The sequence below is a fragment of the Pseudomonas sp. B21-051 genome (assembly GCF_024748795.1).
Lineage (GTDB): Bacteria > Pseudomonadota > Gammaproteobacteria > Pseudomonadales > Pseudomonadaceae > Aquipseudomonas > Aquipseudomonas putida_A.
Window position 1 is genome coordinate 5,587,467 of sequence record NZ_CP087166.1, and the last position, 55,008, is coordinate 5,642,474.

General features: G+C 62.2%; 59 protein-coding genes (1 of these 59 cut by a window edge). 30 read left to right on the plus strand and 29 right to left on the minus strand.

Translation table 11 applies throughout. The features are described from left to right. Window positions 1-103, plus strand: partial view of a LysR substrate-binding domain-containing protein gene (locus LOY52_RS25180; RefSeq protein ID WP_258676925.1) — the end only. It extends 812 nt beyond the left edge of the window; 103 of the gene's 915 nt are visible here — the last part of the coding sequence; the start codon falls outside the window, past its left edge; it ends in the stop codon at window positions 101-103. Window positions 104-254: 151 nt separating this feature from the next. On the opposite strand, the gene madM is transcribed toward LOY52_RS25180, so the two are convergent. The 16 genes from madM to pilG all read right to left on the minus strand — a co-directional run bounded on the left by madM (window position 255) and on the right by pilG (window position 18,649). Beyond that, the gene (madM, locus tag LOY52_RS25185) at window positions 255-1,019 is read right to left on the minus strand and encodes a malonate transporter subunit MadM (protein WP_103485191.1); all 765 of its coding nucleotides are present in this window, start codon (window positions 1,017-1,019) and stop codon (window positions 255-257) included. Between the two features lies 1 nt (window position 1,020). After that, the gene (gene madL / locus LOY52_RS25190; RefSeq protein WP_027610595.1) at window positions 1,021-1,437 is read right to left on the minus strand and encodes a malonate transporter subunit MadL; all 417 of its coding nucleotides are present in this window, start codon (window positions 1,435-1,437) and stop codon (window positions 1,021-1,023) included. Window positions 1,438-1,503: 66 nt separating this feature from the next. Next, complete coding sequence (mdcH, locus tag LOY52_RS25195; protein WP_258676929.1) at window positions 1,504-2,424, minus strand: malonate decarboxylase subunit epsilon; 921 nt, start codon at window positions 2,422-2,424, stop codon at window positions 1,504-1,506. Continuing rightward, on the minus strand, window positions 2,421-3,041 hold the full coding sequence (locus tag LOY52_RS25200) for a malonate decarboxylase holo-ACP synthase (RefSeq protein ID WP_258676931.1): 621 nt from the start codon (window positions 3,039-3,041) through the stop codon (window positions 2,421-2,423). The genes mdcH and LOY52_RS25200 overlap by 4 nt, the downstream gene beginning before the upstream one ends. Next, complete coding sequence (gene mdcE, locus LOY52_RS25205; RefSeq protein WP_258676932.1) at window positions 3,035-3,820, minus strand: biotin-independent malonate decarboxylase subunit gamma; 786 nt, start codon at window positions 3,818-3,820, stop codon at window positions 3,035-3,037. The genes LOY52_RS25200 and mdcE overlap by 7 nt, the downstream gene beginning before the upstream one ends. Continuing rightward, entirely contained in the window at window positions 3,817-4,668 is an 852-nt protein-coding gene (locus tag LOY52_RS25210) for a biotin-independent malonate decarboxylase subunit beta (RefSeq protein WP_258676934.1), read from the minus strand. Before LOY52_RS25210 ends, mdcE begins: the two co-directional genes overlap by 4 nt. Next, the gene (locus LOY52_RS25215) at window positions 4,661-4,960 is read right to left on the minus strand and encodes a malonate decarboxylase subunit delta (RefSeq protein ID WP_003229075.1); all 300 of its coding nucleotides are present in this window, start codon (window positions 4,958-4,960) and stop codon (window positions 4,661-4,663) included. Before LOY52_RS25215 ends, LOY52_RS25210 begins: the two co-directional genes overlap by 8 nt. Continuing rightward, window positions 4,960-5,832, minus strand: a complete 873-nt coding sequence (locus LOY52_RS25220; RefSeq protein ID WP_258676937.1) for a triphosphoribosyl-dephospho-CoA synthase — start codon at window positions 5,830-5,832, stop codon at window positions 4,960-4,962. Before LOY52_RS25220 ends, LOY52_RS25215 begins: the two co-directional genes overlap by 1 nt. Then, complete coding sequence (mdcA, locus tag LOY52_RS25225; RefSeq protein WP_258676939.1) at window positions 5,832-7,502, minus strand: malonate decarboxylase subunit alpha; 1,671 nt, start codon at window positions 7,500-7,502, stop codon at window positions 5,832-5,834. The genes LOY52_RS25220 and mdcA overlap by 1 nt, the downstream gene beginning before the upstream one ends. Window positions 7,503-7,784: 282 nt before the next feature. Then, on the minus strand, window positions 7,785-8,150 hold the full coding sequence (locus tag LOY52_RS25230; protein WP_258676941.1) for a DUF6124 family protein: 366 nt from the start codon (window positions 8,148-8,150) through the stop codon (window positions 7,785-7,787). Window positions 8,151-8,684: 534 nt separating this feature from the next. Then, window positions 8,685-9,155: a chemotaxis protein CheW gene (locus LOY52_RS25235; RefSeq protein WP_027610587.1), complete on the minus strand. Its 471-nt coding sequence runs from the start codon at window positions 9,153-9,155 to the stop codon at window positions 8,685-8,687. Next, on the minus strand, window positions 9,148-15,048 hold the full coding sequence (locus tag LOY52_RS25240) for an Hpt domain-containing protein (RefSeq protein ID WP_258680047.1): 5,901 nt from the start codon (window positions 15,046-15,048) through the stop codon (window positions 9,148-9,150). The genes LOY52_RS25235 and LOY52_RS25240 overlap by 8 nt, the downstream gene beginning before the upstream one ends. A gap of 11 nt (window positions 15,049-15,059) precedes the next feature. Beyond that, a complete protein-coding gene (locus LOY52_RS25245; RefSeq protein WP_098966063.1) occupies window positions 15,060-17,114 on the minus strand; it encodes a methyl-accepting chemotaxis protein in 2,055 nt (684 codons plus the stop codon). A 154-nt stretch (window positions 17,115-17,268) separates the two neighbouring features. Next, complete coding sequence (locus LOY52_RS25250; protein ID WP_007964098.1) at window positions 17,269-17,808, minus strand: chemotaxis protein CheW; 540 nt, start codon at window positions 17,806-17,808, stop codon at window positions 17,269-17,271. Between the two features lie 10 nt (window positions 17,809-17,818). Further along, complete coding sequence (gene pilH, locus LOY52_RS25255; protein WP_025109154.1) at window positions 17,819-18,184, minus strand: twitching motility response regulator PilH; 366 nt, start codon at window positions 18,182-18,184, stop codon at window positions 17,819-17,821. 60 nt (window positions 18,185-18,244) lie between these two features. Beyond that, the gene (gene pilG / locus LOY52_RS25260; RefSeq protein ID WP_003229093.1) at window positions 18,245-18,649 is read right to left on the minus strand and encodes a twitching motility response regulator PilG; all 405 of its coding nucleotides are present in this window, start codon (window positions 18,647-18,649) and stop codon (window positions 18,245-18,247) included. Window positions 18,650-18,874: 225 nt separating this feature from the next. On the opposite strand from pilG, the gene gshB reads away from it, so the two are divergent. The 7 genes from gshB to LOY52_RS25295 all read left to right on the plus strand — a co-directional run bounded on the left by gshB (window position 18,875) and on the right by LOY52_RS25295 (window position 24,965). Beyond that, window positions 18,875-19,846, plus strand: a complete 972-nt coding sequence (gene gshB / locus LOY52_RS25265) for a glutathione synthase (RefSeq protein WP_258676946.1) — start codon at window positions 18,875-18,877, stop codon at window positions 19,844-19,846. A gap of 107 nt (window positions 19,847-19,953) precedes the next feature. Next, on the plus strand, window positions 19,954-20,853 hold the full coding sequence (locus LOY52_RS25270; RefSeq protein WP_007964106.1) for an energy transducer TonB: 900 nt from the start codon (window positions 19,954-19,956) through the stop codon (window positions 20,851-20,853). Window positions 20,854-21,066: 213 nt separating this feature from the next. Then, the gene (locus tag LOY52_RS25275; RefSeq protein ID WP_258676949.1) at window positions 21,067-21,639 is read left to right on the plus strand and encodes a YqgE/AlgH family protein; all 573 of its coding nucleotides are present in this window, start codon (window positions 21,067-21,069) and stop codon (window positions 21,637-21,639) included. Beyond that, a complete protein-coding gene (gene ruvX / locus LOY52_RS25280) occupies window positions 21,639-22,076 on the plus strand; it encodes a Holliday junction resolvase RuvX (RefSeq protein WP_003229101.1) in 438 nt (145 codons plus the stop codon). Before LOY52_RS25275 ends, ruvX begins: the two co-directional genes overlap by 1 nt. A gap of 81 nt (window positions 22,077-22,157) precedes the next feature. After that, window positions 22,158-22,664, plus strand: a complete 507-nt coding sequence (pyrR, locus tag LOY52_RS25285; RefSeq protein WP_258676951.1) for a bifunctional pyr operon transcriptional regulator/uracil phosphoribosyltransferase PyrR — start codon at window positions 22,158-22,160, stop codon at window positions 22,662-22,664. Between the two features lie 28 nt (window positions 22,665-22,692). After that, window positions 22,693-23,697 carry an aspartate carbamoyltransferase catalytic subunit gene (locus tag LOY52_RS25290; protein ID WP_003229107.1) on the plus strand — a complete coding sequence of 335 codons (1,005 nt, stop codon included), beginning with the start codon at window positions 22,693-22,695 and terminating at the stop codon, window positions 23,695-23,697. Further along, window positions 23,694-24,965, plus strand: a complete 1,272-nt coding sequence (locus LOY52_RS25295; protein WP_258676952.1) for a dihydroorotase — start codon at window positions 23,694-23,696, stop codon at window positions 24,963-24,965. Before LOY52_RS25290 ends, LOY52_RS25295 begins: the two co-directional genes overlap by 4 nt. Before the next feature lie 130 nt (window positions 24,966-25,095). On the opposite strand, the gene LOY52_RS25300 is transcribed toward LOY52_RS25295, so the two are convergent. Continuing rightward, a complete protein-coding gene (locus tag LOY52_RS25300; RefSeq protein WP_007964113.1) occupies window positions 25,096-25,527 on the minus strand; it encodes a TM2 domain-containing protein in 432 nt (143 codons plus the stop codon). A gap of 248 nt (window positions 25,528-25,775) precedes the next feature. Between LOY52_RS25300 and LOY52_RS25305 the strand changes: the two genes are divergently transcribed. Continuing rightward, entirely contained in the window at window positions 25,776-26,402 is a 627-nt protein-coding gene (locus LOY52_RS25305) for a C40 family peptidase (RefSeq protein ID WP_003229112.1), read from the plus strand. 84 nt (window positions 26,403-26,486) lie between these two features. On the opposite strand, the gene LOY52_RS25310 is transcribed toward LOY52_RS25305, so the two are convergent. Further along, complete coding sequence (locus LOY52_RS25310) at window positions 26,487-27,521, minus strand: type IV pilus twitching motility protein PilT (RefSeq protein ID WP_258676953.1); 1,035 nt, start codon at window positions 27,519-27,521, stop codon at window positions 26,487-26,489. A 56-nt stretch (window positions 27,522-27,577) separates the two neighbouring features. On the opposite strand from LOY52_RS25310, the gene LOY52_RS25315 reads away from it, so the two are divergent. From LOY52_RS25315 to LOY52_RS25360, 10 genes are all read left to right on the plus strand, one after another. Next, on the plus strand, window positions 27,578-28,264 hold the full coding sequence (locus LOY52_RS25315; RefSeq protein ID WP_007964115.1) for a YggS family pyridoxal phosphate-dependent enzyme: 687 nt from the start codon (window positions 27,578-27,580) through the stop codon (window positions 28,262-28,264). A 28-nt stretch (window positions 28,265-28,292) separates the two neighbouring features. Continuing rightward, window positions 28,293-29,111 carry a pyrroline-5-carboxylate reductase gene (proC, locus tag LOY52_RS25320; protein ID WP_258676954.1) on the plus strand — a complete coding sequence of 273 codons (819 nt, stop codon included), beginning with the start codon at window positions 28,293-28,295 and terminating at the stop codon, window positions 29,109-29,111. A 10-nt stretch (window positions 29,112-29,121) separates the two neighbouring features. Beyond that, window positions 29,122-29,712 (plus strand): YggT family protein, encoded by a 591-nt coding sequence (locus LOY52_RS25325; protein WP_027610578.1) that lies wholly within the window; start codon window positions 29,122-29,124, stop codon window positions 29,710-29,712. Next, window positions 29,709-30,002 (plus strand): DUF167 domain-containing protein, encoded by a 294-nt coding sequence (locus LOY52_RS25330; RefSeq protein WP_108184094.1) that lies wholly within the window; start codon window positions 29,709-29,711, stop codon window positions 30,000-30,002. Before LOY52_RS25325 ends, LOY52_RS25330 begins: the two co-directional genes overlap by 4 nt. Window positions 30,003-30,187: 185 nt before the next feature. Then, window positions 30,188-31,327, plus strand: coding sequence for a homoserine O-acetyltransferase (locus tag LOY52_RS25335; RefSeq protein WP_258676957.1), 1,140 nt, complete (start codon window positions 30,188-30,190; stop codon window positions 31,325-31,327). Between the two features lie 7 nt (window positions 31,328-31,334). Further along, on the plus strand, window positions 31,335-31,955 hold the full coding sequence (gene metW / locus LOY52_RS25340) for a methionine biosynthesis protein MetW (protein WP_003229126.1): 621 nt from the start codon (window positions 31,335-31,337) through the stop codon (window positions 31,953-31,955). 26 nt (window positions 31,956-31,981) lie between these two features. Then, window positions 31,982-32,416 (plus strand): DUF4426 domain-containing protein, encoded by a 435-nt coding sequence (locus LOY52_RS25345; protein WP_258676959.1) that lies wholly within the window; start codon window positions 31,982-31,984, stop codon window positions 32,414-32,416. Continuing rightward, entirely contained in the window at window positions 32,413-33,009 is a 597-nt protein-coding gene (gene rdgB, locus LOY52_RS25350) for an RdgB/HAM1 family non-canonical purine NTP pyrophosphatase (RefSeq protein WP_258676963.1), read from the plus strand. The genes LOY52_RS25345 and rdgB overlap by 4 nt, the downstream gene beginning before the upstream one ends. Further along, window positions 33,006-34,211 carry a radical SAM family heme chaperone HemW gene (gene hemW, locus LOY52_RS25355; RefSeq protein ID WP_258676964.1) on the plus strand — a complete coding sequence of 402 codons (1,206 nt, stop codon included), beginning with the start codon at window positions 33,006-33,008 and terminating at the stop codon, window positions 34,209-34,211. Before rdgB ends, hemW begins: the two co-directional genes overlap by 4 nt. 29 nt (window positions 34,212-34,240) lie before the next feature. Beyond that, window positions 34,241-34,564: a DUF3392 domain-containing protein gene (locus tag LOY52_RS25360; protein WP_003229134.1), complete on the plus strand. Its 324-nt coding sequence runs from the start codon at window positions 34,241-34,243 to the stop codon at window positions 34,562-34,564. 238 nt (window positions 34,565-34,802) lie between these two features. On the opposite strand, the gene trmB is transcribed toward LOY52_RS25360, so the two are convergent. The 4 genes from trmB to LOY52_RS25380 all read right to left on the minus strand — a co-directional run bounded on the left by trmB (window position 34,803) and on the right by LOY52_RS25380 (window position 37,164). Further along, a complete protein-coding gene (gene trmB, locus LOY52_RS25365; RefSeq protein ID WP_027610572.1) occupies window positions 34,803-35,528 on the minus strand; it encodes a tRNA (guanosine(46)-N7)-methyltransferase TrmB in 726 nt (241 codons plus the stop codon). A 9-nt stretch (window positions 35,529-35,537) separates the two neighbouring features. After that, window positions 35,538-36,332 (minus strand): thiazole synthase, encoded by a 795-nt coding sequence (locus LOY52_RS25370; RefSeq protein WP_258676970.1) that lies wholly within the window; start codon window positions 36,330-36,332, stop codon window positions 35,538-35,540. A 59-nt stretch (window positions 36,333-36,391) separates the two neighbouring features. Beyond that, window positions 36,392-36,592, minus strand: coding sequence for a sulfur carrier protein ThiS (gene thiS, locus LOY52_RS25375; protein ID WP_167734067.1), 201 nt, complete (start codon window positions 36,590-36,592; stop codon window positions 36,392-36,394). 194 nt (window positions 36,593-36,786) lie between these two features. Beyond that, window positions 36,787-37,164, minus strand: a complete 378-nt coding sequence (locus LOY52_RS25380; RefSeq protein ID WP_258676971.1) for a DUF423 domain-containing protein — start codon at window positions 37,162-37,164, stop codon at window positions 36,787-36,789. A 74-nt stretch (window positions 37,165-37,238) separates the two neighbouring features. Between LOY52_RS25380 and mtgA the strand changes: the two genes are divergently transcribed. Next, the gene (gene mtgA, locus LOY52_RS25385; protein ID WP_007964133.1) at window positions 37,239-37,961 is read left to right on the plus strand and encodes a monofunctional biosynthetic peptidoglycan transglycosylase; all 723 of its coding nucleotides are present in this window, start codon (window positions 37,239-37,241) and stop codon (window positions 37,959-37,961) included. Between the two features lie 145 nt (window positions 37,962-38,106). Here the strand turns inward: mtgA and rpoH are convergent, their stop codons facing one another. The 4 genes from rpoH to ftsY all read right to left on the minus strand — a co-directional run bounded on the left by rpoH (window position 38,107) and on the right by ftsY (window position 42,287). Further along, window positions 38,107-38,961, minus strand: a complete 855-nt coding sequence (rpoH, locus tag LOY52_RS25390; protein ID WP_003229146.1) for an RNA polymerase sigma factor RpoH — start codon at window positions 38,959-38,961, stop codon at window positions 38,107-38,109. Window positions 38,962-39,076: 115 nt separating this feature from the next. Beyond that, entirely contained in the window at window positions 39,077-40,102 is a 1,026-nt protein-coding gene (ftsX, locus tag LOY52_RS25395; protein ID WP_007964135.1) for a permease-like cell division protein FtsX, read from the minus strand. Further along, the gene (gene ftsE, locus LOY52_RS25400) at window positions 40,099-40,770 is read right to left on the minus strand and encodes a cell division ATP-binding protein FtsE (RefSeq protein ID WP_003229148.1); all 672 of its coding nucleotides are present in this window, start codon (window positions 40,768-40,770) and stop codon (window positions 40,099-40,101) included. Before ftsE ends, ftsX begins: the two co-directional genes overlap by 4 nt. Then, window positions 40,767-42,287, minus strand: a complete 1,521-nt coding sequence (gene ftsY / locus LOY52_RS25405) for a signal recognition particle-docking protein FtsY (RefSeq protein ID WP_258676974.1) — start codon at window positions 42,285-42,287, stop codon at window positions 40,767-40,769. Before ftsY ends, ftsE begins: the two co-directional genes overlap by 4 nt. A 344-nt stretch (window positions 42,288-42,631) precedes the next feature. Between ftsY and LOY52_RS25410 the strand changes: the two genes are divergently transcribed. From LOY52_RS25410 to LOY52_RS25430, 5 genes are all read left to right on the plus strand, one after another. Continuing rightward, window positions 42,632-43,987: a pitrilysin family protein gene (locus tag LOY52_RS25410; RefSeq protein ID WP_258676976.1), complete on the plus strand. Its 1,356-nt coding sequence runs from the start codon at window positions 42,632-42,634 to the stop codon at window positions 43,985-43,987. Continuing rightward, window positions 43,980-45,467, plus strand: coding sequence for a pitrilysin family protein (locus LOY52_RS25415; RefSeq protein WP_258676978.1), 1,488 nt, complete (start codon window positions 43,980-43,982; stop codon window positions 45,465-45,467). Before LOY52_RS25410 ends, LOY52_RS25415 begins: the two co-directional genes overlap by 8 nt. Beyond that, window positions 45,467-46,072: a 16S rRNA (guanine(966)-N(2))-methyltransferase RsmD gene (rsmD, locus tag LOY52_RS25420; RefSeq protein ID WP_041063575.1), complete on the plus strand. Its 606-nt coding sequence runs from the start codon at window positions 45,467-45,469 to the stop codon at window positions 46,070-46,072. Before LOY52_RS25415 ends, rsmD begins: the two co-directional genes overlap by 1 nt. A gap of 113 nt (window positions 46,073-46,185) precedes the next feature. Next, window positions 46,186-47,184 carry a hydrolase gene (locus LOY52_RS25425; RefSeq protein WP_258676982.1) on the plus strand — a complete coding sequence of 333 codons (999 nt, stop codon included), beginning with the start codon at window positions 46,186-46,188 and terminating at the stop codon, window positions 47,182-47,184. Continuing rightward, window positions 47,181-48,011, plus strand: coding sequence for an AraC family transcriptional regulator (locus LOY52_RS25430; RefSeq protein WP_258680048.1), 831 nt, complete (start codon window positions 47,181-47,183; stop codon window positions 48,009-48,011). Before LOY52_RS25425 ends, LOY52_RS25430 begins: the two co-directional genes overlap by 4 nt. 77 nt (window positions 48,012-48,088) lie before the next feature. On the opposite strand, the gene LOY52_RS25435 is transcribed toward LOY52_RS25430, so the two are convergent. Next, window positions 48,089-48,943 carry a sulfurtransferase gene (locus LOY52_RS25435; protein WP_258676984.1) on the minus strand — a complete coding sequence of 285 codons (855 nt, stop codon included), beginning with the start codon at window positions 48,941-48,943 and terminating at the stop codon, window positions 48,089-48,091. A 31-nt stretch (window positions 48,944-48,974) separates the two neighbouring features. Continuing rightward, window positions 48,975-49,646: a TetR/AcrR family transcriptional regulator gene (locus LOY52_RS25440; RefSeq protein WP_007964152.1), complete on the minus strand. Its 672-nt coding sequence runs from the start codon at window positions 49,644-49,646 to the stop codon at window positions 48,975-48,977. Window positions 49,647-49,791: 145 nt separating this feature from the next. Between LOY52_RS25440 and LOY52_RS25445 the strand changes: the two genes are divergently transcribed. From LOY52_RS25445 to LOY52_RS25465, 5 genes are all read left to right on the plus strand, one after another. Further along, window positions 49,792-51,222 carry a coniferyl aldehyde dehydrogenase gene (locus LOY52_RS25445; protein WP_258676987.1) on the plus strand — a complete coding sequence of 477 codons (1,431 nt, stop codon included), beginning with the start codon at window positions 49,792-49,794 and terminating at the stop codon, window positions 51,220-51,222. A gap of 28 nt (window positions 51,223-51,250) precedes the next feature. Further along, a complete protein-coding gene (locus LOY52_RS25450; RefSeq protein WP_258676989.1) occupies window positions 51,251-51,796 on the plus strand; it encodes a twin-arginine translocation pathway signal protein in 546 nt (181 codons plus the stop codon). Window positions 51,797-51,912: 116 nt separating this feature from the next. After that, on the plus strand, window positions 51,913-53,508 hold the full coding sequence (locus LOY52_RS25455; RefSeq protein WP_258676991.1) for a GMC family oxidoreductase: 1,596 nt from the start codon (window positions 51,913-51,915) through the stop codon (window positions 53,506-53,508). Window positions 53,509-53,623: 115 nt separating this feature from the next. Beyond that, window positions 53,624-54,103, plus strand: coding sequence for a pantetheine-phosphate adenylyltransferase (coaD, locus tag LOY52_RS25460; RefSeq protein WP_003229157.1), 480 nt, complete (start codon window positions 53,624-53,626; stop codon window positions 54,101-54,103). Window positions 54,104-54,248: 145 nt separating this feature from the next. Continuing rightward, window positions 54,249-54,500 carry a YfhL family 4Fe-4S dicluster ferredoxin gene (locus LOY52_RS25465; RefSeq protein WP_003195146.1) on the plus strand — a complete coding sequence of 84 codons (252 nt, stop codon included), beginning with the start codon at window positions 54,249-54,251 and terminating at the stop codon, window positions 54,498-54,500. Between the two features lie 132 nt (window positions 54,501-54,632). On the opposite strand, the gene LOY52_RS25470 is transcribed toward LOY52_RS25465, so the two are convergent. Then, complete coding sequence (locus LOY52_RS25470) at window positions 54,633-54,956, minus strand: multidrug transporter (RefSeq protein WP_258676993.1); 324 nt, start codon at window positions 54,954-54,956, stop codon at window positions 54,633-54,635. Window positions 54,957-55,008 lie beyond the last annotated feature (52 nt).

Sequence of the window (55,008 nt, forward strand, 5' to 3'; positions counted from 1 at the left end):
GCAGCAGCACATTGGCGTGGTGTTCTTGAAGGCCAAGGAGCGTGATCCGAATCTGCTGGCGTTGCTGGCGGAATGTCGGATGTATGCCAATCGCCAGACTTGAGACCCTGTGGCGAGGGAGCTTGCTCCCGCTCGGGTGCGCAGCACCCGCAAATCAGACCACCGGGTGTGTCTGATACACCTCAGTGGTTGAAGTCGGGGCTGCTGCGCAGCCCAGCGGGAGCAAGCTCCCTCGCCACAAAAACACTCGGCAATCAGCCAACAATCCCGCGAACAATGAAGAACAACAGCGAAGGCCCCAACAAACAGCCAAGCCCGGTGTGAAACGTCGCCGTCAACGCCCCGTAAGGCACCAACCGCCGATCCGTCGCCGCCAGCCCCGCGGTCACCCCGCTCACCGTCCCGGCCAGACCACCAAACACCATCGCCGAACGCGGGTTATCCAGGCCCATCCAGCGCGCCGCGACCGGCGTGCCGACCATCACCAGAATCGCCTTGATCAACCCGGTGGCAATCGACAGCGCCATCACATCCGAGGTCGCGCCAATCGCTGCGCCAGTCACTGGGCCGACGATGTAGGTCACCGCGCCCGCGCCGATGGTGGTCATGCTTACCGCATCGCGATAGCCGAAGGCCCAAGCCATACACGCGCCGACAATGAACGGCAGGATGGTACCGAGCAGCAGCGCGATCACGCCAATCAACCCGGCCTTCTTCGCCTCGGTCGCCTGCACTTCGAACGCCGTGGCGACAATCGCGAAATCACGCAGCATCGCCCCGCCCATCAGGCCGATGCCGGAGAACAGCGTCAGATCCGCCAGGCCTTTCTGGCCGCCAGTCAGGGTGCCGCCGACCCAGGCCAGTACCAGACCGATGACGATGGCAATCGCCGAGCCGTGAATGCGCCCGAAGGTCAGGCGTTTCGAGAGAATCACCGAGACCCACATGATCACGCCGACGAAAGCGAACGCGGTGATCAGGCCGTTGTGTTCCAGACCGTTTTCAATGAGTGCCCACATGTCAGCGACCTCCTACCGGGGTGCCGACCGGGGTGACTTCCACCGGTTCGTCGGGCAATGGTTCACCCTTATGGGTGCGGCTGATCAAGGCAATCGTGCAGCCACAGACCAGCACCGAACCGATCGCCGCCAGCACCGCCACCGGGCCGCCGTGCAGGGCGGTGACGACGTTCTGTTGTGCGGCCATCGCCACCACCACCGGAATATACATCGCGCCCCAGAAGCCGACCCCCATTTCGCAATCCTTGGTCATGCCGCCGCGCTTCTGCATCCACAACCGCGCGCAGATCAACAGGATCATGGCGATGCCGACCCCGCCGACGTTGGACTTTACGCCCAGCAACACGCCGAGCATGTCACCCATGATCACCCCTGCCAGCGTACAGATCGCCAACAGCGCCACACCGTAAATAATCATTGTTGTAGTCCTCAAAGTGCATCGTCGAATGTTGTTTTTGTTGTTCGAAGCCTGAGTCGCGGCGGTTTATGGTCGGCGGCCACCCTCCTCTCGCAACAGCGCCTGCAAGGTGTCCAGACGCGCACTGTCAAAGGCAGTGACCGTGCCCGATTCGAACACCCGGCGCGCCAGCCCAGTCAGCACCGCACCGGGCGGCAGTTCGATCTGTAAACGTACACCGCGCTCGTAAGCGCTTTGCACGGTGCCGCGCCAATCCACCACGCGGCACATGTTGAAAGCGAGGTCGTCACGCAGGGCTTCAGGTTTGATCAGCGGACGCGCGCGACTGCCGCTCAGGTAAGCGATTTTCGGGTTCTTCAATTCAACTTTGGCGAAGGCCTCGGCGAGGGTTTGCGCCGGTTTCTCCAACAGCGGACAGTGCGACGGCACGCTCACCGCCAGGCGTTTCGCCAGACCGGCGCCACGACTGCGCGCCAGCTCCGCCACCGCTTGCATCGCCGCGTCGCTGCCGGCAATCACCACCTGGTTATCGGCATTGATGTTGGCCAGGTACACCGGCGACTCCATGCTGTGCACCTGCGCCAGCAGCGTTTCGACGGTGGATAATTGCAGGCCGATGATTGCGGTCATGCCAAAGCCCTGTGGATAAGCGTGCTGCATCAACTCGCCACGCAGGCTGACCAGATGCAGCGCATCGCTGAAGCTCAAGGCCCCGGCGACCACCGCTGCCGGGTAGGCACCGATGGACAGACCGGCGACGTAATCCGCTTCCAATTCGTCCTGCAGCAACTGCCGCGAGGCAGCGACCCCGGCGATCAACAGGCACAGCTGAACCGCCCGGGTGCTGCGCAACGCATCGGCAGAATCGAGTCGCGCGACATCTTCACCGAGCACGTCGCTGGCCTCGGTCAAGGTCTCCCGAGGCAAACGCTGGAGCATGCCCGGTTGCTGCGCACCCTGGCCGGGGAACACCAACAGGCTGCTCACGCTGCCTGCTCCTGCGGGTTCCACGGGTCAGCCACCAGACACGCTTGATGGGCGTTTTTCAGCAGCACCCGTGCAGCCCCGCCGGCCCATTCGCGCAAAGCCACTGCACCGAACGGCGTCTGCAATTGCATGTCCACTCGACACACAGCTTGATCAAAGAGCTCGACCAGTTTGCGTGCCTGATTGCGGGTAATCAGCTGCGGGGTACGCAGAATCAGATCGAGGTCACTGGCCGCGTGCATCGCGGTAAAACCACTGGCCAATTCAAACCCGACACTGCCGCTGACGCCCCAGACCCAACCGCAGTCATCAAGCATTGGCCGCAGTTGTTTGAGGGCCTGCATCACCGGCAAATCACGCTCGCACTCAACATGACATAGCGCCTCAGGACTAACGCGACAGGCAATCGAATCGACCGGCATGAACGCCGCCAGCCGCTGCTCACGCAACACACCGCGCACGCCCACCGCGATCAAACCTTCAGTGCTCACCGCCCGCCGCACCACCACCGGTTGCCCGGCAGCCAGCGATTCGACTGCCCACTGTGGCGCATCCGCCGGCAGCTGCGCCGGGGTCATGCCCCACAGCAGATCGTGGGCCAGTGGCAGGTTCACCACTGCGCCCTCAGCAGTTCACGCACGCGGCTGGAGGCTTCACGATTTTTCGCGCCGAGACGATTGCTCAGATCAGTGCTGGAAATATCGTCGATGGCCTGTTTCAGGCACTCAGTCACCCGCGCCAGATCCTCCGCGGTCGGCTGCTCGATCTGCTGCACCGACAGGGTTTCCCAAAGCAATCCGAGGCTGGCGTAGCTGTCGATGTCATAGGCCATCGGCGGCACGCTGGAGGCCAGTGCTTCCAGTTCCTCGACGCTGCGCAGCGTCACTCGCGCCGCCGAGGCCTTGCCCATTGCGTGCACCATCACGCCGGGATCGCGCAGGGCAATCAAGCGGTTGGCCTGATAACCGTGGGCAAGAAACGCCCCGGACATCGCCTTGCCCACCAACAGCGCAATCACCGGATGCCCGGCCAAACGGGCGCGGGCATAACTGTCCGCCGCACCGGCCAGGGCCTGATGAATGCCGAGGGCTTCTTCGCGACGACCGTAAGCCTGGCTCGGCACGTCGACAATGGCGATGATCGGGCGTTTCTGTGTTTTGTCGCGGTCGGCAGTGATCACGTCATCCACAGCCTTGGCCAGGCCCCAGCCTTCGCGCAAACCGACTTCGCCGTTGCGAGCCCGTGGGAAACGGTTGTCGGGGTCAGCAACCACAGCGATAAACCGCCCCAGCTCACCGTCAGCAACCTTCAACGATGGCGGCAAACCTTCGACCGCTTTCGCCCCACCAGTCAGGGCGTTGAACCAGTTCAAACCGCGCACGGAATAACCACTCATGAGCGCTCTCCTTGATACAGATCGCGAACCACCGACGGCTCGATTTGCTTGTCGGTGTCCAGGCTCGCCAGAGTTTGCAGGAACCATTCGGCGCGCTGACTGCGTGGCTGGGTTGGCAAGCCTTGTTGCAACAACTCGCCCACCTGCTCGCGAATCTGCGCCACATCATCGGCGACATAACGATCCACCAGACCACTGGCGAAACGCTGTTCGCCACCGGTCAGGCTCCAGATGAAGGGCCGGTCGCGGGAGTCGTATTCCTCGATCCCGGCTTCCTGCTCGATCACCTGCGGGCCGTTGAGGCCGAGGCGCGCTTCCTGGGTCACCAGCAAATAGCTGCACAGCGCGGCGGCAATCGACATGCCGCCGAAGCAACCGACGCTGCCCGCGACCACGCCGACCACCGGTTGGTACTGCTGCAAATCGACAATCGCCGCGTGAATATCGGCAATCGCCGCCAGCCCGAGGTTGGCTTCCTGCAAACGCACGCCACCGGTTTCCAGCAGCAACACGGCGCGAGTCGGGATGCCCTTGCGATTGTCTTCGGCGGCCAGTTCCAGCGCGCCGGCAATCTTCGCTCCGCCGACTTCGCCGAGGCTGCCGCCCTGAAACGCGCCTTCGATGGCGGCGATCACCACCGGCAAACCGTCGAGGCTGCCCTTGGCGATCACCACGCCGTCATCGGCTTGCGGCACCACGCCCTGGCGTTCGAGCCACGGCGACATGACCCGTTGAAACGGGTCGAGCAATTCGCGGAAGGTCCCGGCGTCGAGCAAGGCTTTTGCCCGTTGCCGCGCACCGAGTTCGACGAAGCTGTGCTTGTGCAACAGCGCTGCGCTGTCAGTCATGGCCGATCTCCTCGAAACCTTGTTCCAGACGCAGACGCACCACACCCGGCGTGGCGCCGAAATCGTGGATATCGATGGCCATCGCCGGTGGCGTGGTGCCGTCGAACATCCGCGCAAACAGATGCTGCCAGCGCTGCTGTGCACCGTTGACCGAGGTCTGCACATTGATCGTCAGCTTGCCGGCCAGCCCCGGTTCGATCAGCACTTCCAGATCGCCCGAGCCGACACAACCGACCAGCGCCCGCCCGCGTGGCGGCTGCCCGGCGGGGAATTCAAAGGATAAGGTTTCCATCAAAACGCTCCCTGAAGGATGCCGTCGCGCTCGATTCGATCGAGCAGCAGCGTGGCGGCGAGCAAGTCGGCGGCGCCACCGGGCGAGGCATTCAATGCAATGAGTTGTTGATCCAGTTCGTGCAGGCGCCGACGCCCGCCGAGGCTGGCGCTGCCGCCGGCGTCGAGCACCGCTTGCGCGCCGTGTTGCATGGTGTGCAGGCCCTGTTCACCGGCGCGGTAGAGCACGCAGGTGTCGGCCAGATCGGTCATGATCGCCAGCAGCGCATCGAGCCGGGCGTTCTGTTCGCCGTGGCCGCTGGCGCGGCTGCGTTTGAGTTGCGGCAGGCCGCGTTGCAGCACGGACGGAAAGCCGAGTTGCGCTTCTTCCCGAGCGCCGCGTGCGCCGTAACGCAGGGCGACTTGTGCGCCGTGGCTCAGCGGTTTTGGTGCGTAGCGATCATCCAGCAAGGCCAGACGTGCGGCGCGAAGAGAGACGGCGTTGGCGCTTGAGGATTTCGGTTCCAGCGCAGCGGCGGTCACCAGTAACCCCAGTGCCCAAATGGCGCCGCGATGGGTGTTCACGCCGTTGGTGGTCGCGAGCATCGCTTGCTCGCCTTCGCGACCGATGCGGCCAATCGCTTCGCGCAACGTTGAATCGACTGCGCCGATTTCAGCTGCGGCTTCAGCCATTTCCTTGAAAGCCGGCCACAACGACAACGCCGAGGCATGCATCAGGCCCAGGTGCAGATCGGTATGCGCGCCATTGCCACGTCGGTCGACCAGCGCCGGTTTCGGCGACAGATCGGCTTCGTCGATCAGCGCATCCACCGCCAGATCGGCCAGGCGTTCGCTCAGGCTCAGGGGTTTCGCTTGCAGGTTGAGTGCGTGCATTACCAGCTCCTGAACTTGGCGGGCGGGTTGTACAGGCCGCCGGACCACTCGACCAGATCGGCCACGCTTTTCGCCGCCAGCAGTTCGCGGGTGGCGTCGGTGCGGCGGATGCCGAGGTCTTCGGGCAAGGCGATCAGGCCTTCGCGGCGCATGCGTTCGGTGTCTTTCGGGTTGTGGCGCAGACCGATGGCGGTGACGCCGGCCACCGCGGCGATCATCGCCTGACGCTCTTCCAGCGAGCGCGCCTTGTACAGGTAGGCGATGCCTTCTTCGGTAAGCAGGTGGGTAACGTCGTCGCCGTAGATCATGATCGGCGCCAGCGGCATGCCGCTTTTCTTCGCCACGTCCACCGCGTCGAGGGTTTCGACGAAGGTCGGTTTGCCGCCCTCCTGGAAGGTCTCGACCATTTGCACCACGAGTTTCTTGCCGCGTTCGAGCATCGGTTGCTGTGACTCGTCGTGGCGCATGTCGAGCCATGCTGGGGTGCCGTGACGGCGACCGCGCGGGTCGTGGCCCATGTTCGGCGCACCGCCGAAACCGGCGAGACGACCACGGGTCACGGTCGAGGAATGGCCGTCGCCATCGACCTGCAACGTCGCGCCGATAAACAGATCCACCGCGTACTGCCCCGCCAGTTGGCAGAACATCCGGTTGGAACGCAGCGAGCCGTCGCGGCCGGTGAAGAACACGTCCGGGCGCGCGGCGATGTAGTTTTCCATGCCCAGTTCGGTGCCGAAGCAGTGCACGCTCTCGACCCAGCCGCTCTCGATCGCCGGGATCAGGGTCGGGTGCGGGTTGAGCGTCCAGTTGCGGCAGATCTTGCCTTTGAGGCCGAGGGATTCGCCGTAGGTCGGCAGGATCAACTCAATGGCAGCGGTGTTGAAACCGATGCCGTGGTTCAGCGACTGCACGTTGTGTTTTTCGTAGATCCCGCGAATCGCCATCATCGCCATCAACACGTGCACCGGTTTGATGTGCCGTGGATCGCGGGTGAACAGCGGTTCGATGTAGAACGGTTTGTCGGCCACCACGACGAAATCGACCCATGACGCCGGGATGTCGACGCGCGGCAGTTCGCTGACGTCGTCGACCAACTGGTTGACCTGGACAATGACGATGCCGTCGCTGAACGCCGCCGGTTCAATCAATGCCGGGGTGTCTTCGGTGCTGGGGCCGGTGTAGATGTTGCCGGCGCGGTCGGCCATGAACCCGGCCGAGAGCACGACGTTGGGGATCAGGTCCACCACCAGCCGCGCGTAGAGTTCGATGTAGGTGTGAATCGCACCGACTTCCAGCAGGCCGTCTTCGAGCAACTGGCTGATGCGCAGGCTCTGGGTGCCGGCGAAGGAGAAATCGAGCTTGCGGGCGATGCCGCGCTCGAACAGATCGAGGTGCTCGGAGCGACCGACGCTGGGCATGATCATGTGCAGGTCATGCAGCTTGGCCGGGTCAGCCTTGGCGAGCGAACGGGAAAGGAAATCCGCCTGCTTCTGGTTGTTGCCCTCCAGCACCACCCGGTCGCCGGGATGAATCAGCGCTTCAAGCGCGGCGACGATCTTGTCGCTGGGCAACACCACACCGTCGGCCAGCCCGCGCACCTTGTCCAGACGCCGCTGCTTCTCGTCACGCCGCCGCGTCCAGCGCGAGTCGGGGGAAATTGTTGTTGTCATGCTCACTCCACGGGGTTCGCTGTCGTGGAGCTACGTTAGGCGTGTGGGGTGGGGGCATCAATCAAGCGCGGCGGTGAATCATTACGCTGAGCGTAACGTTCACTGCCGCATTCGCGAGCAGGCTCGCTCCCACAGGGATTTGAGTTGTTCAACCACTATGTGACAACACAAATCCCCTGTAGGAGCTGTCGAGTGAAACGAGGCTGCGATCTTTTGATCTTCAGAATCAAGATCAAAAAGATCGCAGCGTGCCGCAGCTCCTACAGGGGAATGCTGCGCTTTTCAGTCTGTTGGCACCAATTTGTCGAGCACCCGATTCACCGCCAGCTCCGCCACCATCACCACCTGAGCAATGCCCTGCAGCGTCTTGCGGTGCGTGCCTTGCACCAGCGCCGCATGGTTGTTGAGCATGACCGTGGCCGAGCCGAGGGATTCGCTGGCGTCGGCCAGCAGGGATTCGCTGTCGGCGTCGGGGTTGGCCATATACAGCGTGTTGGGGGTGTAGGGCGTGGCCATGAGGTCGGGTTTTGGCGGGCCGAGGTAATGGTCGAGTGCGCGCTCGGCGGCTTCGTGAAATTTCTTTGATTCGGGGGCTGCGTAGGGGGATGCCGTGTCGGTGACCGGCGGGGTTGGCGTTACTTTGAACATGGGGATAAACCTCTATAAGGCCGCACCATCCCGCTGCTAAACGATAGGGTGGCGGCTATGCGCAAGTTAGCAGACCGGTCAATCCCCAACCCGGCGCACCCGAAGGTGCCATGCGCACAGCCACCATCAAGCGCAGGCGAATGCCTGACTGGATGAATCTCGTGCACCGGGGAAAGGACAAAGCCGGGCTGCTAAACCCGATCACTGGGAATCAGTGACGCAATCAAGTTACGCAGCCTGCCGAGGGCGCACAAGCCGGCGGATTCTGGTGCATGCGTAGGCAGCGGCGCAAGGATTTGTAGGCCAGGGAGCCGAAACATCGAGTGTCTTTAAACAGCTGCGCTGAAAGGTGTTTATTGCGCACGGAGATTGAGGATTTGTCTGTCGGATTGAGGTGTGGCGACTGGCGCCTTCGCGAGCAGGCTCGCTCCCACAGGGGGGAAGTGTCGTACGCAAAATCCGCGATCACTGAAGCTCCAATGTGGGAGCGAGCCTGCTCGCGAAGATGCCAGTCAGAACACCGCAAATATCAGATCAATGGACCAACCCAGCCTCCACCAACAACTGCTCCAACCCCAACAAATCCGGCACCTTGGCCACCTGCTCCCCGACCTGCACCGCCGCCTGCTCCAGCGCACACAACGGCACATCGACATAACTCAACTGACTGTCGAGCTTGTACGAACGCGGGATCCCCTGCACCAGCAGCGCAATGAATTTCAGCTGTGGCAAGCCGCCAAGTGCGTTGAGGATGACGATCCGCGCGCGTTCGCCGATGACGATTTTCTGCCCGCAGGCCGACTCGAAACTCAGCAGCGGAATCTGCCGTTCACGCCAGCTCACTCGCCCCAGGTACCACGGTGGGGTGTCGAGGTCGAAGGCGCTGGCCTGGTAGTCGATCAGCTCGGCGACGGCGACGTTGGGCAGGATCAGGTTGCGATCGGCCAGCGGCAGCAGCAGGCCGGTGAGTTGGCTGGTGCGCGCGTTGTGGCGACGCTCATGCATGTTTCTTGCTCCAGTGGGCAATGCTTTCGAGCAGCACCGATTCCTGATACGGCTTGCCGAGGTAGTCGTTGACGCCGATGGCCATCGCGCGGTCGCGGTGTTTCTGCCCGGTGCGCGAGGTGATCATGATGATCGGCAGGTGTTGCAGGCGTTCGTCATTGCGTACCTGGGTGGCGACTTCGAAGCCGTCCATGCGCGGCATTTCGATGTCGAGCAGCATCAGGTCGGGCATGTGTTCTTCCAGCAGCAGCATGGCATCGACACCGTCCTTGGCGGTCAGCACGTTCATGCCATGGCGTTCGAGCAAACGGCTGGTGACCTTGCGCACGGTCACCGAGTCATCGACCACCAGCACCAGCAACGGCTTCTGCGGTTCGCTGTCGATTTCCGCCTGCGCCGGACGCTGTGCAACCCGCGCCTGCATAGCGCGGATCGGCGCGAGCAAGTCAAGAATCAGCACCACCCGGCCATCGCCAAGAATCGTCGCCCCGGACACGCCCTGCACCGCCGCAAACTGCGGGCCAAGGCTCTTGACCACGATCTCGCGAGTGCCGGCCATCGCATCGACCTGCACCGCGATGTGCCGGTCATTGCACTGCACCAGCAGCACCGGCAACGGCAGGCTCTGGCCGAGCAGTTTCGGCCGTGGCGCGGTTTTCAGCAGCTCGCCCAGATAGCACAGTTCGTAGCGCTGACCGGCGTAGTGGTAGCTCGGCGGATCGTTGCGGTAGTGCGCCTCCAGATCATTCGGCAACACGCGGACAATGCCTTCGATGGTGTTCAGCGGAATGGCGTATTGATCCTCGCCGCACTGCACCATCAGCGCGCGGTTGACCGACACGGTGAACGGCAGACGAATGCGAAAATGCACGCCCTGCCCCGGCACCGAGTCGATGCTCATGGTGCCGCCGAGCTGACGGACTTCTTCGTGAACCACGTCCATGCCGACGCCGCGCCCGGAAATCTGGGTGATCTTTTCCGCCGTGGAGAAGCCCGGCTGCAGGATGAATTGCAGCACGTCGCGGTCGCTGATCTCGGCGTCCGGTGCAAGCAGGCCGCGCTTGATCGCCTTGCGCCGCACCGCGTCCAGCGGCACCCCGGCGCCATCGTCACGAATATCGAAAACGATGTCGCCGCCCTCACGGGTCAGGTCGAGGCTGATCGTACCCTGCGCCGGTTTGCCCGCCGCCAGCCGCACTTCGGCAGACTCCAGGCCATGGTCGACGGCGTTGCGCAGCATGTGTTCCAGCGGCGCGGCCATGCGCTCCAGCACATTGCGATCCATCTCGCCTTCGGCGTTGCCGATGATGAACGCGACGTCCTTGTTCAGCTCTTCGGCGACCTGACGCACGATGCGTTTCAGGCGCGGCAGCATGCGTTCGAACGGCACCATGCGCGTACGCATCAGGCCTTCCTGCAACTCGGTGTTGATCCGCCCCTGTTGCTGCAACAGGTTCTCGGCGTCGTGATTGCGGCGCTCGAGGGTTTCCTTGAGATCGAGCAAGTCGGAGGCGGATTCGAACAGTGCCCGCGACAGTTGCTGCAACTGCGAATGGCGGTCCATTTCCAGCGGGTCGAATTCTTCGTAACCGAGGCGTTCGGCATCGACTTGCTGACGGCTGAGAATCCGTCCCTGGGTTTCGGTGTCGAGCCGGCGCAACTGATCGCGCATGCGTTCGATGGTGGTTTCCATCTCGTTCAGCGCGGTTTGTGCATCGCTGACTTGTTGCTCGATACGGCCACGGAAAATCGAGGTTTCGCCGGCCAGATTGACCAAGTCATCAAGCAGTTCGGCGGAGACCTTGACCATGTCCGCGCCGGCATCGGCGGCCGGTGCAGCAGGCTCGGTCTTGGCCGGAATCGGCAACGGCGGCGGTGTGTCAGGAGTCGCCGGGTGGCTGAAATTCTGGATCGCGCTGATCAGCCGATCTGCCGGTGGGCAAGGCTGCCCGGCGCGCACGCCATCAAGCATTTGCGCCAGCCGGTCATGCCCGCGCTGCACCAGCGCGAACAGTTCGGCGGACGGTTGCAGCACGCCGGTGGCAAGGCTTTCGTAAAGGTATTCCAGTTCATGGGCGAGGTCGCCGATCGGGCCGATCTCGACCATCCGCGCACCGCCCTTGAGGGTGTGCAGATCGCGCAGCAGGGTTTCCACTTCCTGGCGATTGCCCGGCTCGGCCTGCCAGCGCAGCAACGCCGCGCCGGAGCTTTCGATGATGTCGAAACCTTCTTCGAGGAAGATTTCCAGCAGCTCCGGATCATGCGCCGCGCTGTCGGGTTCAGCCGTCGGCTGCGCCGTTTCGGGACTGCCGGACTGGCCCTGGCGGAACTGGCGGATCGCTTCGATCAGGTCTTGCGCCGGGGTCAGCGCCTGATGGTTCTGCAACTGTTCAAGCAACTGCGCCAAGCGGTCGTGGCTCTTGTGCAGCAAGCGTCCGAGCAGCTCGCTGTAGCTGTGGCGACGATCCACCAGCCCTTCGTAAAGGCTTTCCAGCTCATGGGCCAGATCGCCGATGGCATTGACCTCGGCCATCCGCGCGCCACCCTTGAGGGTGTGCAAATCGCGCTGCAACGACGACAGCGGCGCAGCGTTGTCCGGGTCGTTCAACCAGCGCTGCAGGGCTTGCCCGGCACTGTCGAGAATGTCCACCGCTTCTTCGAGGAAGATCTCGACGATCTCGTCGTCGGGTGCGGTCTCGGCATTGGCGTGGGCGAGTTCGGCGGTCGCGGCGCCCAGTTCGCTGATGCTCAAGGTGCGGCTGCCGTCGCTGCGAATCAGCCCCATGGCGGTCGGATCGAGGCTTTCATCGAGCAGCTCGTGCAGGGCACGAATGCGCTGCGGCTGCGGGGTGATTTCCTGGCCGGCAGCCAGTTCGTCGAGCATGTTGATCAGCGCTTCATGGGCGTTCTGCGCTTCGTGGAAAAACCTGTCACTGACCGCCAGACTGCTTTCTTCAACGGCGCCATAGAGGTCGAGCAAGGCTTCGCAGAGCATATCCACCGGCAGCAGATCGGCGAGGTGTGCGCCTTCGCCAAGGGTGGTCAGTTCGTCCAGCAGCGCGCTGAGTTCCTGACGCTCGCCGGGATGTTGCTGCCAGCGCTGCAACAGGCTTTCGGCGTCGAGCAGGATGTCCATGCCTTGAGCGAGGAAGTTGTTGATCAGTTGCGGATCGCGCTTGATCCGCAACCCGGTGTTCGGCGCGTTGAGGATCGCTTCCAGACGTTCGGCCAGCAGCGTTTCGGTGCGTTTGATCAGCGACTGCGCACCGACTATCGGTGCCAGCGGATCGTGCTTGAGCTGACGCAAACCGACGCGGAACAGACCTTCGGCTTCAAGGAGCAATTCCACTTCATCGAGATCCAGCGGCAACTGATGCGCCTTGAACTCGCGCGCCAGTTTATCCAGTGGCGCGGCCAGTTCGGCAATCGGCAACACACCGGCCATCGAGGCACTGCCCTTGAGCGTGTGCAAGGCGCGCTGCAATTCGTCGCTGGCCGGCAGCGGCACATGCTCGGCAGCCTGATCGAGGAAGCGGTTGAGGCTGGCGAGGTGGGTTTCGGCCTCGTTGCGGAAGATCTCCAGCAACAGCGGATCGAGGGCCGCCACGTCGTCGACGTCTTCGGCCGCCAGCGGCTCGACACCTTTGGCCAGCGCATGCGCACGGGCCGCCAGTTGATCGACATCGCTGCGCTGCCGCTGGCGGTGGGTGGCGAATTCGCTGATCAGTTCTGGCAGCAGCAACACCGTGTCGGTGAGCAACTGCTGCACCTGCGCGCCGGGTTCGACGCTGTGCTCCAGCACGCGGTTGAGCAGGTTTTCCACGGCCCAGGCCAGCTCACCAAGGATCAACGCACGCACCATGCGCCCGCTGCCCTTCAAGGTGTGAAAGGCGCGGCGCAGTTCGGTCAGGGCGGCGCGGTCATGAACGTCAGCCGACCAGCGCGGCAGGTATTCGTGCAGGACTTCGAGGACTTCGTCGGTCTCTTCGAGGAACACTTCGCGCAGTTCATCGTCCACCGGTGCTTCATCGACCGGCGGCGGCATCAGGCTGCCGGGGGTGATCAAGGCTGGCGGGTTGAGCGCCGACACCGGGCTGGCCAGCACGTCGGCCAGCGACTGCACGGTATCGGGGTCATCCAGTGCCTGCAGGTCTTGCATCACCAGCGCTTCGCTGGGGCTGAGCACATCGTCGAGCAACGGCACGTGCGGCTCATGTGGAAAGAAACCAAGGCTGGCGAGGCTGTTTTGTGCAACATCCAGCAGTTGCTCATTCGGCGCTTGCGGGTCGTCGCTCAGGCGTTCGAGGTAATACTCGAGGCTGGTGATGACGTCGGCCAGATTATCCAGTTGCTGCCATCCCGGCTGGTGCGGATCGAGCAGCAAGTGTTCGCGAATGAAGCTGTTGCAGGCCTCGACCAGACTCGCCGCGCGGCTCAGCGGAATCATCGCCAGCGCACCGCGCACCTGAGTCAGCAACTCCGGCAACGGTTGCAGTTGCTGGCGATCCCAGTCGGCGTCGATGTAATCGACGATCATGTCCTTGGCCTGTTGCAGGCAGATGCGCGCTTCCTTGATCACGATCTGGTGGATCTGTGTCAGGTCGGTGGTCGGCAGGCGCGCGTCTTCGGGGCTTTCCGGCTCGACGGTGCCGACCATTCCGGCGAGGTTGGCTTCGACGTAAAGCAGCGCGCCGGCAACGTCCATCAGGGTCGCGTCATTCGGTTCGCGCTGGCCCTGAGCGAGGCTGAGCACCACCGCCAGTTGATCGATGATGACTTTGCGCGGCTGGCCGAAACCGAGCACCGCAAGGGTGTCGGCGATCTGCCGCAGCGGCGCCAGCAGGCTCTCCAGGTCGGAGGTGTGCTGACGGTCGCTACGGACGAACAGGTCGAGACGTTCCTTGACCCGCACCAGCTCTTCGCACAGCGCCGCCAGCACCGAACGCATCGCATCGCGGTCGGGGCCTGCCAGGCGCGCGCGTTCTTCGTCGACCATCGCGCTGTCGGGCAACGCGTCGTCCAGGGAGTAGCGATCTTTCATGGTCAGCATCTGCCCGGTGGGATGTTCGGCTTTGGCAATATAGAACAGCAGGCTTTTCAGCAGCTCCGGCGGGGGCGGCTGATTGAGGCCGCGCGGGCCTTGTTCGAGCAGGCGCTTGAGCTCCCTGTCGGCGTCCTTGAACAGGCTGCGCAACGCCGGGCTGTTGGCGATGGCGCCTTCGCGCATGCCTTCGACCAGCGCGGAAGCGACCTGCCACAGCGGGCTCAACGGCGCATCGCCGCTGAGCGCTTCCAGGCGCTGGAAGACTTTCGCCAGGTATTCGAGGTGGGTCTGGTCATCCTGCTCGCGCAGCAAACCGACCAGCGCCATTTGCAGCATCTGGCGCAACTTGCGCAGCACGTTGGGCCACTCGGCCGGCTCCAGCGCGGCCAGCGCTTCTGCGCTCAACGGCGGCAAGTCCGGCAGTGGCGGGCTGAACAGGCTGGTTTCCGAGAGCAGGCTGTCGCCGCGGGCACTGCGCAGATCGTTGATCAGCGGCAGCACCACCAGCGGCAAGTCGCGGCGGGCGCTCTGCACCCGATCGAGATAGATCGGCAATTGCCCGAAGGCTTGCAGCAGCAAGTGCAGGGCTTCGTCGCGATGGGCGACGCGTCCCTGCTGCAAGGCTTCGACCAGATGCTCCATCTCTTCGGCGAGCAACGCCGCGCCGTAGAACTCGACCATCTGCAAACTGCCGTGCACCTGATGAATATAGGCCAGGCATTCATCCAGCCCCGGCGTGGCCTGCGGGTCATCGAGCACGCCTTCAATCGCCTGATGCGCCTGCCTCAGCGTTTCGGCAATTTCACCCTTGACCCATTCGAGGGCCACGTAGTCGTGCCGGTCACCCATAACCACTCCACTCACGCCTTGTCCGTCGCGGACGCCGACGGCAAGGTGAAACCGGATACCGAACGGCGCAGCTGACTGGCCATCTTCGCCAGATTGCCGATGCTCTCGGCGGTGGCGGTGGAGCCGGACGAGGTCTGCGAGGTGATCTGCTGGATCACGTTCATCGTCAGCGAGATCTGCCCGGCCGACGAGGTCTGCTGCTGCGCCGCGTTGGAGATGCTTTGAATCAACGCGGCGAGGGTTTTCGAAACGCCTTCGATTTCTTCCAGTGCCACTCCGGCATCCTGCGCCAGTCGCGCGCCCCGCACCACTTCGGTGGTGGTCTGCTCCATGGAAATCACCGCTTCGTTGGTGTCGGTCTGGATCGCCCGCACCAGGGTTTCGATCTGCCGGGTGGCGGCGGACGAACGTTCGGCCAACCGCTGCACTTCGTCAGCAACCACGGCAAACCCGCGTCCGGCATCCCCGGCCATAGAGGCCTGAATCGCCGCGTTGAGCGCGAGGATGTTGGTCTGGTCGGCAATGTCATCGATCAGGCTGACGATGTCGCCGATTTCCTGCGACGACTCGCCCAGACGCTTGATGCGTTTGGCGGTGTCCTGAATCTGTTCACGAATGTTGTCCATGCCGTGGATGGTGTTGTGCACCACCTCGTTGCCCTTGTTGGCGATCTCCACCGAACGCTCGGCCACCGCCGAGGATTCAGCGGCGTTGGCCGACACCTGATCGATCGACTGGGCCATGTCGCTGATCGCGGTCGAGGCTTCGGAAATCTGCTGCGCCTGATGTTCCGAGGCCTGGGCCAGGTGCATGGCGGTGGCCTGGGTTTCCTGCACGGCGGCGGCGACCTGGCCGGCGGTGAGGTTGATGGTGGCGACCAGATCGCGCAGTTGGTCAACCGAGTAGTTGATCGAATCGGCGATGGTCCCGGTGAAGTCTTCGGTCACCGAGGCGGTCACCGTCAGGTCACCGTCGGCGAGGTCTTCGATCTCGTCGAGCAGGCGCATGATCGCGTTCTGGTTGCGCTCGTTCTTCTCGGCGGTCTCGCGCAACTGACGGTTGGTTTCACGAACCATGACCATGCCGATCAGGATGATCGAGGCCAGCGCCAGCAAGCCCAGCACGTAACCGCCGATGGTGTCGGTGTTACGCCCACCGGCAAGGTTTTCGAAACCGCTGGCGAGGTGCGAGGCCTCGTCGAGCAGGGTCTGCGACAGGCTGAAGATATTGCTCGCCGACTCCCGGACCTTGAACAGCTCCGGCGAGGTTTCGAGGATTTCATCCACCGAGCCGGAGACGAACTGGAACAGCTCGGAAATTTCACTCAGCCGCGCACGGGCATCACGGTCTTCGACCTGGCTGATTTTCAGGGTCGGGTTGCCCTGCAACATGCCGTTGAGCACCTGGCCGAAACGGGTGGCATCGCGGCCAAAAGCGTCGGCAGCCTGCTGCGAGTTTTCGTCACCGGCCAGCACGGTGTTGACCGCGCCGAGAATGCGTTCAGCGAGCAGCGATTGGCGCTGGGCCATCGCCACTTGGGCGGCTGGCGCGCCGCGTTGCAGAAGGATCTCGACGACTTTTTCGTATTCGATCTGCAACTGCGGCACGGTTTCGGCCAGGGTCGCGGCGACTTGATGCAGCGAGAGCACGGTCTGTTCGCTGGAGAGAATCGCATCGGTGTTTTTCAGCAGGCGTTCCCAATCCAGCTGCACCGCGCGCATTTCCGGGCGCACGGTGGCCGGCGCGGGCGGCAGGCCGGTGGCCGGATCGCCCTTCTTCAGGTAACCCCAGCGCTGGGCAAAATCGTTGCGCGCATCGCTCAGCAGCTTGAACGCTGCCGACTTCCCGGCAGCCGCTTCGGTGGCGTTCTTGGCGATGCGTTGCGACAGCACGCGCAGCTCACCGGCGTGGCCGATGTACTGCTTGTCGTAGTTGGCCTGGGTGTTGAGGTAGGCGAAGTTGGCGAACAGCAGCATGATGAACACGATCAGTGCGATGAACAGCACGATGATCTGCGAACGACTGCGCGACCCTTCCGCCGATTTGCCTGTTTTTGCCTTTGTCATCGGTCCTCGCCCTTAACCCACATCTTTGAGGCCTGCTGCAATCCCTGTGGGAGCGAGCCTGCTCGCGAAAGCGTCGGGTCAGCCAATATTTATCTTGCCTGACACGCCCTCTTCGCGAGCAGGCTCGCTCCCACAGGGGACAGTGTTGAATCTGTTATATCGCGACGCTCATGAACACCGGCGATTTGGCCAGTGCAAACAGGCTGAACACCCGCCAGTTCTGCTCGCGCCGGAAATAGCCTTTGACGAACTCGGCCTTGGAACCCTGGCGTTTGCTGATCGAGATCGGTTCGAAGCTGTCCTGCTCGAAGTGCTGCAGACCGAACACCTCATCCACCAGCAACCCGGCGAACACATCGTTGTGCTCCACCACCAACACACGCCGCTGTTTGCGCAACGGCGACAGCTCGTGACCGAAAAAGCCGCACAGGTCCATGATCGGCAGCAAGCGCCCACGCAGGTTAGCCACCCCTTTGACCCACGGCTTGACCCCGGGCAACTGAGTGCAGCGCGGTTCGTGCAGCACTTCGCTGACTTCGCCCATCGGCGTCACGTACCAATGCTCGCCGAGGCGAAAGCCGATGCCGCTCCAGCGATCCTGACGGCCGGGCTGCGATGGCAGATCCGCCGCCAGCAGACGGCAGCGCTGGTCGATCTGCCACAGCAGCTCGAACGCGGTCAGCGACTGGTTCATGGCCGCGCGATCAACCGGCCAGCACGTTGTTCAGGGTCTTGATAAGCATGTCTTCTTCGACCGGTTTGGTCAGGTAATCCTTCGCGCCCTGGCGCGTGCCCCAGACCTTGTCGGTTTCCTGATCCTTGGTGGTGATGATGATCACCGGGATGTGGCTGGTCTCGGCATCCTTGGTCAGTTGCCGGGTGGCCTGGAAGCCGTTGAGGCCGGGCATGACGATGTCCATCAGCACGGCGTCGGGTTTTTCCTGACGGGCCAGGGCCACGCCGTCGGCGCCGTTTTCGGCCTTTAGCACTTCATGGCCGTGCTTTTCCAGCATGCCGGTGAGTTTGTACATTTCAGTCGGCGAATCATCGACGATCAGGATACGTGCCATGGTCTTCCCCATTTTTCTTGTCGACACCCGGCCCGCTGGCCGAGCGTCACTGTACGTGTCTTACTGCGGCAAAACGGCGGCGAAGCCCGGAACATGGGCCTGAATCGCGTCGAGCAGTTCTTCCTTGCTGAAAGGCTTGGTCAAAAATTGATCAGAGCCGACAATCCGCCCCTTGGCCTTGTCGAACAGCCCGTCACGCGACGACAGCATGATCACCGGCGTGGCCTTGAACGCACTGTTGTTCTTGATTAAAGCGCAGGTCTGATAACCATCCAGACGCGGCATCATGATGTCGACAAAAATGATCCCGGGGTGGTGGTCGGCGATCTTCGCCAAAGCGTCGAAGCCATCGATCGCCGTGATGACCTCGCAGCCCACATTTTTCAACAGCGTTTCGGCGGTGCGACGAATCGTTTTCGAGTCATCGATCACCATGACCTTCAAGGCGCTGGACTGCTGTTCCATAAGAGGGCTCTACCGTCGCCTTTGCGAATCAAATTGTCCGTTTTGCGATGAGTAATGGCTGGAAACCCTTGATGCTCAAGGGCCAGCACGCTATGCCAGCCTTTTTAGCACAGTCTCCAGATGCAATCTATCGACGGGTTTTTCCTTGACCGAAAACCCTGCCAGCGCCACTCTGGCGGCACTTTTTCAATACCGATCCGGTAGCCAATTTTCGAGGAAAACCCAATGAGCGTTCGCGTCGGGATTGTCATGGACCCTATCGCCAGCATTTCCTATAAAAAGGATAGCTCGCTGGCCATGCTGCTGGCCGCGCAGAAACGTGGCTGGGAACTGTTCTACATGGAGCAGCGCGACCTGTATCAGGCCGAAGGTCAGGCGCGGGCACGCATGAAGCCGCTGAAAGTCTTCGCCAACCCGGAAAAATGGTTCGAACTGGACGCCGAGCAGGACAACCTGCTGAGCGACCTCGACGTGATCCTGATGCGCAAGGATCCGCCGTTCGACATGGAGTTCGTCTACTCCACCTACTTGCTGGAACAGGCCGAAACCGCTGGCGTGCTGGTGGTCAACAAGCCGCAGAGCCTGCGCGACTGCAACGAAAAACTGTTCGCCACGCTGTTCCCGCAGTGCACCCCGCCAACCGTGGTCAGCCGCCGCGCCGATGTGCTGCGTGAATTCGCCGCCAAGCATGGCGACGTGATCCTCAAGCCGCTGGACGGCATGGGCGGCACTTTGATTTTCCGTCACCGCGTGGGCGATCCGAACCTGTCGGTGATTCTGGAAACCCTGACCGCCCTCGGTGGCCAGCAGATCATGGGCCAGGCCTACCTGCCGGCGATCAAGGACGGCGACAAGCGCATCCTGATGATCGACGGCGAGCCGGTGGATTACTGCCTGGCGCGAATTCCGGCGCAAGGCGAAACCCGTGGCAACCTCGCGGCCGGTGGTCGTGGCGAAGCGCGGCCGCTGACCGACAAGGATCGCTGGATTGCCGCCCAGGTCGGCCCGACCCTGCGCGAGAAAGGTCTGCTGTTCGTCGGTCTGGACGTGATCGGTGAAAACCTCACCGAAATCAACGTCACCAGCCCGACCTGCATCCGCGAAATCGACAATGCTTTCGGCACCGACATCGGCGGCATGCTGATGGATGCGATCGACAAGAAGCTGCAAGCCGCCGGCAAAAAGCCGCAAGCTTGACGTGTGTCACATGCAGCCTGTCGCTTGAAGCGTGAAGCCCAAGGCGTGAAACCAACATTGCGTTATCATGCGCAGCCTCTGAAAAACGCGATGTTGGTTTTCTTGTCATGACCCTCCCGTCCGATCTGCCCGCAGAACTCGCCCACCGTGGCGTGCGCCCGGCCGATCGCCTCGGATTTACCCTGTTTCTCGCGGCGCTGATTCATTTGGCGCTGCTGCTTGGCGTCGGCTTTACCATGGTCGAGCCCAAGCAGATCAGCAAAACCCTGGAAATCACCCTCGCCACCTTCAAGAGCGAAACCAAGCCGAAAAAGGCGGATTTCCTCGCTCAGGAAAACCAGGAAGGCAGCGGCACCCTCGACAAGAAGGCGATTCCCAAGACCACTGAGGTCGCGCCGTTCCAGGACAATCAGGTCAAGAAGGTCACCCCGCCCCCGGCCGCCAAACCGGAAGTGCGCGAGGCCGCACCCAAGGCTGCGGTGACCACCGTGGCGCCGAAACAGCAAAAGGCGCCGACCAAGAAAGAAGAAACCAAAACCGAGACCAAACCTGCGGTCAACGCGCCGACGTTCGACAGCTCACAGCTGTCCAGCGACATCGCCAGCCTCGAAGCGGAACTGGCCAACGAACAACAGCTGTACGCCAAGCGCCCGCGGATTCACCGCTTGAGCGCGGCCTCGACCATGCGCGACAAGGGCGCCTGGTACAAGGATGACTGGCGCAAGAAAGTCGAGCGCATCGGCAACCTCAATTACCCGGAGGAAGCGCGCCGCAAGCAGATCTACGGCAACCTGCGGCTGATGGTCTCGATCAACCGCGATGGCTCGCTGTATGAAGTGCTGGTGCTCGAGTCCTCCGGCCAGCCGTTGCTGGATCAGGCGGCGCAGCGCATCGTCCGGCTGGCGGCACCGTTCGCGCCGTTTACCGGCGATCTGTCGGATATCGACCGACTGGAAATCATCCGCACCTGGAAATTTGCCCGGGGCGACAAGCTTTCCAGTAACTGACCAGCGCCAAGCGAGCTTTTGTGGCGAGGGAGCTTGCTCCCGCTGGGCTGCGAAGCGGCCCCCTGCTTTTTCCAGATCCACCGCGTTATCAGGTTTTACGACTGCTGCGCAGCCGAGCGGGAGCAAGCTCCCTCGCCACAGAGGTCCGGTGAAGACCATTTGCAACGCATCGTCAGCTTGTCAGTTTGCCCCTACGACGCCACACTATCGCTCATGAAAAACGTCAGCCCCAGCTACCTCAAGCATCACTTCCTGATCGCCATGCCGCACATGGCCGACCCGAACTTTGCCCACACCTTGACCTACATCGTCGAGCACACGGCCAATGGCGCCATGGGGCTGGTGGTCAATCGACCGCAAGAGCTGAATCTGGCTGACATTCTCGAGCAATTGCGCCCGGACATCGATCCGCCAGCGCTGTGCCAGCATGTACCGATCTTCATCGGCGGCCCGGTGCAGACCGATCGCGGTTTCGTCCTGCACCCGTCGGGCAAGTCCTTTCAGGCCACCGTCGAGCTGGACGGTGATCTGGCGCTGTCCACCTCGCAGGACGTGCTGTTCGCCATCGCCGACGGCGTAGGCCCGGCGAAAAGCGTAATCACCCTTGGTTATGCCGGTTGGGAAGCCGGGCAACTGGAGGCTGAACTGGCCGACAACGCCTGGCTGACCTGCCCGTACGACGCCGACATCCTGTTCAACACCAGCAGCGAGCTGCGTCTGGAAGCGGCGGCCCGGCATCTGGGGATCAACCTCAGCCTGCTGACCAGTCAGGCGGGGCACGCCTGATGGCCCTGCGCCTGATTCTCGGCTTCGACTACGGCACCAAACAGATCGGCGTTGCGGTCGGCCAGGTGATTACCGGCCAGGCCCGCGAGCTGTGCACCCTGAAAGCGCAGAACGGCGTGCCCGACTGGAATCAGGTCGAAGCGCTGTTCAAGGAATGGAAACCCGACGCCGTGGTGGTCGGCCTGCCGCTGAACATGGATGGTACGCCCAGCGAGATGTGCCTGCGCGCGGAGAAATTCGCCCGCCGTCTCAATGGCCGCTTCAATGTGCCCTTCTATACCCACGACGAACGCCTGACCACCTTTGAAGCCAAGGGTGAGCGACTGGTGCGTGGCGGGCAGAAAGGCAGTTACCGCGACAACCCGGTGGACGCCATCGCCGCCGCTCTGCTGCTGCAGGGCTGGCTCGATGAAAACACTGCATTGTTTGAATCCTGACAAGCGCTTCGGCGCTTTTCTTTTGGTTATAAACCCAGCCACGTCCGGCAGGACGCGGCTCGGAATCACGAAGGAGCATCCATGAGCCTGCCCAATCCCGCCGATCTGATCAGCCAGATGGCGACCCGCCTCAAGGCGCACCTTGCACAGCGTGATATCAGCGAACCGCGTTACATCGGCATCCGCACCGGCGGCATCTGGGTCGCACAGGCCCTGCTCAAGGAACTGGGCAGCGACGCACCGTTGGGCACGCTGGATGTTTCCTTCTACCGCGACGACTTCAGCCAGAACGGCCTGCACCCGCAAGTGCGCCCCTCGGCCCTGCCCTTCGAGATCGAAGGCCAGCATTTGGTGCTGATCGATGACGTATTGATGAGCGGCCGGACCATCCGCGCCGCCATGAACGAACTGTTCGACTACGGCCGCCCGGCCAGCGTGACCCTGGTCTGCCTGCTCGACCTGGACGCCGGCGAGCTGCCGATCCGCCCGAACGTGGTGGGTACGACCCTGTCGCTGGCCGCCAATGAGCGGGTCAAGCTGTCCGGCCCGGAGCCGCTGACGCTCGAACTGCAAGACCTGAATTCCTAACCCGCCCTTATTGAGAGTCCCCCTCGCGATGACGCCTCTAGATACCAAGCGCCCGCTGCAGCTCAATGATCAGGGCCAGCTGCGCCACTTCCTCTCGCTCGATGGCCTGCGCCGCGAGTTGCTGACGGAAATCCTCGACACTGCCGACTCGTTCCTCGAAGTCGGTGCCCGGGCGGTGAAGAAGGTCCCGTTGCTGCGCGGCAAGACCGTGTGCAACGTGTTCTTCGAAAACTCCACGCGCACCCGCACCACCTTCGAACTGGCGGCCCAGCGGCTGTCGGCGGACGTGATCACCCTGAACGTGTCGACCTCGTCGGCCAGCAAAGGTGAAACCCTGCTCGACACCCTGCGCAACCTCGAAGCGATGGCCGCCGACATGTTCGTCGTGCGCCACGGTGATTCCGGCGCCGCACACTTCATCGCCGAGCATGTCTGCCCGCAGGTGGCGATCATCAACGGCGGCGACGGCCGGCACGCGCACCCGACCCAGGGCATGCTCGACATGCTCACCATCCGTCGGCACAAGGGCGGTTTCGAAAACCTCTCGGTGGCGATCGTCGGCGACATCCTGCACTCGCGGGTGGCGCGTTCAAACATGCTCGCCCTGAAGACCCTCGGCTGCCCGGACATCCGCGTGATCGCGCCGAAGACCCTGCTGCCGATCGGCATCGAGCAGTACGGCGTCAAGGTCTACACCGACATGAACGAAGGCCTGAAAGACGTCGACGTGGTGATCATGCTGCGCCTGCAGCGTGAGCGCATGACCGGCGGCCTGCTGCCGAGCGAAGGCGAGTTCTACCGCCTGTTCGGCCTGACCACCGCGCGTCTGGCCGGGGCCAAGCCCGATTGCATCGTCATGCACCCGGGGCCGATCAACCGTGGCGTGGAGATTGAATCGGCAGTGGCCGACGGCCCGCATTCGGTGATCCTCAATCAAGTCACCTATGGCATCGCCATCCGCATGGCCGTGCTGTCGATGGCCATGAGCGGGCAAACAGCGCAACGTCAATTCGAGCAGGAGAACGCCCAGTGAAGCTCAGCATTCTCGGCGCCCGCGTCATCGATCCAAGCAGCGGCCTGGATCAAATCACCGACATTCACGTTGAAGCCTGCAAGATCGTCGCCCTCGGCGCGGCACCGGCCGGTTTCACCGCTGTGGAAACCATCGACGCCAACGGTCTGGTTGCAGCACCGGGCCTGGTCGACCTTAACGTGGCTCTGCGCGAACCGGGCTACAGCCGCAAAGGCAGCATCGCCAGCGAAACCCGCGCGGCGGCGGCTGGCGGCGTGACCAGCCTGTGCTGCCCGCCGAAAACCAAACCGGTACTCGACACCTCGGCGGTGGCCGAACTGATCCTCGACCGCGCCCGCGAAGCCGGCAACACCAAGGTGTTCCCGATCGGTGCGCTGAGCAAAGGGCTGGACGGCGAACAGCTTGCAGAGCTGGTGGCGCTGCGCGACGCCGGGTGTGTGGCGTTCGGCAATGGTCTGGAGAGTTTCCGCAACACCCGCACCCTGTGCCGGGCATTGGAATACGCGGCGACCTTCGACCTGACGGTGATTTTCAATTCGCAGGATCACGATCTGGCGGATGGCGGTCTGGCCCATGAAGGCGCGGTCGCCAGTTTCCTCGGTCTGCCGGGGATTCCGGAAACCGCTGAGACCGTGGCTCTGGCTCGCGATCTGCTGCTGGTTGAGCAGACCGGCGTGCGCGCGCACTTCAGCCAACTGACCAGCGCGCGCGGCGTGGCTCTGATCGCTCAGGCGCAGGCCCGTGGTTTGAAGGTCACCGCCGATGTCGCTCTGTATCAGTTGATCCTCACCGATGAAGCGCTGATCGACTTCAGCAGCCTGTATCACGTGCAACCGCCGCTGCGCACCCGCGCCGACCGCGACGGCCTGCGTGAAGCGGTGAAGTCCGGGGTGATTTCGGCGATCTCCAGCCATCACCAGCCGCACGAGCGCGACGCCAAACTGGCACCGTTCGGCGCGACCGAGCCGGGCATCAGCAGTGTGGAGTTGCTGCTGCCGCTGGCGATGACGCTGGTTGAGGATGGTCTGCTGGATCTGCCGACCCTGCTGGCGCGCCTGAGCGCTGGCCCTGCGGACGCGCTACGTCTGCCGGCGGGCAAACTGGCGGTGGGCGGTGCGGCGGATATCGTGCTGTTCGATCCGAAGGCATCCACCGTGGCCGGCGAAGGCTGGCTGTCGAAGGGCGAGAACTGTCCGTTCCTCGGTCACACCCTGCCGGGTGTGGTGCGCTATACGCTGGTGGACGGGCGGATCAGCCACCAGGCCTAAAAAGCAAAAGATCGCAGCCTGCGGCAGCTCCTACAGGGAAAATGCATTCCAACCTGTAGGAGCTGGCGAAGCCTGCGATCTTTTGTTCTTCACTCCGCATCGCCCCAATCGCCAGCAGGCTGGTGAAAACTTACTGAAAAGCGCCGCGATTCTGCGCGTTACGCACCGACACCTGATCATTCAGGGTCCAGAAGTCATACAGCACGCCAATAAAGAACAACCCGCCGGTCAGCAGATACAGCAACCCGCTGATCCACTTGCCCTGGTACATCCGGTGCACGCCGAACACGCCGAGGAACGTCAGCAGAATCCACGCCACGTTGTATTCAATCGGCCCAGCGGTGAAACGCAGATCCGCCTCGCGATCCATTGCCGGGATCAGGAACACGTCGATCAGCCAGCCAATGCCCAGCAGACCGAAGGTGAAGAACCAGATCGTCCCGGTCACCGGCTTGCCGTAATAGAAGCGGTGAGCGCCGGTGAAACCAAAAATCCACAGCAGATAACCGATGATTTTGCTGTGCGTATCCTGCGGTGCAGCGACCTGCTGATAGCGGTTCATGAAGACCTCGATTCACACGATAGATAAATTTTCTTTAATTCTTTGTGACTTTTTTACATGTAGCCGACGTACGGCAAATGTTACCGTGTCGTCCGTCAAAGCCTTATAGCACCGGACTTCTGTCCGACAATTGCGTCCGTTTGCCGCTTGTTTGGTTCCGTTGCCCTCCGATGGAATCGACCAACGGCCTCGGAAGGGACAAAAAAGCTGTTATAAAGTTGCGCGCTAACACATAAGAGCCACGCCTAATGCGACCATTTTTCAAGACATGGCTAACTATTTGCCTATTAATGCCACTGGCCGCCCACGCCACCAATCGTGAGCAACGTCTTCCCAACGTTAACGGTTTCACCCCTAAATCCCATGCTTCGGCTCCTTCGAGCAAGAGCAGCAAACAAACGAAACACACCACGCTCGCCAGCAAGAATCACGGCAAGCTGGTGCCACCGATGGCCAACAAGGAAAGCAGCAACGTCCTGAGCCGCGCGGTGAACGTCCTCGGTACTCCCTACCGTTGGGGCGGCAGCAGCCCAAGTAAAGGCTTCGACTGCAGCGGGCTGGTGAAATATGCGTTCAATGACGCTACGTTCGACCTGCCACGCACCTCCAACGCGATGGCCAGCGGGCATGGCGAGAAAGTCGAACGCAAGGATCTGAAGCCGGGCGACCTGATTTTCTTCAACATCAAGAGCCGTCGGGTCAACCACGTTGCCATCTACCTGGGCAACGACCGCTTCATCCACGCCCCACGCCGTGGCAAAGCGGTGAGCATCGATACGCTGAACAAGCCGTACTGGGAACAGCATTACGTAGTTGCCAAGCGTGTGCTGCCGAAAGAACCGGCTGGCAAGCAGATGCGCGTGGTTCAACGCTAAAGATCAAAAGATCGCAGCCTTCGGCAGCTCCTGCACAAATCACTGTAGGAGCTGCCGAAGGCTGCGATCTTTTGCTTTTGGCCTTTAGAAATTATCCGGCGTACGCGCCTTCTCCCGCGCATGCTCGCGGCTGATCAAGCCTTTGGTCACCAACTCCTTCAGGCACATGTCGAGTGTCTGCATCCCCAACGACCCGCCGGTCTGAATCGCTGAATACATCTGCGCCACCTTGTCCTCGCGGATCAGGTTCCGGATCGCCGACGTTCCCAGCATGATCTCGTGGGCTGCCACCCGCCCGCCGCCGATCTTCTTGATCAGCGTCTGCGACACCACCGCCAGCAGCGACTCGGACAACATCGAACGCACCATGGACTTCTCGTCGCCCGGAAATACATCGACAACACGGTCGATGGTCTTTGCCGCCGACGTCGTGTGCAGCGTGCCGAACACCAGATGCCCGGTCTCGGCAGCGGTCAGGGCCAGACGGATGGTTTCCAGATCACGCATCTCGCCCACCAGAATCACATCCGGGTCTTCGCGCAGCGCCGAACGTAGGGCGGTGGCGAAGCTGCCGGTATCGCGATGGACTTCGCGCTGATTGATCAGGCATTTGCGCGATTCGTGGACGAATTCGATCGGATCTTCGATGGTGAGGATATGGTGATGGCGATGGGTATTGAGGTAATCGATCATCGCCGCCAGCGTGGTCGATTTGCCGGACCCGGTCGGCCCGGTCACCAGCACCAGCCCGCGCGGCGCATCGGTGATCTTGCGAAAGACGTCACCCATGCCGAGGTCTTCCATGCTCAGCACTTTCGAGGGAATGGTGCGGAACACCGCGCCAGCGCCACGGTTCTGGTTGAACGCATTGACCCGAAAGCGCGCCACGCCGGGGACTTCGAACGAGAAATCGGTTTCCAGGTGTTTCTCGAAGTCGACGCGCTGGGTGTCGTTCATGATGTCGTAGATCAATTCGTGCACTTGCTTGTGATCCAGCGCCGGCAGATTGATCCGCCGCACATCGCCATCGACGCGGATCATCGGCGGCAGACCCGCCGACAGGTGCAGGTCGGAAGCGCCCTGTTTGGCGCTGAACGCCAGCAGTTCAGTGATATCCATAGCGTCCCTCAATTCCAGTAGAATGCCGCGAACCTTCAGACCGCCGGCGCCTCTTGATGTCCACGATAGCAGACAACATCCTTCAGGTTAGTTCGCGCATCCAGGCCGCGACCAAAGCGGCCGGTCGTGACGAAAACAGCGTTCAATTGCTCGCCGTCAGCAAGACCAAACCGGCGCAGGCCCTGCGTGAAGCCTACGCCGCCGGCCTGCGTGACTTCGGCGAGAACTATCTGCAGGAAGCCTTGGGCAAACAGCTCGAACTGGCCGACCTGCCCTTGATCTGGCACTTCATCGGCCCCATTCAATCGAACAAGACTCGCGCCATCGCCGAGCATTTCGACTGGGTGCACTCCGTGGATCGCCTGAAAATCGCCCAACGCCTGTCCGAACAGCGCCCGGCCGAGTTGCCGCCGCTGAACATCTGCATTCAGGTCAACGTCAGCGGCGAAGCCAGCAAGTCCGGCTGCACCCCGGCCGACCTGCCGGCGCTGGCCGAGGCCATCAGCGCCCTGCCCCGGCTGAAGCTGCGTGGGCTGATGGCGATTCCCGAGCCGACCGAAGATCGCGCCGAACAAGATGCCGCTTTTGCTGCCGTGCAACGTTTGCAGGCCAGCCTGAATCTGCCGCTCGACACACTTTCCATGGGCATGAGCCACGACCTCGAGTCGGCCATCGCCCAGGGCGCCACCTGGGTGCGGATCGGTACCGCCCTGTTTGGCGCCAGAGATTACGGTCAGCAATGACCGACAGCCATCTGAAAAAGGACCTGACATGAGCAACACACGCATTGCCTTTATCGGTGCCGGCAACATGGCCGCCAGCCTGATCGGCGGCCTGCGGGCCAAGGGTCTGCAAGCCAGCCACATTCGCGCCAGCGATCCGGGCGAAGAGACCCGCCAACGCGTCAGCGCCGAACACGGCATCGAAACCTTCGCCGACAACGTCCAGGCCATCGACGGCGTCGACGTGATCGTGCTGGCGGTCAAGCCACAGGCGATGAAAGCCGTGTGCGAAGCCATCCGCCCAAGCCTGCAACCGCAGCAACTGGTGGTGTCGATCGCCGCCGGCATCACTTGCGCGAGCATGACTGCGTGGCTCGGCGAGCAGCCGATCGTGCGCTGCATGCCGAACACCCCGGCACTGCTGCGTCAGGGCGTCAGTGGTTTGTACGCCACCAGCGAAGTGACTGCCGAACAGCGTCAGCAGGCTGAAGAGCTGCTGTCCGCCGTCGGCATCGCGCTGTGGCTGGACGAAGAGCAGCAACTCGATGCGGTGACCGCCGTCTCCGGTTCCGGCCCGGCGTACTTCTTCCTGCTGATCGAAGCGATGACCGCCGCTGGCGTCAAACTCGGCCTGCCCAAGGAAATCGCCGAGCAACTGACTGTGCAGACTGCCTTGGGCGCCGCGCACATGGCGGTATCCAGCGATGTCGACGCTGCTGAGCTGCGCCGCCGCGTGACCTCGCCAAATGGCACCACAGAGGCCGCGATCAAATCATTCCAGGCTAACGGCTTCGAAGCCCTGGTAGAAAAAGCACTCGGCGCCGCCGCGCACCGCTCGGCCGAAATGGCCGAACAACTGGGCAAATAAGGAGCCTTACATGATTGGATTGAACACTGCAGCGGTTTACGTGCTGCAAACCCTCGGCAGCCTGTACCTGCTGATCGTGCTGTTGCGCTTCGTCCTGCAACTGGTGCGCGCAAACTTCTACAACCCGCTGTGCCAGTTCGTGGTCAAGGCTACCCAGCCGCTGCTCAAGCCACTGCGCCGGATCATCCCGAGCATCTTCGGCCTGGACATGTCATCGCTGGTGCTGGCGATTCTGGTGCAACTGGCCCTGATGGCCCTGACCCTGCTGCTGACCTACGGCACCACCGGCAATCCGCTGCAACTGTTTATCTGGTCGATCATCGGCGTCACCGCGCTGTTTCTGAAGATTTTCTTCTTCGCCCTGATCATCAGCGTGATCCTGTCGTGGGTCGCTCCGGGCAGCCACAATCCGGGCGCTGAACTGGTGAACCAGATCTGCGAGCCGGCGCTGGCACCGTTCCGCAAGATTCTGCCGAACCTCGGCGGACTGGACCTGTCGCCGATTTTCGCCTTCCTGGCGCTGAAGCTGATCGACATGCTGGTGATCAACAACCTCGCGGCGATGACGATGATGCCGGAAATCCTGCGCCTGCTGATGTGAGCTGGTTTCGCTGGGACGGGGACGACCTGATCCTCGAATGTCATCTGCAACCGGCAGCCCGCAGCGATGATTTCGCCGGGCTGCACGGCGATCGCCTGAAGATCCGCCTCACCGCGCCGCCGGTCGAGGGCAAGGCCAATGCGTATCTGATGGGCTTTCTGGCCAAGGCGTTTGGCGTGTCCAAGAGCCAGGTCAGTTTGCTCAGCGGCGAGTTGAACCGGCAGAAACGGGTGAAGATCTGTGCGCCGAAGAAGCTGCCGGAGTTACCTGATCTGGTGCGTCCGGTCTGATCACCGAGTCGCCCCATTCGCGAGCAGGCTCGCTCCCACGCTGGAATGCAATCCCCTGTGGGAGCGAGCCTGCTCGCGAATGGCTGCACCTCGGTCCAGAGCGAAGACATCTGAGCCCCAACGTTGCTTGCCGCTAACCCCCCCGGTCTTTAGACTTACGCCTCATTTCAACGAGAGCAGGGTCGATGCCAGCTGCCTTTCCCCCCGATTCTGTTGGTCTGGTGACGCCGCAAACGGCGCACTTCAGTGAACCTCTGGCTCTGGCCTGTGGCCGTTCGCTGCCCGCCTACGACCTGATCTACGAAACCTACGGCACGCTGAACGCGCAGGCGAGCAACGCCGTGCTGATCTGCCACGCCTTGTCCGGGCATCACCATGCCGCCGGCTATCACAGCGTCGACGACCGCAAGCCCGGTTGGTGGGACAGCTGCATCGGCCCCGGCAAACCGATCGACACCAACAAGTTCTTCGTGGTCAGCCTGAACAATCTGGGCGGCTGCAACGGCTCCACCGGCCCGAGCAGCATCAACCCGGAAACCGGCAAGCCGTTCGGCGCCGACTTCCCGGTGCTCACCGTGGAAGACTGGGTGCACAGCCAGGCGCGTCTGGCTGACCTGCTCGGCATTCGTCAGTTCGCCGCCGTGATCGGCGGCAGCCTCGGCGGCATGCAGGCCTTGCAGTGGACCATTACCTACCCGGATCGCGTGCGTCACTGCCTGGCCATCGCCTCGGCGCCCAAGCTGTCGGCGCAGAACATCGCCTTCAACGAAGTCGCGCGTCAGGCGATCCTCACCGACCCGGAATTCCACGGCGGCTCGTTCCAGGAAGCAGGGGTGATCCCCAAGCGCGGGCTGATGCTGGCGCGGATGGTCGGGCACATCACCTACCTGTCCGACGACTCGATGGGCGAGAAATTCGGCCGCGGCCTGAAGAGCGAAAAGCTCAACTATGACTTCCACAGCGTCGAGTTCCAGGTCGAAAGCTACCTGCGCTATCAGGGTGAAGAATTCTCCGGGCGTTTCGATGCCAACACCTATCTGTTGATGACCAAGGCGCTGGATTACTTCGATCCGGCAGCGAACTTCGACGATAACCTGGCGAAAACCTTCGAGAACGCTACCGCCAAGTTCTGCGTGATGTCGTTCACCACCGACTGGCGCTTCTCCCCGGCTCGCTCGCGGGAGCTGGTGGACGCGCTGATGGCGGCACGCAAAGACGTGAGCTATCTGGAAATCGACGCACCCCAGGGCCACGACGCCTTCCTGATTCCGATCCCGCGCTATTTGCAGGCGTTCGGCAATTACATGAACCGAATTACGGTGTGAACAAGCCATGAGAGCTGATCTGGAAATCATCCAGGAATGGATCCCCGCCGGCAGCCGCGTGCTCGACCTCGGTTGCGGCGACGGCGAACTGCTGACCTGGCTGCGCGACAACAAGAACGTCACCGGTTATGGCCTGGAAAATGACGCCGACAACATCGCCGAGTGCGTGGCCAAGGGCATCAACGTCATCGAGCAGGACCTGGACAAGGGGCTGGGCAACTTCGCCAGCAACAGTTTCGACATCGTCGTCATGACCCAGGCCCTGCAAGCCGTGCATTATCCGGACAAGATCCTCGACGAGATGCTGCGGGTCGGTCGTCAGTGCATCATCACCTTTCCCAACTTCGGGCACTGGCGCTGCCGCTGGTACCTGGCGAGCAAGGGCCGAATGCCGGTGTCGGAATTTCTGCCGTACACCTGGTACAACACGCCGAACATTCACTTCTGCACCTTCGAAGACTTTGAAGAACTTTGTCGCGAACGTGATGCGAAGGTCATTGATCGGCTTGCCGTGGATCAACAGCACCGCCACGGGTGGGCCAGTAAGCTATGGCCTAATCTGTTAGGTGAGATTGGTATCTACCGCGTCAGCAGCCCGGTGCTTGCAGATCATCGGGTCGCGGTCTGAACCACGACAATTCGAGGAGAACGATCATGGGTCGTCTAGCCCTGTTGTTACTGACCGCCTGCCTGAGCGCCAGCGCCATGGCGGCGGACGTCATCAAAAGCGAACGCCAGGAAACTTTCGGCGACGTGACGGTGCACTACAACACCTTCAACTCCACGTATTTGCAGCCGGACATCGCCAAGGCTGCCGAGCTGATCCGCAGCAAGAACCAGGGCGTGATCAATGTCTCGGTGATCAAGGACGGCAAACCGCTGATCGCCAACGTCACCGGCACGGTCAAAGACCTGACCAGCCAGAGCGTGCCGCTGAACTTCCGCCAGGTCACCGAACAGGGCGCGATCTACTACGTCGCCCAATACCCGGTGGAGCAGCAGGAAACCCGCACCTTTGAAATCAAGGTGCAGAACGGTGACAAGATCAACACCATCAACTTCAACCAAGAACTCTTTCCCGGCGAATGATGAACCTCACGCAACTCGTACTGGCCAGCCATAACGCCGGCAAACTCAAGGAACTCCAGGCCATGCTCGGCGACTCGGTGCAACTGCGCTCGATCGGCGAATGGAGCAAGGTCGAACCGGAGGAAACCGGTCTGTCGTTCGTCGAGAACGCGATCCTCAAGGCGCGCAATGCCGCGCGCATCTCGGGGCTGCCGGCGCTGGCCGACGATTCCGGTCTGGCGGTGGATTTCCTCGGCGGTGCACCGGGCATCTACTCGGCACGTTATGCCGATGGCAAGGGCGATGCGGCGAACAACGCCAAACTGCTCGACGCCCTCAGAGACGTGCCGCAAGCCGAGCGCGGCGCGCAGTTCGTTTGCGTGCTGGCATTGGTGCGCCACGCCGATGATCCGCTGCCGATCCTCTGCGAAGGTCTGTGGCACGGGCGCATCCTGACCGCCGCCAGCGGCGAGCACGGATTCGGCTACGACCCGCTGTTCTGGGTGCCGGAGCGAGACGTGTCCAGCGCCGAACTGAGCCCGGCCGACAAGAACCAGATCAGCCACCGCGCCCGTGCAATGGATCTGCTGCGCCAGCGTCTGGGCCTGAAATGACCGATAGCCACCCCGCGTCGTCGCTGATCATCGGCGGCGCCGCTTCTTCGCCTCGGGCGCCGCTGCCTACGCTGCCGCCTCTGGCGCTGTACGTCCACATTCCGTGGTGTGTGCGCAAATGTCCGTATTGCGATTTCAACTCGCACACCGCCAGCCCGGTGCTGCCAGAAGAGGAATACGTCGACGCGCTGCTGGCCGATCTCGATCAGGACCTGCACGCGGTGTATGGCCGTGAAATCAGTTCGATCTTCTTCGGTGGCGGTACGCCGAGCCTGTTCAGCGCCGAAGCGCTCGGACGCCTGCTCAAAGGTGTCGAGCAGCGCATCCCGTTTGCGCACGACATCGAGATCACCCTGGAAGCCAACCCCGGCACCTTCGAGCAAGAGAAGTTTGTCGCGTATCGCAAGCTGGGGATCAATCGCCTGTCGATCGGCATCCAGAGCTTCCAGCAGCAGAAACTCGAAGCCCTCGGACGTATCCACAACGGCGACGAAGCGGTGCGCGCGGCGGGAATGGCGCGTCAGGCCGGGTTCGATAACTTCAACCTCGACTTGATGCACGGCCTGCCCGATCAGTCGCTGGAAGACGCCTTGAGCGATCTGCGCCAGGCCATCGAACTGAAACCGACGCACATCTCCTGGTATCAGCTGACGCTTGAGCCGAACACGGTGTTCTGGAACCAGCCGCCGGTGCTGCCGGAAGACGATACGCTGTGGGACATTCAGGAAGCCGGACAAGCGCTGCTGGCCGCGCACGGTTACGCGCAATACGAAGTCTCGGCCTACGCCCAGCCCGGACGCCCGGCACGGCACAACCTCAATTACTGGAGTTTCGGCGACTTCATCGGCATTGGCGCCGGCGCCCACGGCAAGCTCAGCCACCCGGACGGACGCATTGTGCGCACCTGGAAGACGCGCTTGCCGAAGGACTATCTCAACCCGGCCAAGAGCTTCCAGGCTGGCGAGAAAGCCCTGAGCAATGACGAGATGCCGTTCGAGTTCCTGATGAACGCCCTGCGCCTGACTGCCGGGGTGGAATCACGCCTGTATCCCGAACGCACCGGTCTGCCGCTGGAAAGTCTCGCCGAACACCGCCGCGAGGCCGAACAAAGCGGCCTGATGCAGGTCGAACCGTCACGTCTGGCGGCCACCGAGCGCGGACAACTGTTTCTCAACGACTTGCTGCAGAAATTTCTGAGCTGAGCCCTAACGGCTGCCCCAAGGAAAACCGCATGGATTTGATACTCGATCTGCTCGCCACCGTGTCTCGCTGGAGCCGCAGCAACCTCTCGGAAATCGCCCTGGCGCTGGTGGGCTGCCTGTTGGTGCTGTTCGGCGCCGACTTCAAAGGCTGGGTCGAGCAACGCCTGGGCAGCATCGCCGGCGCCCTGCGCGTACCACTGATGGCCCTGCTGTGCGTGATCGGCAGCGGCGCCGCGCTGATCTACGCCACGCCGTGGGTGGTCAAGGGCCTGAGCCAGTTCAACAACTACAGCCTGGCGCCGGTGTTGTTGGTGGTGCTCGTTCTTATCGGCGTCGTCGCTGACCGCCGCTGATCCCTTTCAGTACACCCAAAACAACTGTAGGAGCTGCGGCACGCTGCGATCTTTTGATCTTCAAATCAAGATCAAAAGATCGCAGCGTGCCGCAGCTCCTACACCGCTTGCACCGTGAACCTAAAACAAATGTGGGAGCGAGCCTGCTCGCGAAGACGTCTTAACATTCAACCTTATCGTTGAATGTCAGACCGCTTTCGCGAGCAGGCTCGCTCCCACAGTTTTTATTGCGTGTTGCTTAAGCGATTTTTTCGAACTTCAGATCCCACACGCCATGCCCAAGACGTTCGCCGCGGCGTTCGAACTTGGTGATCGGCCGCTCGGCCGGGCGCGGTACGCATTTGCCGTCTTCGGCGAGGTTGCGGTAGCCCGGGGCGACGTTCATCACTTCCAGCATGTACTCGGCGTACGGCTCCCAGTCGGTGGCCATGTGCAGGATGCCGCCAACCTTCAGCTTGCTGCGCACCAGCTCGGCGAAGGACGCCTGAACGATGCGACGCTTGTGGTGACGGCTCTTGTGCCATGGATCCGGGAAGAACAGCATCAGGCGATCGAGGCTGTTGTCGGCGATGCAGCGGTTGAGCACTTCGATCGCGTCGCAATCGTAGACACGCAGGTTGGTCAGGCCCTGAGTCAGCACGCCATTGAGCAGCGCGCCGACACCCGGACGATGCACTTCCACACCGATGAAGTCCTGATCCGGTGCCGCCGCGGCCATTTCCAGCAGCGAGTGGCCCATGCCGAAACCGATCTCCAGCGAGCGCGGTGCCGAACGGCCGAACACTTGATCGTAATCCACCGGCGCGTCGGCCAGCGGCAGCACGTACAGCGGCGCGCCCTGATCCAGACCACGTTGCTGGCCTTCGGTCATGCGCCCGGCGCGCATCACGAAGCTCTTGATGCGGCGGTGTTGGCGCTCGTCGCCCTCTTCCGTCTGGATAGGCGTGTCGTTCGATTCAGTCATCAATGGCTCTTACTTGATCAGACCATCCAGCGGCGAAGAGGCGCTGGCATAGAGTTTTTTCGGCATGCGGCCGGCGAGGTAGGCCAGACGGCCCGCGACGATCGCGTGTTGCATGGCTTGAGCCATCATTACCGGTTGCTGGGCGTGGGCGATGGCCGAGTTCATCAGCACGGCGTCACAGCCCAGTTCCATGGCGATAGTGGCGTCGGAGGCGGTACCGACCCCGGCATCCACCAGCACCGGAATCTTGGCTTCTTCGAGGATGATTTGCAGGTTGTACGGGTTGCAGATCCCCAGTCCGGAACCGATCAGACCGGCCAGCGGCATGACCGCGATGCAGCCGATTTCCGCCAGTTGGCGAGCGATGATCGGGTCATCACTGGTGTAAACCATGACGTCGAAGCCTTCCTTGACCAGCGTTTCCGCCGCCTTGAGGGTTTCGATCACATTGGGGAACAGGGTCTTCTGGTCGGCCAGCACTTCCAGCTTCACCAGGTTGTGACCATCGAGCAGCTCACGGGCCAGGCGGCAAGTGCGCACGGCCTCGATAGCGTCGTAGCAACCGGCGGTGTTCGGCAGGAAGGTGTAGCGATCCGGCGACAGCACTTCGAGCAGGTTCGGCTCGCCTTCGATCTGGCCGAGGTTGGTACGGCGCACGGCGAAGGTGATGATCTCGGCACCCGAGGCTTCGATGGCCTGACGGGTTTCTTCCATGTCACGGTACTTGCCGGTACCGACCAGCAAACGCGACTGGTAAGTACGACCGGCCAGAACAAAAGGCTTGTCGCTGCGAACGATGCTCATGGGGAATCCTCTTTAGGGGTGAGGGTCTTGCAGAATTCTGTGCCCTTGCGGGCCGGCGATCAGCCGCCGCCGATGGCGTGCACCACTTCGACGTTGTCGCCGTCGTTCAGGATGGTGTCGGCATGCTGGCTGCGCGGGACGATATCCAGATTGAGTTCGACTGCCACCCGGCGACCGGTCAGGTCCATACGGGCAATCAGGGCCGCGACGGTTTCACCGTCGGGCAGTTCAAGGGATTCGCCGTTCAACTGAATGCGCATGCGCCTGGCCGCCATCATTTTTAGGGGGTGGCATTCTAGCCCGATCACACGGGGTGACCCAAGCCATTCGTCTTGAAACCTTTTGCCCCGCTGAAATGGCCATACTCCTGTAGGAGCTGCCGCAGGCTGCGATCTTTTGATTTTGTTTTTTAGATCAAAAGATCGCAGCCTGCGGCAGCTCCTACAGGGATCGGTCAGGTCAGTTGCAGGCGCCAGGCGGCGAGGCCCAGACATAGCCAGCCGACCAGAAACGCCAGACCGCCGAACGGGGTGATGATGCCGAGTTTGCTGATGCCGGTGGTGGTCAGCACGTACAAACTGCCGGAGAACAATAGAATGCCGACGGCGAACGAAATGCCGGCCCAGGTCACCAGCCGCCCCTGAATCTGCGTGGCCAGCAGCGCCACGCCGAACAGCGCCAGGGTGTGCACCAGTTGATAGGTCACGCCGGTGTGGAAAATCGCCAGATACTCGGGGGTCAGGCGGCTCTTCAGGCCATGAGCGGCGAAGGCGCCCAGGCCCACACCGGTAAAACCAAAGAAAGCGGCCAGCATCAGAAAGCCACGCAGCATGTGGAACTCCAGTCAGACTCGTTCGGCAGGGTCTGTATAATGGCCCGCTCTATCGGTTCGGCCAAGCCATCTCTATGCTGCGTTCACTTTTGCGTCGTCTCACGAAGGCCCTGCTCTGGTTCGCGGGCGGCAGTGTGTTGCTGGTGTTGCTGTTTCGCTTCGTGCCGCCGCCGGGCACGGCGCTGATGGTCGAGCGCAAGGTCGAATCCTGGGTCGACGGCGAGCCGATTGACCTGCAGCGCACCTGGAAACCGTGGGACGAGATCTCCGACGACCTCAAGGTCGCGGTCATGGCCGGCGAAGACCAGAAATTTCCCGAGCACTGGGGCTTTGACTTCGGCGCGATCCAGGCGGCATTGGCCCACAACGAACTCGGCGGTTCGATTCGCGGTGCCAGCACCTTGAGCCAACAAGTGTCGAAGAACCTGTTTCTGTGGTCCGGTCGCAGTTATCTGCGCAAAGGTCTGGAAGCGTGGTTTACCGCGTTGATCGAGGTGCTCTGGCCCAAGCAGCGGATTCTTGAGGTTTATCTGAACAGCGTCGAGTGGGATGACGGGGTGTTTGGTGCCGAAGCGGCGGCACGCCATCACTTTGGCGTGAGCGCCAAGTCGTTATCGCGGCAGCAGGCGAGTTATCTGGCGGCGGTGCTGCCCAACCCGCGAGTGTGGAGCGCCAGCCATCCGACAGCGTATGTGTCGCGCCGGGCCGGGTGGATTCGGCAGCAGATGAGCCAGTTGGGCGGGACCAGCTATCTGCTGGGGCTTGATGATTCGCGTCGGGCGCCTTGGTCGCGGTAATGCAAAAGATCGCAGCCTTCGGCAGCTCCTACATGGGATTGCATTTCACCTGTAGGAGCTGCCGAAGGCTGCGATCTTTTGATCTTCTAAACAAAAACGCCCCGATCATCGCTGATCGGGGCGTTTTTGTTTGCCGAGGCGCCGGTTATGCGGCGATCGACAACTTGAGCTTGTTCATCGCGCTCTTCTCGAGCTGACGGATCCGCTCGGCCGATACGTTGTACTTCTGCGCCAGGTCGTGCAGCGTGGCTTTCTCTTCTGCCAGCCAGCGCTGGTAGAGGATGTCGCGGCTACGTTCGTCCAGCACTTCCAGCGCTTCGTGCAGGTTGTGGTTGGAGTTGTCGCTCCAGTCGGCATCTTCCAGTTGACGCGCCGGGTCGTACCGGTGGTCTTCCAGGTAGTTGGCCGGCGACTGAAAAGCGCTGTCGTCGTCAGCTTCTGCAGCCGGGTCGAAGGCCATGTCATGGCCAGTCAGGCGACTTTCCATCTCGCGCACTTCACGTGGTTCGACGCCAAGGCTTTCCGCCACACGGTGGACTTCCTCGTTGTTCAGCCACGCCAGACGTTTCTTCTGGCTGCGCAGGTTGAAGAACAGCTTGCGCTGGGCCTTGGTGGTCGCGACTTTCACAATGCGCCAGTTGCGCAGGATGAACTCGTGAATTTCCGCCTTGATCCAGTGCACGGCGAACGACACCAGACGCACACCCATTTCCGGGTTGAAGCGTTTTACCGCCTTCATCAGACCGACGTTGCCTTCCTGGATCAGGTCAGCCTGAGCCAGACCGTAGCCGGAATAGCTACGGGCAATGTGTACGACAAATCGCAGGTGGGCGAGCACCATCTGCCGAGCCGCCCCCAAATCCTGCTCATAGTAGAGACTCTCGGCCAGTTCACGCTCCTGCTCCGGCGTCAGCAATGGAATGCTGTTGACGGTGTGCACATAGGCTTCCAGGTTCGCACCCGGAACCAACGCGTACGCAGGTTGCAAAGAATTGGTCATGCGAAAAAACCTCCCACTTACATACTCGTGCCTCTCGGCACTGCGAAAAATTGACCGGGAATTCAAGTACAAGTTCCCAAAAAAACCGCAAGGTCAATCACGCGCAAAAAAGATTCTACTTCGGCGCCAGCTCCCTGAGATGGCGTGCGACTGCAATCCATGCACCGATATAACCCAACAGCACCGCGCCAAGCAAGAGCGACAGACCGTCGGCAACTGGCACTCCGGCCAGCGCGAAATCACTGCCGTACAAGCCGGCCAGCCCTACCACCGCGTCATTCAGCCAGTTCAGGCCGAACGCCAGCACACCCCAGGACAAGACACCCGCACCGAAGCCATACAAAGCCCCCATATACAGAAAGGGACGACGCACATAGCTGTCAGTGCCGCCGACGAGTTTAATCACTTCTATCTCTGTGCGGCGGTTTTCAATATGAAGACGAATGGTATTGCCTATCACCAAAAGTAATGCAGAAACCAGCAGCACCGTCAGACCGAAGACAAAACGGTCACCGAGCTTGAGGATGGCAGCCAGACGCTCGACCCAGACTAGATCAAGTTGCGCCTGTTGTACCTTGGGCAGCTCGGAAAGTTTTTGTCTTAATGCTTCCAGAGTCGGCTTGTCGACCTCGTTCGGGGTCACCAGCACCACGCCCGGCAGCGGGTTTTCCGGGAGTTCGCGCAAGGCTTCGCCCAGACCGGACTGCTGCTGAAACTCTTCCAGCGCCTGATCGCGGCCGACATATTCGGCATCAGCGACACCGGGCATGCCTTTGATCTGCTCGCGCAACGATTCACCCTGCGCGGGCGTGGCATCCAGCTGCAGGTACAGCGAAATCTGCGCCGCACGCTGCCACGAACCGCCCAGACGCTCGACGTTGTTGATCAGCAGCGACAGACCCATCGGCAGGCTCAGCGCCACGGCCATCACCATGCAGGTGAAGAAGCTGCCGATCGGCTGTTTGCCGAGGCGCCGCAGGCTGTCGAGCAGGCTGGCGCGGTGACTTTCGATCCACGAACGCAACAGCGTGGAAAAGTCCGGGCCGTCGTCATCGTCGTGTTTTTTCTTCTTCGGTGGTTGCGGGTCGGCGGCTTTCGGGGCCACGCGCTCGGAAACCTTCGGACTGCGTGTCGCACTCATACGCCGGCCTCCCCGTCGCCGATCAGTCGGCCGCGTTGCAGAGTCAGCATGCGGTGACGCATACGCGCAATCAGGGCCAGGTCGTGACTGGCGATCAGCACGCTGGTGCCCAGGCGATTGATGTCTTCGAACACGCCCATGATCTCGGCCGCCAGGCGAGGGTCGAGGTTACCGGTCGGTTCGTCCGCCAGCAGCAGGGCTGGACGGTGGACGATGGCGCGGGCGATGCCGACGCGCTGTTGCTGACCGGTGGACAGGTCGCCGGGGTACAGATCGGTTTTATCCGACAGCGCCACGCGCTCCAGTGCCGAATCCACGCGCTTGGCGATCTCGGCCTTGGACAGGCCGAGAATCTGCAGCGGCAGCGCGACGTTGTTGAACACCGTGCGATCGAACAGCAACTGGTGGTTCTGGAACACCACACCGATCTGCCGACGCAGGAACGGAATCTGTGCGTTGCTGATGGTGCTCAGGTCCTGCCCGGCCAGCAGCAGTTTGCCGCTGGTCGGACGCTCCATCGCCAGCAACAGGCGCAACAGCGTGGATTTACCGGCACCGGAGTGGCCGGTGACAAACAGAAACTCGCCACGACGGACTCGAAAGCTCAGCTCATGCAAGCCGACGTGACCGTTCGGGTAGCGTTTACCGACCTGTTCGAAACGAATCATGAACGCTCCCGCTCTGCAAACAGTGCCTGGACAAAGGGTTCGGCTTCAAAGGTACGCAGATCGTCGATGCCTTCACCGACGCCGATGTAGCGGATCGGCAGGCCAAACTGCTTGGCCAGGGCGAAAATCACCCCGCCCTTGGCGGTACCGTCCAGCTTGGTCAGCGCCAGGCCAGTCAGTTCGACGGTCTGGTTGAATTGCTTGGCCTGATTGATCGCGTTCTGCCCGGTACCGGCATCGAGCACCAGCAGCACTTCGTGCGGCGCGTCGGCGTCGAGCTTGCCGATCACCCGGCGAACCTTCTTCAGCTCTTCCATCAGGTTGTCTTTGGTGTGCAGACGACCGGCGGTGTCGGCGATCAGCACGTCGATGCCACGGGCCTTGGCGGCCTGCACGGCGTCGAAGATCACCGACGCGGAGTCGGCACCGGTGTGCTGGGCGATCACCGGGATCTTGTTGCGCTCGCCCCAGACCTGCAGCTGCTCAACGGCAGCGGCGCGAAAGGTATCACCGGCGGCAAGCATGACTTTCTTGCCTTCCAGTTGCAGCTTCTTCGCCAGTTTGCCGATGGTGGTGGTCTTGCCGGCGCCGTTGACGCCGACCACCAGAATCACGAACGGCTTGCTCTGCGAGGCAATTTTCAGCGGCTGCTCGACCGGCTTGAGCATCGCTGCCAGCTCGGCCTGCAACGACTTGTACAGCGCGTCGGCGTCGGCCAGCTCTTTGCGTGCGACCTTCTGGGTCAAGCGCTGGATGATCTGCGTGGTGGCTTCGACACCGACGTCGGCGGTCAGCAGACGGGTTTCCAGCTCATCGAGCAAATCGTCATCAATGGTTTTACGGCCGAGAAACAGGCTGGCCATGCCCTCGCCGATGCTGGCGCTGGTTTTCGACAGGCCTTGCTTGAGGCGGGCGAAGAAGCCGACTTTGGTTTCTTCGCTGCGCGGGGCTTCCACCGGCGTTTCAGCAACAACCTCTGCCGGCACCACCGGAGCAGCGACGACCGGTGCAGGTGCAGGTGCAGGTGCAGGCTCGGGCTGCTGCACGACCGGCGCAACAGGGGCAACGACCACCGGTGCCACTGGTTCGGGGACAACCGGCGCTGGCTCGACAACCGACTCAACCACTGGTGCCGTAGCGACTTCAGGGACGATCGCGGCAGGCGCCGGAATCGGCGGCGTCACATGCGACGCGGCCTCTTCGACCAAGGCCACCGGCTCTTCCGCCACCGGCAAGGTCAGCCACGGCTCGGCCGCCGGAGTCAGTGGCAGCTCGGCCGCCACCGGGGTTTCAGGTTCTGGCTCGGGCTCGACCGGTTGCAGCACCGGCTCGGCAATCGGCAGCACGATCGGCGCCGGCTCTTCTTCTATAGCAGGCGCTGGCGTCGGAGCCGGTTCAGGAATCGCGGGCGGCTGTTCGACGACGGGTTCCTGCGATTTCTTACGCAGCCATCCGAACAGGCTTTTCTTCTCGCCAGCCGCGGCTGGGGTCTTCTTGTCGTCGTTGGAACCAAACATGGAGGACGGCTATCTCACGGTAGCGACGCGCCATAAGGGCGCCCCGGCAAATAAATATTCGATGCAGAACAGACTGTGTTTCATCCAGCTTGTTCACGCGCAACATTTTGTCGAGGCGCCAGCGGCACCCCAAAGATTCGTATTAACGAAGGACTAAACCGGCAAAATCGGCGAAAAAGCGAAGTCTAGTCGATAAACCGCAGCTTTCTGCCGCCAACCTATACAACCGCATCAGGCCTGAAAACCTGATAGGCGTGGTCGCCGGTAAAACGGATCAGTATCCTAGCACCCTCTCGCCCGCCGACGCTAAGACCAAGCGGGCAGCCCAACAGGTTAAAAAACGAATGAATGCTCTAGCCCGCCGCGCTGCAGGCCTGCTGCTCAGCACAGTCTGCCTGCCCCTTTCGGCCCTGGCGGCCGACCCGCAACCGACCCACGAATTCACCCTCGACAATGGCCTGAAGGTCGTCGTACGCGAAGACCATCGCGCGCCGGTGGTGGTGTCGCAGGTCTGGTACAAGGTCGGCTCCAGCTACGAAACCCCGGGCCAGACCGGTCTGTCCCACGCGCTCGAGCACATGATGTTCAAGGGCAGCGAGAAAGTCGGTCCCGGTGAAGCCTCGTTGATCCTGCGCGACCTCGGCGCCGAAGAGAACGCCTTCACCAGCGACGACTTCACTGCTTATTACCAGGTGCTGGCCCGCGACCGACTGGGCGTAGCGTTTGAACTGGAAGCCGATCGCATGGCCAATCTGCGCCTGCCGGCTGACGAGTTCGCCAAGGAAATCGAAGTCATCAAGGAAGAGCGTCGCCTGCGCACCGACGACAAGCCGATGTCCAAGGCTTACGAGCGTTACAAGGCGATGGCTTACCCGGCCAGCGGCTACCACACGCCGACCATCGGCTGGATGGCGGACCTGGACCGGATGAAGGTCGAGGAGCTGCGGCATTGGTATCAGTCCTGGTATGTGCCGAACAACGCTACGCTGGTGGTGGTCGGCGACGTCACCCCGGATGAAGTGAAGACCCTGGCCCAGCGCTACTTCGGGCCGATTGCCAAGCGCGACGTGCCGCCAGCGAAGAAACCGCTGGAGCTGGCCGAGCCGGGTGAGCGCCAGATCACCCTGCATGTGCAAACCCAACTGCCCAGCCTGATGCTCGGTTTCAACGTGCCCAGCATCGCCACCGCTGAAGACAAGCGCTCGGTCAACGCCCTGCGGCTGATCTCGGCGCTGCTCGACGGCGGTTATAGCGGGCGCATCCCGACGCAACTGGAGCGCGGCGAAGAGCTGGTTTCCGGCGGTTCGTCGAGCTACGACGCCTACACCCGTGGCGACAGCCTGTTCACACTGTCGGCGACGCCGAACACGCAGAAGAACAAGACCATGGCGCAAGCTGAAGCCGGTCTGTGGAAGCTGCTGGACCAGCTGAAAACCACCGCACCGTCCGCCGAAGAACTGGAGCGCGTGCGGGCACAAGTGATTGCCGGCCTGGTGTTCGAACGTGATTCGATCACCAGTCAGGCCACCGCCATCGGCCAACTGGAAACGGTCGGGCTGTCGTGGAAGTTGATGGACACCGAACTCGCCGATCTGGAAAGCGTGACCCCGCAAGACATCCAGAACGCCGCCAAGCTGTATTTCACCCGCGAACGTCTCAGCGTCGCCCATGTCCTGCCACTGGAGACGACTCATGAGTGAGCGCAAATCCCCACGCCTGTTGCTCGGCCTGATCGCCGCGGCGGTCATCGGCTCCGCCGCGTTCTATCTGATGCCCGGTGTCAAAACCGACGCCAGCGAAGCACTGGACAACGCCAAGACCAGCCAGAAGCTGCAATCGCTGGCCGAACTCGATGGCAAGGCCCCGGCCAGCCGCAAGCTCGACGTGCAAACCTGGAACACCGCCGAAGGCGCCAAGGTGCTGTTCGTCGAAGCCCATGAGCTGCCGATGTTCGACATGCGCCTGATCTTCGCCGCCGGCAGCAGTCAGGACGGCAATGCGCCGGGTCTGGCAGTCCTGACCAACGCCATGCTCAACGAAGGCGTGGCCGGCAAGGACGTCGGCGCCATCGCCCAAGGCTTCGAAGGCCTCGGTGCGGATTTCGGCAACGGCGCCTACAAGGACATGGCGCTGGCTTCGCTGCGCAGTCTGAGCGCCGCCGACCAGCGCGAGCCGGCGCTGAGGCTGTTCTCCGAAGTGGTGGGCAAACCGACCTTTCCGGCCGACTCCTTCGCGCGCATCAAGAACCAGATGCTCGCCGGTTTCGAATACCAGAAACAGAACCCCGGCAAACTCGCCAGCCTCGAGCTGATGAAGCGTTTGTACGGCGACCACCCATACGCGCACTCCAGTGACGGCAATGCGCAGAGCGTGCCGAAGATCACTCTGGCGCAACTGCGTGAATTCCACGCCAAGGCCTACGCGGCGGGCAACGTGGTGATCGCGCTGGTCGGTGACTTGTCTCGCGCCGAAGCCGAGGCGATTGCCAACCAGGTTTCCGGTGCCCTGCCGAAAGGCCCGGCGCTGGCGAAGATCGCCCAGCCGCAGGAACCGAAAGCCAGCGTCAATCACATCGAGTTCCCGTCGAAGCAGACCAACCTGCTGCTCGCGCAACTGGGCATCGACCGTGACGACCCGGATTACGCGGCGCTGTCGATGGGTAACCAGATCCTCGGTGGCGGCGGTTTCGGCACCCGCCTGATGAGCGAAGTGCGCGAGAAGCGCGGCCTGACCTATGGCGTGTATTCGGGTTTCAGCCCGATGCAGGCTCGCGGCCCGTTCATGATCAACCTGCAGACTCGCGCGGAAATGAGCGAAGGCACCCTGAAACTGGTGCAGGACGTGCTCGCCGATTATCTGAAGACCGGCCCGACCCAGAAAGAACTCGACGACGCCAAACGCGAACTGGCCGGCAGCTTCCCGCTGTCCACCGCGAGCAACGCCGATATCGTCGGCCAGTTGGGCGCCATGGGCTTCTATAATCTGCCGTTGAGCTATCTGGATGACTTCATGCGTCAGTCCCAGAGCCTGACTGTCGAGCAGGTCAAAGACGCGATGAACAAACACCTGAGCACGGACAAACTGGTCATCGTCAGCGCTGGCCCGACCGTGCCGCAAAAGCCGTTACCGGCCCCATCTGATAAACCTGCCGAGCAACCGCTCGGGGTTCCGGAGCATTAATGGCTACTCGTCCTAAAAAACCTGCGCAGAACGTTCACAACGGTGTGAACCAGTTGCGCATCATCGGCGGCGAATGGCGCAGCCGCAAACTGAGCTTCCCCGATGCGCCGGGCCTGCGCCCGACACCGGATCGCGTGCGTGAGACCCTGTTCAACTGGCTCGCACCGTATGTGGCCGGGGCCAAGGTGCTGGACCCGTTCGCCGGCAGCGGCGCGCTGTTTCTTGAAGCACTGTCGCGTGGCGCGGCCATGGGTCAGGCGCTGGATGCCAGCCACGTTGCGGTGTCGAGCCTGAAAGAACACCTCGGCACCCTGCGCTGCACCAACGGCCAGGTGCAGACCGCCGACGCGCTGCGTTATCTGGAAACCCAGGTCGCCACGCCGTTCGACCTGGTGTTCCTTGATCCGCCGTTCAACCAGAACCTGCTGCCGGCCGTTTGCACTCTGCTGGAAGAGCGCCAATGGCTGGCGCCGGATTCGTGGATCTACACTGAAAGCGAGACCGCGCCTTCGACGCTGGGCCTGCCGGGCAACTGGCGCCTGCACCGCGAACAGAAATCCGGGCGGGTGTACTACGCGTTGTGGCAACGTATGGCAGTCAACTGAACGTATTGAACAACCCTGTGGCGAGGGAGCTTGCTCCCGCTGGACTGCGCAGCAGTCCCCAAAAAGGGCCGCTTCGCGCCCCAGCGGGAGCAAGCTCCCTCGCCACAAAAGGTGTGTGCCCTCTGGAAACTGAACGCTTCACCCCCGCCTTCGGCCTCGGCAATCCGCACCTGCAAACCTTGTGGGGGCCGCTGTGGCGCAAAACCGTCCACCTTGATCGCGAGCGGGAACGCCTGTGGCTGGATGACGGGGATTTCCTCGATCTCGACTGGCACGGCCCGCACAGCGCCGAGGCGCCGCTGGTGCTGGTGCTGCATGGGCTGACCGGCTCTTCAAATTCACCCTACGTCGCCGGGATTCAGGCAGCACTCGCCGCGCAAGGCTGGGCCAGCGTCGCGCTGAACTGGCGCGGTTGCTCCGGCGAACCCAACCTGCTGCCGCGCAGTTACCACTCCGGCGCCAGCGAAGACCTCGCCGAAGCCATCAGACACCTGCGCGCCAAGCGGCCACTGGCGCCGCTGTATGCGGTCGGTTATTCCCTCGGCGGCAATGTGTTGCTCAAGCATCTGGGCGAGACCGGCAGCGACAGCGGCGTGCTCGGTGCAGTGGCGGTGTCGGTGCCGTTTCGTCTTGATCAGTGTGCAGACCGGATCGGCCAGGGATTTTCCAAGGTCTATCAGGCGCATTTCATGCGCGAGATGGTCGCCTACATCAAGAACAAGCAACGCCAGTTCCAGCATGACGGACGCGAGGATGGCCTGGCGGCTCTGGCGGCGCTCGGTTCGCTGGAGAACATGCGCACCTTCTGGGACTTCGATGGCCGGATCACTGCGCCGTTGCATGGTTTTACCGATGCCGAGGATTACTATCGCCGGGCATCGAGTCGCTACTTTCTCGGTGAAATCCGCACCCCTACCCTGATCATTCAGGCAGCGGACGATCCGTTCGTGTTTCCCCACAGTCTGCCGACCGCCGAGGAACTGTCCGCCAGCACCCGGTTCGAGCTGCAGGCCAAGGGTGGGCATGTCGGGTTTGTCGATGGCACGTTCCGCCAGCCCGGTTACTACCTGGAACGGCGCATCCCGCAATGGCTGGCCCGTGTGACGTCATGAACGATCAGGGCGAGTCGATCCGATTCTGGCAAACCGCGCCGCTGGCCGGGGTCGAGTTGCTGTCGGCGCGCTACATCGAGCATCGCTTCGCCCCGCACGTCCACGACGGTTATGTGATCGGCATGATCATGGCCGGCGCCCAGCGTTATCGCTATCGCGGCGCCGAACACCTGGCCGGCAGCGGCACGCTGGTGCTGATCAATCCCGATGAACTGCACACAGGGCACAAGGGCACCGAGGACGGCTGGCTGTACCGGGCGTTTTATCCCGATACCGGACAGATCGTGTCCTTGCTCGAAGAACTGGAACTGCCCACCGCGCCGATGCCGGCGTTTGGTGCAACGCTGTACCGCGACCCGGATCTGGTCAACGGTTTCTGTCAGTTGCATCGCTTGCTGGAAAGCCCGGCCACCGCGCTGCAACAGCAGACGATGTGGCGCGAAATGATGCTGCTGCTGTTGCAACGGCATGCGGCGGTGCAGATCAACGGCAAACCGGGCAAGGAACACCGCGCGGTGGTAATGGCCAAGGAGCTGCTGCACGCGCAACTCGCGGCGCCACCATCGTTGGAAGAACTGGCGGCTGCGGTGAATCTGTCGCCCTTCCACTTCGCCCGGGTGTTCCGCCGCGCCACCGGCATGCCGCCGCACACCTGGCTGATGCAGCAACGCATCGCCACGGCCCGGGGTTTATTGCAGGGTGGTTGTCTGCCGGTGGAAGTCGCCATGCAGTTGGGCTTTGCCGATCAGAGTCATCTGAGCCGGCAGTTCAAGCAGGTTTATGGCGTGGGGCCGGCGGCGTATCGCAGTGCCCGCGTGGAACGCTAAAAGATCGCAGCCTGCGGCAGCTCCAACAAGGTTCACCGGCCCCTGTAGGAGCTGCCGCAGGCTGCGATCTTTTGCTGTTATTCGCCCATGGCTATACCTCTGGAAGGCTCGTTGATCCACTCACTCCACGACCCCGCATACAGCGAACCCAGCGGATACCCCGCCAGGCACAACGCAAACAGGTTGTGACACGCCGTCACTCCGGAGCCGCAATAAGCCACCAGTTCCGTTGGCGAACGATCACCTAGTTTCGCGGCAAAGCGCTGCTTGAGCTGCTCCGCCGGCAGGAAGCGTCCGTCGCTGCCGAGGTTTTCGGTAAACGCCGCACATTGCGCGCCGGGAATGTGCCCGCCGATCGGGTCGATCGGCTCCACCTCACCCTTGAAGCGCGGCAAGGCCCGGGCGTCGATCAACGTCAGCGTCGGCTGACCGAGGCGCTTCTGCAATTGTTCGGCGCTCAGCAGCAGTTTCATGTCCGGCTGACCACTGAAATTGCCCCGGCTGACCGACGGCGCATCCAGGCTCAGCGGCAGACCGGCCGCGTGCCAAGCCTTGAGGCCCCCGTCGAGAATGAACACACCATCGCGCTTGCCCAGCCACGCCAGCAACCACCAAGCGCGGGCCGCATAGGCACCCGGGCCGTCGTCGTACAAAACCACATCGCTGTCGGCATTGATGCCCCACGCCTGCAGACGTTCGATCAATGCCGCCGGCTCGGGCAGCGGATGACGCCCGGTCACGCCTTTGATCACCTTGCCACTGAGGTCGCGCTCAAGGTCGGCGAAGCGGGCGCCGGCAATGTGCCCTTCGGCATAGCTGCGCTGCCCGTAGTCCGGGTCTTCGAGGGCAAAACGACAATCGAGAATCACCAGCCCCGGCTGCTCCTTGCGGGCATCCAGTGCATTCGGGCTGAGCAGTTGCGCAATCGGCATAACGGACTCCTGTGAGCGACTTCGAAATGGTTTAGCGCCCTTCCTCGAGGGCCTGGGCCAGCGGCACGTAGAACTCGTCGAACAAGGCATTCACCTCTTCGCGCGCCTGATCAGTGACGAATCCGGCTTCCAGCACCAACACCTGATACACGCCACGCTTGATGGCCTGTTCGCTGAGGTGGTTGGAGTTTTCCCGGGTGGTGCACAGAAAGCGCACCCACGAGGTGAGGATGATCCAGGCATTGATCGTCAGGGATTCGATCTGCACCCGATCCATCTTGAGGATGCCGGCGGCGACGAAGCCCTCGTAGATCGCCATGCCCTGGATCACGCAGCGCTGGGAGAAGCGCCGGTAGCGCGCGGCCAGATCCGGGTCACTGTCGAGCAGGTGCTCGAGATCGCGATGCAGGAAGCGGTAGCCCCACATCGCCGACAGCAGCTCCTTGAGGTAATAGCGCTTGTCTTCGACGGTGGCGGCACGCCCCTGCGGCGGGCGCAGAAAGCTGTCCACCAGGCTTTCGTACTCACTGAACAACACGGCGATGATCGCCTGCTTGTTGGGGAAGTGGTAGTACAGGTTGCCCGGAGAAATCTCCATGTGCGCGGCAATGTGATTGGTGCTGATGCTGCGTTCGCCCTGCTGATTGAACAGTTCGAGGCTGTTCTGCACGATGCGCTCGCTGGTTTTTATTCGTGGGGCCATGGCTTGAGCTTTAATTCAGAGTGCGGTGAGGGGCATCTTACGACCTAACCGGAACTGGATAAAACAAAGCTGTGTCGGGAAGTCATTTGACTTTCTAGAGCATAGACTCTAGAAAGTCATCACTACAATAAATCCGGAGCCGACGATGACTGCCGACATTGCTTATCTGCAAACGCTGCAACAGCCCCTGGAAGAGCTGGATCGGCTGTTCGCGGCACAGCGCGCCGCCTATGCCGCCAACCCGATGCCGCCGGCAGATCAGCGCCAGCAGTGGCTCAAGGCGTTGCGCGAATTGCTCAGCCAGGAGCGGCAGGCGCTGGTCGAGGCCATCAGCGCGGATTTCAGTCATCGCAGCGCTGATGAAACCCTGCTCGCCGAGCTGATGCCCAGCCTGCACGGCATCCATTACGCCAGCCGCCATCTCAAGGGCTGGATGAAGTCGTCGCGGCGCAAAGTCGGCATGGCCTTTCAGCCGGCGTCGGCCAAAGTCGTGTATCAGCCGCTCGGCGTGGTCGGCATCATCGTCCCGTGGAACTACCCGTTGTATCTGGCCATCGGCCCGCTGGTCGGCGCACTGGCGGCGGGCAACCGGGTGATGCTCAAGCTCAGCGAATCGACCCCGGCCACCGGCCAGTTGCTCAAGACTCTGCTGGGGCGGATTTTCCCCGAAGACCTGGTCTGCGTGGTGCTCGGCGAGGCCGACATAGGCGTGGCGTTTTCCCGTCTGCGCTTTGATCACCTGCTGTTCACCGGCGCCACCAGCATCGGCAAACACGTGATGCGCGCCGCAGCGGAAAACCTGACCCCGGTGACCCTCGAACTCGGCGGCAAGTCCCCGGCCATCGTTTCCCGCGACGTGCCGCTCAAGGACGCCGCCGAACGCATCGCCTTCGGCAAGACCCTGAACGCCGGCCAGACCTGCGTCGCCCCCGATTACGTGCTGGTGCCGCAAGACCGCGTCGGCGCGTTCGTCGAAGCCTATCGCCAGGTGGTCAACAATTTCTATCCAACCCTCGCTGACAACCCGGACTACACCGCGATCATCAACGAGCGCCAACTGGCCCGGCTGAACGGTTATGTCAGCGACGCCACGAGCAAGGGCGCGCTGCTGATCCCGCTGTTCGAACAGGGCCAGGGCCGGCGCATGCCGCACAGCCTGCTGCTCAATGTCACTGACGAGATGACCGTGATGCAGGACGAAATTTTCGGCCCGTTGCTGCCGATCGTGCCGTATCAGGATCTCGATCAGGCGTTTGCCTACATCAATCAGCGCCCGCGTCCTCTGGCGCTTTACTACTTTGGCTACGACAAGCGCGAACAGAACCGCGTGCTGCACGAAACCCACTCCGGCGGTGTGTGCCTGAACGACACCCTGCTGCATGTGGCGCAGGACGACATGCCGTTCGGCGGCATCGGCCCTTCGGGCATGGGCCACTATCACGGCCACGAAGGCTTCCTGACGTTCAGCAAGGCCAAAGGCGTGCTGATCAAACAGCGCTTCAATGCCGCCAGGCTGATTTACCCGCCCTACGGCAAATCGATCCAGAAACTGATCCAGAAGCTGTTCATCCGCTAATCGTCGTCACCGCCGGGTAATAACAACAATGCACCCAAGCCTGACCGAAACACCTGCCCTGTCGCGCCGTGGCCTGCTGAAATTCAGCCTCGGTGCCACGGCCTTTCTCGCCACCGCCGGCCTCGGCGCCAGCCTCAGTGGTTGTTCATCGAGTGTCGCAGCCAATGGCTTCGTCACTTTGCGTGACGGCGACCTGCTGTTTCTGCGCGCACTGATTCCGGTGATGCTCGACGGCGCCGTGGCGAGCGAAAAAATGCCCGGTGCCATCGATGGCACCCTCAAGTCGCTGGATTACAGCCTCGATCACCTGTCGCCGGAGATGCTCAAACTCACCCGGCAGCTGTTCGACGTGCTCGGCATGGCCGTCACCCGTGGCCCGCTCACCGGAATTTGGGGCAGTTGGGAAAACGCCAGCCCCGAGGCCATGCGCCACTTCCTCGAGCGCTGGCAAAACAGTTCATTGAGCCTGCTGCGCATGGGCCACAGCTCATTGCAGCAGATGGTGATGATGGCCTGGTACACCCGCGCCGAATCCTGGGCGCATTGCGGTTATCCCGGCCCGCCCACGGTTTGAAACCGAGTCGCGCCCTTCGCGAGCAGGCTCGCTCCCACAGGGGTTTGCGGCGCAAATGTGGGAGCGAGCCTGCTCGCGAAGGCCGCAAGAACAACAAGAACAAGAGAACCTGATCAATGCCCGTACCCGACCCGTTCCGCGAAGGCCTCGCCCGTGGCTGGATAACCTACAACGGCGCACAGCTGACCGCCGATCTGACGCTGGAAGCCGACGTGGCGATCATCGGCAGCGGTGCCGGTGGTGGCACCACGGCGGAGATCCTCAGCGCCGCCGGCTACAAAGTGCTGCTGATCGAAGAAGGCCCGCTCAAGACCAGTTCCGACTTCAAGATGCTCGAAGACCAGGCCTACAGCAGCCTCTATCAGGAAGGCATCGGCCGCATGAGCAAGGACGGCGCCATCACCATCCTCCAGGGCCGTGCGGTGGGCGGCACCACGCTGATCAACTGGACGTCGAGTTTCCGCACGCCCGAGCCGACCCTCGAGCACTGGGCCAAGGAACACAACGTCAAAGGTCACAGCCCGGCCGAGATGGCGCCGTGGTTCGAAAAAATGGAACAGCGCCTCGGCGTCGCACCCTGGATGGTCCCGCCTAACGCCAACAACGACGTGATCCGCAAAGGCTGCGAACAACTCGGCTACAGCTGGCACGTGATCCCGCGTAACGTGCGCGGCTGCTGGAACCTCGGCTATTGCGGCATGGGCTGCCCGACCAACGCCAAGCAGTCGATGATGGTCACCACCATTCCGGCGACCCTGGAACAGGGTGGCGAGTTGCTGTACCTGGCCCGCGCGGAAAAACTGCTGATCAACGGCGACAAGATCACCGGCCTGCAATGCGTGGCGATGGACGAGCGCTGCGTTGCGCCGACCGGACGCAAAATCACGGTCAAGGCCCGGCATTACGTGCTGGCCGGCGGCGGCATCAACAGCCCGGCACTGCTGCTGCGCTCGGATGCGCCGGATCCGCATCAGCGCCTCGGCAAGCGTACCTTCCTGCATCTGGTGAACATGTCCGCCGGGCGTTTCGACGAGGTGATCAACCCGTTCTACGGCGCGCCGCAGTCGATCTATTCGGATCATTTCCAATGGAAGGACGGCACCAACGGGCCGATGGGCTACAAACTCGAAGTGCCGCCGCTGCACCCGGCGCTTGCGGCAACGCTCTTGGGCGGTTTCGGCCAGCAGAACGCCGAACACATGGCCGACCTGCCGCACACTCACGCGATGCTCGCCTTGCTGCGCGACGGTTTCCACCCGGACAGCTCCGGCGGCAGTGTCGAGTTGCGCGGCGACGGCTCGCCGGTGCTCGACTATCAAGTCTCGCCTTACGCTTGGGAAGGCCTGCGCCGCGCCTTTCACAGCATGGCCGAGATCCAGTTCGCCGGCGGCGCCAAAGCCGTGATGCCCATGCACGCCGATGCGCGCTACGTGAAAACCCTCGCCGAAGCCCGCACGCTGATCAACGGTCTGAGCCTTGAGCTGTATCGCACGCGCCTGGGCAGTGCCCACGTGATGGGCGGTTGTGCGATGGGCGAAGACCCGAAAAACGCTGTCACCGACAGCCTTGGCCGGCATCATCAACTGAGCAATCTGTCGATTCACGATGGCTCGCTGTTCCCCACCAGCATTGGCGCCAACCCGCAATTGTCGGTGTATGGGCTGACAGCACAATTGGCGACTGCCCTCGCCGATCGGCTGAGAAATCCGTGAAAAAACCGGTTTATCGCGGCGTCTATAGTGCTTTCTTACCCAACAGGCGACTTGGCCGACCGGGACGGCTGCGATACCATCCGACTCCCCAACGGACTCCCGCCAGGACGACGCGATGAACCGAGTGTTGTACCCAGGTACCTTCGACCCTATTACCAAAGGGCATGGCGATCTGGTCGAACGCGCCTCGCGCCTGTTCGATCACGTGATCATTGCGGTCGCCGCCAGCCCGAAGAAAAACCCGCTGTTCCCGCTGGAACAACGGGTTGAACTGGCTCGCGAGGTCACCAAACACCTGCCCAACGTGGAAGTGGTCGGCTTCTCGACGCTGCTGGCGCATTTCGCCAAGGAGCAGAACGCCAATGTGTTCCTGCGTGGCTTGCGTGCGGTGTCGGACTTCGAATACGAATTCCAGCTGGCCAACATGAACCGCCAGTTGGCCCCGGACGTCGAGAGCCTGTTTCTCACCCCGTCCGAGCGTTATTCGTTCATTTCCTCGACGCTGGTGCGGGAAATTGCCGCGCTGGGCGGCGATATCAGCAAGTTCGTGCATCCGGCCGTGGCCGATGCCCTGACCCTACGCTTCAAAAAGTAGGAGCTGCCGAAGGCTGCGATCTTTGTTTTTTGATCGCAGCTGTCAGTGCCCTTGATCGCAGCCGCGTGCACTGCGCTCGCCAATGCGGCACAATTGCGCGCATTGATTTATTGCGCCCGGGCCTGCCGCCCCGGCTGGAGTTAGCATGTCCCTGATCATCACCGACGATTGCATCAACTGCGACGTCTGCGAACCCGAGTGCCCGAACGCCGCCATTTCCCAAGGCGAAGAGATCTACGTGATCGACCCGAACCTGTGCACCCAGTGCGTCGGCCACTACGACGAACCGCAATGCCAGCAGGTCTGCCCGGTGGATTGCATTCCACTGGACGAGGCCCATCCGGAGACTGAAGAACAGTTGATGGAAAAGTACCGCAAGATCACCGGCAAGGCCTGATCCGCCGGATTTGTAGCGCTCTTTCGGGCCTCTTCGCGAGCAAGCTCGCTCCCACATTTGAAATGCGCTCCAATGTGGGAGCGAGCTTGCTCGCGAAGAGGCCATCAGCAGCAGCGCAAAACTCTGATCAGCTCACTCACGCTGCTCAAACCCCTCCCCTGTACATCCCAGACAGCGTACAAACGCCGCTTTCGCCGGATCCACCACCAACGCCTGCCCCGCATCGCCGACCCCGCCACCCAACGCGGTAAACGGCAATGACACCACAAACACCCCCGCACCCAGCACCGTTGCCACCACCAATAAAGGTCGGGCAATCAGCAAATCACCCATCATGGCGTAGGCGGGAGGGTTCTGGATGGTGTAACGCGGATCACCGCTGCCGTGCTCCGCGGCCTGAACGGCCAGGCTGGAACACAGCAGCAGTGTGACAAACAGGACTTGCAAGGACTTCATGGCACGATCCTTCGGGCTGAACAGTGAGACCACTCACTATAGACCGTAGGAC

Excerpts from the sequence above, each read along its gene's own strand:
- madM (WP_103485191.1), bottom strand. The coding sequence starts at position 1,019 with ATGTGGGCACTCATTGAAAACGGTCTGGAACACAACGGCCTGATCACC.
- madL (WP_027610595.1), bottom strand. The coding sequence starts at position 1,437 with ATGATTATTTACGGTGTGGCGCTGTTGGCGATCTGTACGCTGGCAGGG.
- mdcE (WP_258676932.1), bottom strand. The coding sequence starts at position 3,820 with ATGAGTGGTTATTCCGTGCGCGGTTTGAACTGGTTCAACGCCCTGACT.
- LOY52_RS25210 (WP_258676934.1), bottom strand. The coding sequence starts at position 4,668 with ATGACTGACAGCGCAGCGCTGTTGCACAAGCACAGCTTCGTCGAACTC.
- LOY52_RS25215 (WP_003229075.1), bottom strand. The coding sequence starts at position 4,960 with ATGGAAACCTTATCCTTTGAATTCCCCGCCGGGCAGCCGCCACGCGGG.
- LOY52_RS25220 (WP_258676937.1), bottom strand. The coding sequence starts at position 5,832 with ATGCACGCACTCAACCTGCAAGCGAAACCCCTGAGCCTGAGCGAACGC.
- mdcA (WP_258676939.1), bottom strand. The coding sequence starts at position 7,502 with ATGACAACAACAATTTCCCCCGACTCGCGCTGGACGCGGCGGCGTGAC.
- LOY52_RS25230 (WP_258676941.1), bottom strand. The coding sequence starts at position 8,150 with ATGTTCAAAGTAACGCCAACCCCGCCGGTCACCGACACGGCATCCCCC.
- LOY52_RS25235 (WP_027610587.1), bottom strand. The coding sequence starts at position 9,155 with ATGCATGAGCGTCGCCACAACGCGCGCACCAGCCAACTCACCGGCCTG.
- LOY52_RS25240 (WP_258680047.1), bottom strand. The coding sequence starts at position 15,048 with ATGGGTGACCGGCACGACTACGTGGCCCTCGAATGGGTCAAGGGTGAA.
- LOY52_RS25245 (WP_098966063.1), bottom strand. The coding sequence starts at position 17,114 with ATGACAAAGGCAAAAACAGGCAAATCGGCGGAAGGGTCGCGCAGTCGT.
- LOY52_RS25250 (WP_007964098.1), bottom strand. The coding sequence starts at position 17,808 with ATGAACCAGTCGCTGACCGCGTTCGAGCTGCTGTGGCAGATCGACCAG.
- pilH (WP_025109154.1), bottom strand. The coding sequence starts at position 18,184 with ATGGCACGTATCCTGATCGTCGATGATTCGCCGACTGAAATGTACAAA.
- pilG (WP_003229093.1), bottom strand. The coding sequence starts at position 18,649 with ATGGAACAGCAGTCCAGCGCCTTGAAGGTCATGGTGATCGATGACTCG.
- gshB (WP_258676946.1), top strand. The coding sequence starts at position 18,875 with ATGAGCGTTCGCGTCGGGATTGTCATGGACCCTATCGCCAGCATTTCC.
- LOY52_RS25270 (WP_007964106.1), top strand. The coding sequence starts at position 19,954 with ATGACCCTCCCGTCCGATCTGCCCGCAGAACTCGCCCACCGTGGCGTG.
- LOY52_RS25275 (WP_258676949.1), top strand. The coding sequence starts at position 21,067 with ATGAAAAACGTCAGCCCCAGCTACCTCAAGCATCACTTCCTGATCGCC.
- ruvX (WP_003229101.1), top strand. The coding sequence starts at position 21,639 with ATGGCCCTGCGCCTGATTCTCGGCTTCGACTACGGCACCAAACAGATC.
- pyrR (WP_258676951.1), top strand. The coding sequence starts at position 22,158 with ATGAGCCTGCCCAATCCCGCCGATCTGATCAGCCAGATGGCGACCCGC.
- LOY52_RS25290 (WP_003229107.1), top strand. The coding sequence starts at position 22,693 with ATGACGCCTCTAGATACCAAGCGCCCGCTGCAGCTCAATGATCAGGGC.
- LOY52_RS25300 (WP_007964113.1), bottom strand. The coding sequence starts at position 25,527 with ATGAACCGCTATCAGCAGGTCGCTGCACCGCAGGATACGCACAGCAAA.
- LOY52_RS25305 (WP_003229112.1), top strand. The coding sequence starts at position 25,776 with ATGCGACCATTTTTCAAGACATGGCTAACTATTTGCCTATTAATGCCA.
- LOY52_RS25310 (WP_258676953.1), bottom strand. The coding sequence starts at position 27,521 with ATGGATATCACTGAACTGCTGGCGTTCAGCGCCAAACAGGGCGCTTCC.
- LOY52_RS25315 (WP_007964115.1), top strand. The coding sequence starts at position 27,578 with ATGTCCACGATAGCAGACAACATCCTTCAGGTTAGTTCGCGCATCCAG.
- proC (WP_258676954.1), top strand. The coding sequence starts at position 28,293 with ATGAGCAACACACGCATTGCCTTTATCGGTGCCGGCAACATGGCCGCC.
- LOY52_RS25325 (WP_027610578.1), top strand. The coding sequence starts at position 29,122 with ATGATTGGATTGAACACTGCAGCGGTTTACGTGCTGCAAACCCTCGGC.
- LOY52_RS25335 (WP_258676957.1), top strand. The coding sequence starts at position 30,188 with ATGCCAGCTGCCTTTCCCCCCGATTCTGTTGGTCTGGTGACGCCGCAA.
- metW (WP_003229126.1), top strand. The coding sequence starts at position 31,335 with ATGAGAGCTGATCTGGAAATCATCCAGGAATGGATCCCCGCCGGCAGC.
- LOY52_RS25345 (WP_258676959.1), top strand. The coding sequence starts at position 31,982 with ATGGGTCGTCTAGCCCTGTTGTTACTGACCGCCTGCCTGAGCGCCAGC.
- rdgB (WP_258676963.1), top strand. The coding sequence starts at position 32,413 with ATGATGAACCTCACGCAACTCGTACTGGCCAGCCATAACGCCGGCAAA.
- hemW (WP_258676964.1), top strand. The coding sequence starts at position 33,006 with ATGACCGATAGCCACCCCGCGTCGTCGCTGATCATCGGCGGCGCCGCT.
- LOY52_RS25360 (WP_003229134.1), top strand. The coding sequence starts at position 34,241 with ATGGATTTGATACTCGATCTGCTCGCCACCGTGTCTCGCTGGAGCCGC.
- trmB (WP_027610572.1), bottom strand. The coding sequence starts at position 35,528 with ATGACTGAATCGAACGACACGCCTATCCAGACGGAAGAGGGCGACGAG.
- LOY52_RS25370 (WP_258676970.1), bottom strand. The coding sequence starts at position 36,332 with ATGAGCATCGTTCGCAGCGACAAGCCTTTTGTTCTGGCCGGTCGTACT.
- thiS (WP_167734067.1), bottom strand. The coding sequence starts at position 36,592 with ATGCGCATTCAGTTGAACGGCGAATCCCTTGAACTGCCCGACGGTGAA.
- LOY52_RS25380 (WP_258676971.1), bottom strand. The coding sequence starts at position 37,164 with ATGCTGCGTGGCTTTCTGATGCTGGCCGCTTTCTTTGGTTTTACCGGT.
- mtgA (WP_007964133.1), top strand. The coding sequence starts at position 37,239 with ATGCTGCGTTCACTTTTGCGTCGTCTCACGAAGGCCCTGCTCTGGTTC.
- rpoH (WP_003229146.1), bottom strand. The coding sequence starts at position 38,961 with ATGACCAATTCTTTGCAACCTGCGTACGCGTTGGTTCCGGGTGCGAAC.
- ftsX (WP_007964135.1), bottom strand. The coding sequence starts at position 40,102 with ATGAGTGCGACACGCAGTCCGAAGGTTTCCGAGCGCGTGGCCCCGAAA.
- ftsE (WP_003229148.1), bottom strand. The coding sequence starts at position 40,770 with ATGATTCGTTTCGAACAGGTCGGTAAACGCTACCCGAACGGTCACGTC.
- ftsY (WP_258676974.1), bottom strand. The coding sequence starts at position 42,287 with ATGTTTGGTTCCAACGACGACAAGAAGACCCCAGCCGCGGCTGGCGAG.
- LOY52_RS25410 (WP_258676976.1), top strand. The coding sequence starts at position 42,632 with ATGAATGCTCTAGCCCGCCGCGCTGCAGGCCTGCTGCTCAGCACAGTC.
- LOY52_RS25415 (WP_258676978.1), top strand. The coding sequence starts at position 43,980 with ATGAGTGAGCGCAAATCCCCACGCCTGTTGCTCGGCCTGATCGCCGCG.
- rsmD (WP_041063575.1), top strand. The coding sequence starts at position 45,467 with ATGGCTACTCGTCCTAAAAAACCTGCGCAGAACGTTCACAACGGTGTG.
- LOY52_RS25430 (WP_258680048.1), top strand. The coding sequence starts at position 47,181 with ATGAACGATCAGGGCGAGTCGATCCGATTCTGGCAAACCGCGCCGCTG.
- LOY52_RS25435 (WP_258676984.1), bottom strand. The coding sequence starts at position 48,943 with ATGCCGATTGCGCAACTGCTCAGCCCGAATGCACTGGATGCCCGCAAG.
- LOY52_RS25440 (WP_007964152.1), bottom strand. The coding sequence starts at position 49,646 with ATGGCCCCACGAATAAAAACCAGCGAGCGCATCGTGCAGAACAGCCTC.
- LOY52_RS25445 (WP_258676987.1), top strand. The coding sequence starts at position 49,792 with ATGACTGCCGACATTGCTTATCTGCAAACGCTGCAACAGCCCCTGGAA.
- LOY52_RS25450 (WP_258676989.1), top strand. The coding sequence starts at position 51,251 with ATGCACCCAAGCCTGACCGAAACACCTGCCCTGTCGCGCCGTGGCCTG.
- LOY52_RS25455 (WP_258676991.1), top strand. The coding sequence starts at position 51,913 with ATGCCCGTACCCGACCCGTTCCGCGAAGGCCTCGCCCGTGGCTGGATA.
- coaD (WP_003229157.1), top strand. The coding sequence starts at position 53,624 with ATGAACCGAGTGTTGTACCCAGGTACCTTCGACCCTATTACCAAAGGG.
- LOY52_RS25465 (WP_003195146.1), top strand. The coding sequence starts at position 54,249 with ATGTCCCTGATCATCACCGACGATTGCATCAACTGCGACGTCTGCGAA.
- LOY52_RS25470 (WP_258676993.1), bottom strand. The coding sequence starts at position 54,956 with ATGAAGTCCTTGCAAGTCCTGTTTGTCACACTGCTGCTGTGTTCCAGC.